Raw genomic sequence first — 55,762 nt, forward strand, 5'->3', positions numbered from 1 at the left:
TGTCTTCGTTGATTGGCTTAGATCCGGACCACAGGGTCAGGTTTGATGGCGCCAGGTCAGCGGAGCCGCCGAGGAATTCTGGAAGCAAAGGACCAAACGCTTCGATCGCATTCTGAGACGCTTTACGGCTGGCGATTTTAGACGGGTTCGCCTGCAACTTCGCGATGAACTCGTTCGCTTTCGCGTCGAAGTCAGACGGCATGTCGCCTTTCATACGACGGGTGAATTCAGCCGCTTCCTGTGGGAAGGCTTTCGCGTAAGCTGCGAACTTCTCGTTCCAGGCTGCTTCTTTCGCCTGGCCCACTTCTTTCGCATCCCACTGCGCGTAGATTTCAGATGGGATTTCGAAGGCAGGGTGTTTCCAGCCAAGCGCTTCACGGGTCAGTGCGATTTCCGCGTCGCCCAGTGGTGCGCCGTGGGAGTCGTGAGTGCCCGCTTTGTTCGGAGAACCGAAGCCGATGATGGTTTTGCACATCAGCAGGGACGGTTTGTCGGTCACGGCGCGCGCTTCTTCTACGGCACGTTTAATCGAGTCAGCATCGTGGCCATCAACGCCGCGCACAACGTGCCAGCCGTAGGCTTCGAAACGTGCGGCGGTGTCGTCAGTGAACCAGCCTTCAACGTGACCGTCGATGGAGATGCCGTTGTCGTCGTAGAACGCAACCAGTTTACCCAGCTTCAGGGTGCCTGCCAGGGAGCACACTTCGTGAGAAATGCCTTCCATCATGCAGCCGTCGCCAAGGAACGCATAGGTGAAGTGGTCAACGATGTCGTGGCCAGGACGGTTGAACTGTGCCGCCAGGGTCTTCTCAGCAATCGCCATACCCACGGCATTCGCAATGCCCTGACCCAGCGGACCGGTAGTGGTTTCAACGCCAGCGGTGTAGCCCACTTCCGGGTGACCTGGAGTTTTGGAGTGCAGCTGACGGAAGTTTTTCAGCTCTTCGATTGGCAGATCGTAGCCAGTGAGGTGCAGCAGGCTGTAGATCAGCATAGAGCCATGGCCGTTAGACAGCACGAAACGGTCGCGGTCTGCCCATGCCGGGTTCTGCGGGTTGTGGTTAAGGAAATCACGCCACAGGACTTCGGCGATGTCAGCCATGCCCATAGGGGCGCCCGGGTGGCCGGATTTGGCTTTCTGTACTGCGTCCATGCTCAGCGCACGAATAGCATTAGCAAGCTCTTTACGTGAGGACATTTTAACTCCAGATCGGACTGTTAAAGGCCATGCCCTTGACGACAGCGCGTTTTGGGCTACGCCGGAAAAAAGTGCCAACAATGTAACCCAAGCCGCAGGGCATGTACATGGACCATTCTTTTGCAGCTTAAGAAATCTCTGGATCATGCTCGCATGTTGCGCAATCTACTCGCCCGCCCCTGTAGATATTCCTTATACTTAGCCCGACACCGGCTTCGTTGACGGTGCATTTTTCGGAATTAATTCAGATTAACGAGTACGGAAGCAACATCATGAAAATGCGTGCAATTGGGCTGGCTGTGGGAACAACGCTCCTGCTAAGCGGCTGTCAGAATATGGATTCTAACGGCCTGATGACCTCAGGCGCAGAAGCTTTTCAGGCCTACTCATTGAGCGATGCGCAGGTGAAAGCGCTGAGCGACGAGGCCTGTAAGGATATGGATGGAAAAGCTACGCTTGCCCCGGCAAACAGCACCTACACGCAGCGTCTGAACAAGATTGCTTCCGCGCTGGGCGACAACATTAACGGTCAGCCGGTGAACTACAAGGTGTATATGGCGAAAGACGTCAACGCCTTCGCGATGGCTAACGGCTGTATCCGCGTTTACAGCGGCCTGATGGACATGATGACCGACAACGAAGTGGAAGCGGTGATCGGCCATGAAATGGGTCACGTTGCTCTCGGTCACGTGAAGAAAGGGATGCAGGTTGCGCTGGGCACCAATGCCGTGCGTGCTGCCGCGGCCTCTGCGGGCGGCATTGTCGGCAGCCTGTCCCAGTCGCAGCTGGGCGACGTGGGTGAGAAACTGGTTAACTCCCAGTTCTCCCAGCGTCAGGAGTCGGAAGCGGATGACTACTCTTACGATCTGTTGCGCAAACGCGGCATCAATCCATCGGGTTTAGCCACCAGCTTCGAAAAACTGGCGAAACTGGAGGAAGGCCGTCAAAGCTCCATGTTTGACGATCACCCGGCCTCCGTTGAACGCGCGCAGCATATCCGTGACCGCATGGCGGCAGACGGAATTAAATAAAACTTCGGCCCGGTGCGCGCCGCGCTACCGGGCAACAAGGCTCAATCAGTACAGCGTTTTCTGTGGCGGCCCGGCAAACTTAAGGGCGCCAATCTGCCCCATCCGCACTTCCACCACCGACGGCCCCGGCATCGCCAGCGCTTCCGTCATCACCGCATCAAAATCCTCGGCCCGCTCAACGCTCCAGGCCTGTAGGCCAATCGCCTGCGCCAGCAGGGTAAAATCCGGTGTATGCAGCGCGTTATAATACTGACGCCCGCCAAAATATTTATCCTGAATACCGCGCATTACGCCGTAGCCCCCGTCGTTCATGATGAGCAGCGTCACGTTGGCTTTCTCCTGCGCCAGCGTCGCCAGCTCGCCTAAATTGAGGCTCAGGCCGCCGTCGCCCACCAGTCCCACCACCTTACGCTGCGGGTTGGCAATCGCGGTGCCGATGGCCATCGGCAGTCCCATACCAATCGCCCCGGCGAGAGAGTGAATGTTCAGCAGCGGGCCGTTAGCCCTGAACAGGCGGCTACCCCACAGGCTGCCGGACACGGTGATATCGCGCACCAGCAGGCCGTCTTTCGGCAAGGCTTTTTCTATGGCGTCGTTAAGCTTCGCATAGGCGCCGCACTGCTCACGCAGCCCCTGCTCAGCTTGCCCGACAGCCTGCTGCACCTGCATATCCCACTGCGCGTTGCCCCACTCGCGGCCCTGCACTTTTTTAGCCAGCGCGCCAAGCAGCGCTGAACAATCGGCTATCAACGTGCTATCCATCAGGTAGTTACGGCTGGCTGCCGCCGGGTCGATATCAATCTGCACGCGCGGGGACGGCAGCTCAAGCGTCCAGGAGCGGGTTTCATTGCTGCGCAGACGTGAACCGGCGACCAGCGTAAAATCACACTGCGCAATGAGCGCCTCCACCGACGGCGAGTTGTGGAACGCCCGCAGGCTGGCGCGGTGGTCGTCCGGCAGCACGCCGCGCGCGTGGGTGCTGGAAATCACGGTGATGCCCGCATCCGCCAGTTTTTTCACCGCCTCAGCGCTTCCCAGTGCCCCGCCGCCCAGCCACAGCAGCGGCTGTTTCGCCTGTTTGAGCTGCGCCCACAGCGCGTCAACCATCCCGGTATCCACGGCTGGAACCGATGCCGGTTTTACCGGGGCGGTTACCAGCGACAGCGGAATTTTGGCGCCCTGAATATCAATCGGGATTTCCACCGAGACCGGTCCGCACGGTGGGGTCTGCGCCTCCTGGATGGCTTTATGCAGAATGGCTATCGCCTGATTCGCATTGCTGATACGGTACGCCCGTTTTGAGCTGGCCTTCAGGAAGGTCAGCTGATCGCGGGTTTCATGGATAAACCCGGTGTCGGCGTCCAGCCAGGCTTTCTCTACCTGCCCGGTTAAATGCAGCAGCGGCGTGCAGGCATTCATCGCTTCCACCAGCGCGCCTACCGCGTTCCCGGCCCCCGCGCCGGTGCTGGTCAGCGCCACGCCGAGGCCGGAAAAGCGCCCGTGAGCATCGGCCATGGTGACGGAACCGGCTTCACCGCGCGCGGGTACAAAGCGGATATTGCCCCGCTGCCCAACCGCATCCGCTATCGGCAGGTTGTGAATGGAGATGACGCCGTAGATGGCCTCAACCTGATACTGCTCCAGCGTTCTGGCGATGGCGTCGCCGACGGTTATCATTTCGCTCATTGCTCACCCTTTCTCAGTCGCACCAGTGGTTGACGCTGTTACCCGTCGCCAGATAAATGCTCTTTTGTTGCATCCAGGCTTTCAGCCCCTGGATACCCTTCTCGCGGCCCAGACCGCTCTCTTTAAAGCCCCCGAACGGGGTCGAAATCGCAAAAACTTTGTAGGTGTTGATCCACACCGTGCCTGTCTCCAGCTGCTCGCTGAGACGCAGGGCGCGCCCGGTATCGCGCGTCCAGATCCCCGCCGCCAGGCCGTAAACCGAGTCGTTCGCCTCGCGAATAAGCGCCGCTTCATCGCCAAACGGCATCGCCACCAGCACCGGGCCGAAGATCTCTTCCTGACATGCGCGGGCGCTGTTGTGTAGCCCTTCGATAATGGTTGGCTGGAAGAAGCTGCCGTTTGCCAGAGCGGGATCGGCGGGGATCTCGCCGCCGCACAGCACGCGGCCCCCTTCCCGCTTCGCAAGTTCGACGTACTCGATCACGCTCTGGCGATGTTTCTCGCCGATCAGCGGTCCTACATGCACGCCGTCGGTAAACGGATGCCCGACGCGCAGCCCGCGAGTTAATTCCAGCAGCCTCGCCATCAGCGGGGCGTAAATACTCTCGTGGATAAACAGCCGCGATCCGGCGATGCACGCCTGCCCCGCCGAGCTGAAAATGCCGTAGCAGATCCCACGCACCGCCTGTTCGATATCGGCATCCTCCAGCACGATAGTCGGCGATTTGCCGCCCAGCTCCAGCGAGGCCGGGATCAGTTTTTCCGCCGCCACGTGCGCCAGATGACGGCCCGTAGTGGTTCCGCCGGTAAAGGAAATTTTGCGCACGCGAGGATGACGCGCCAGCGCATCACCAATCACCGAGCCTTTGCCCGGCAGCACGCTCAGCAGCCCGGCGGGCAGCCCGGCCTGTTCAAAAATCCGCGCCAACTCCAGCGCCATCAGCGGCGTGGCTTCGGCGGGCTTGAGGATCACCGCGTTCCCGGCGGCAATCGCCGGTGCGACCTTCTGCATTTCGCTGGCAATCGGCGAGTTCCACGGCGTGATGGCCGCTACCACGCCAAGGGGCTCGTAGCGGCTCAGCGTCAGCAGATCCGGCTGGCGCGGTGTCGGAAGTTCCCCTTCCAGCAGCTCGCAGGCGGCGGCAAAGTAGCGCGCCGTTCCCGCCGCGCTCATCACCAGCCCGCACGCTTCCGCCAGCGGCTTGCCGTTATCCCGGCTCTGCATCTGCGCCAGTTCATCCACACGGGATTCAATAAGATCCGCCACCTTGTGCAGGATCTTCGCCCGCACGTGCGGAAGGCTGTTACGCCAGGCGGGATCGCGCCAGGCGCGCTCTCCGGCGTCTACCGCCTCCTCCAGGTCATCCAGACTGGCGGCGTTCAGCGTCGCATTGATCGACCCGTCTGCCGGGAAGTGGCTCTGCATCGGGTTACCTCCGCCGTGTCGCCACTGGCCGCCGATAAAAATCTTCAGATCGTCCATCGTCACTCCTCAGCTCAGGGCCAGCTCGCGGCAGGCGCGCACCGCGCTCAGTGCCGCCAGGGTGGAGGTTTTAGGGTTAGACGCCAGCGGCAGCCCGCTCAGCTCCAGATGGAATTCGCCAAACAGCCCTTCGACGTGCAGCGTGTGGGTGTTACGTTTCGTTGCCGGGTCAACCATCAGCTGCACGCGGGTGTCATCCATCCCGACGCCGCCGAGTGCCACGGTCGCCGCCACGTTGGCGTTCGCCGGGAACAGCCGCGCCGCCTCGCGGGCGCTGCCTTCAAAAAAGACCTCTGCCTCTGACACCGCATTCAGATCGATAAGCTGCTCGGCATAGCTGCCGCGCCAGCTGGCCGGGCTTTTGCGCGACTGATAGGTGACGCGCTCAAGCCCACCCTCTTTCGCTGCCGCCAGCCCGTCGATACCGGCCACTGCACCGGAAAGCAGAGTCAGTTTTCCGCCCGCGGCGAGCAGACGCTGCTCCAGCGCGCTGTCCGCCAGCGCGCCGGTGGAAATGACGGCCAGATGCCAGCCGCGACGCAGGATCTCTTCCCCGTACTGGGCCACCGCCTGCTGGCTGGCGCATTCCAGCACCAGATCCGGCGTTTGCGCGCACGCCATCGGCGACGTCAGCGCCTCGACCGCATCGCCAAACTGGTCGTGAATGGCGGCATGGTGAGATGCGCGCGCCACGATCCAGCCGATAGCCACACCGGCGGGCAGGCGCTCAATCACCGCCTGCGCCATGGCACCAAAACCAATCAACATTACCTTTTTCATGATGCGTCCTTACAGATGGCGACAGAAGCCGCCGGAAACGTCCAGCGCGGCGCCGGTGGTAAACGAGGCCAGCGGCGAGGCGAGGAACAGCAGCGCCTGCGCGGGCTCCTGCGGCCTGCCGAGGCGCGCCATTGGAATGCCGCGCTTGCGCGCGATATCCGCCGTCCACTCCGGCCAGCTCTGGCTTTTGTCCGCCCGGTTTTCAAAGCGGCGCTGCCACTGGCCGGACTCCACCATGCCGAGCAAAATGGAATTGACGCGAATGCCTTTACCCACCAGCTCTTTCGAGAGCGTCAGCGTCATGTTCAGCAGCGCGGCACGAGCGGCAGAGGTGGCGATCATGTGCTCCTCCGGCTGTAGCGCCAGCAGGGAGTTGACGCAGGTAACAGAGGCAATGTCTGACTGCTCCAGCAGCGGCTGAAACGCCTGCACCGGATTGATGACGCCAAACAGCTTCAGCTCTGCCTCGTGCAGCCACGCCTCGCGCGGGGTGTCATGGAAGTGCGCCACGTAGCCCTGCCCGGCGTTGTTGATCAGCAGATCAGCCGCGCCAAAGCGCGCCTGCACCGCATCCGCAAAGGCCTGAACCTCGTCGGCGTTCAGCACGTCGCAGCGGTAAGAAAAAATCTCCCCGTGGGGGAATTCGTTTTGCAGCGTCGCATGGGCGCTGGCGAGCCGATCCGGGTCACGGCCGCAGAAGGCGACTTTCGCCCCTTCACCCAGCAGCAGGCGCAGCGTTACAAAGCCAATGCCAGAAGAACCGCCGGTGACTACCGCTACGCGCCCGTCAATTTGTGCATTCATCGCGCACCTCTTCGTTAATGCGTAAAAGCTGTTGGTTGAAAAACACGTCGTTATCGAGATAGCTGGCGTGCCCGGCCTGCGGAATGGCGGTAAACGGCATGCCGTAGCGCAGCGCCAGCCCCTGCACCAGTTCGGGCTGCGTTATCGCGTCCTGCTCGCCGCACCAGACTTCAAACGTGCCGGAGTATCGTTTAAGCCAGCCGTGAATGTCGTCATGCGCCAGCATCCACGCGGCGGCAAGGTAGCCTTCCGGGCGCAGCGTGCGCATGCCCGCCGCGACGGTGGCGATATCTTCCGCGCGCGCGCCGGGGCGCAGCAGCTTCGCGGCACGGGTCTGGGCGAGGATTTCGCCGCCCAACGCCATCTGCTGCTCGCGGTTGCGCCAGACCTGCTCCCGCTGCTCCGGCGCGGCATTGCCGTAGCCCTGCGCAGCGTCGGCCAGTACAAGATGAATGACACGATCCGGGAACTTCGCCGCAAAGGCACTTGCGACCAGTGCCCCCAGGGAATGGCCAACCAGCACTGCCTGCCAGACACCGGCGCGATCCAGCATCGCCGCCAGCGCGTCGGCGTAATCCCCCGCGTTTGCCCGCGCGACGGCCAGCATCGGGCTTTCGCCATAACCGGGCATGTCCCACGCCAGCACGCGAAAACCGTTCAGCGCCATCTGCTTGTGCCAGGACGCAGCGCCAGAGCTGATCCCGTGTAGCAGCATCAGCGGAATGCCGCTTCCCTGTTCACGAAAACCCGTCATGGCGCCCCCTTAGTTCCGCTTCACTTTCGAGAGCGGATGGTCGGACGGATAGGTCGGGATTTCCGGCTTGTTGGTTCCCAGCATGACGCACATCAGCGCCTCTTCTTCCCCGTGGTTAAACAGGCCGCGATAGATGCCCGGCGGGACGGAGATCAGGTCACGCTCGCGCAGCACGGTTTCGGTGTAGTTGTCGCCGTCCTGGATCATCAGCGTGATCTGCCCCTTGAGCATGAAGAACACCTCTTCCACGTCGTCGTGCAGGTGCAGCGGCCCTTCGCACTTCGACGGCAGTACCATGGTGGAGAAGGTAAAATGGTCCGCCTGCACGGTATTGGTGTCGTTCGCCACGCCGGTTGCGCCGGTGCCGATGTAGCGCATCTGCGCCCGGCGGTATTTCGGGTCAAAATCGGCCTGGAACTTCAGCGCGTTCCAGTCGTATTTACGGCCTTCGAAGCGCGCGATGCGCGACTCGACCCACTCTTCCATCGTCAGATGGTCAGGTTTGATGCCCGTTTTGTGGGTTACGGTTGAATCAGTCATGACACTCTCCTCAGTAACGTCTCAGCAGCGGCAGTAACAGGACGCAGCCCACCGCCGCCATCACCGCCAGAAAAATCAGCCCGGAATCCATGCTGTGGGTGAAGGCGATAAGCGCGCCCATCACCGCCGGCGACAGCGCGCCTGCAAAGTTTCCCAGCCCGTTGAAAATGCCGCCCGCCGTGGCGCTCACCCGGGGATGGGTGGCCTTCGCCAGCAGGGCGAAAATGTTGGGCGCGCCGGTGCCCCACATAAAGGTGCTGAAGCTCATCGCCGCGATGACGGCGAGCGGGGTATCGAGGTGCATCACCGCCGCCAGCCCCACCGCCGCCCCCGCCATCGAGATAAAGCAGGCCGCCGCGCGCTTATCGACCCTGTCCGAGAGCCACGCGCCAATCACTTCCCCCGCCAGCATGGCGATGAACGGCATCGACGACAGCCAGCCTGCATGCTCAAGGTGAATGCCTTTGCCTTTGATCAGGTAGCCCGGCAGCCAGCCGTTGATGCCCCACAGGTAGGTCAGGAACGCGATGTTAAAGATGCAGATGATCCAGAAATGCGGGCTGACGAACAGCTCGCGCCGCGCGGCACGCCGCTCGTCCTGTGACGCCTGCGAAGTGCCGGGTTTAGCCTCCAGACGGATCCCGCGCAGGCCGATGCGTACAAAGATAAGCACCGGCACGGTAAGCATGGCCATGACAAAGAAGGTGCTCTGCCAGCCGAAGGTGTTCAGCAGCCAGAGGGAGAGCGGGAAGCCAATTGCCGCCCCTACCGGTGTGCCCAGCAGCCACAGCATGGTGGCGCGCGCCTGCAGATGCTGCGGGAAGTTGTGGCGCACGATGGCGAAAGCCAGCGGGAACAGCGGCCCTTCCGCCACGCCCAGCAGGATGCGCAGGACGATCATCAGCGTGTAGTTATGGGTAAAGCCCATCGCCACCATCAGCACGCACCACACAGCCATCATCCCGGCGAGCAGGCGCAGCGGCGCGATTTTGTCGCCTAAACCGCTCAAAAATACCGACGAAAAGCCGTAGCTCAGCAGGAAGGCGCTCATCAATATGCCGAGGCGCGTGGTGTCGAAATCAATGCCCATCGCCTGCTGGAAATGGGTATCCGAAAAGAGCGCCGCGATGCTGATTTTGTCGAAAAACGCCAGCAGCACGCAGGCCAGCAGCGACAGCGGGATGGCCCAGCGCACCGCTTTTTCGGGCGTGCGGGTCCCCTCACCGCTCGCCTCAACCGGCGCGGTGTTCGTCTCTAGTGTGGTCATCTCTCCCCCTACGGGTGCGGGTTAGCTATCGCAGTGACATCAGTGAAAATGTCGGGTCGGCAAGCGGTACGTTCGACAGATCCCGCCCCGCCGCCATCCAGCGCTTCGCCAGCTTGACGGTGCGCGCATCGTTGAACGCCACCAGCTGCGTCAGCCGCCCGTTTTCATCCAGCGAGAAGAACAGCGCATCTTCACGCACTATCTTTTACTCTCCGGCTGCGGAATACCGAGGATCTGAATATTGTGCTGATATTGATCCGACCACAGCCACGGCGCGTCGTCATAACCTGGCGCATCGGGGTTGAGCATCGCTTTCGCCGTCGCCACCGCCTGATTCTGGGCGAAGGCCCAGGACTGGATGCACAAGCCGTAGTGATGGTGCTGGGCGACATCTCCTGCGGCAAAGATGAATGGATCCGAGGTGCGTCCATGGGCATCCACCACGATCCCGCGCCCGGTTTTCAGCCCCGCATCAAGCGCCAGCTCCAGATTGAGATCGACGCCGATCCCGACCACGACCGTATCAAAGGTTTCACGGTTGCCGTCGCAGTGGATGACCGGCAGGCCATTATCGTCCTCCAGCTCCAGCGCGCCGCAGCCGGTACGGATCTCCACCCCCTGCTCGCGGTGGATGGCCTCCAGGCGCTGGGACACCTCGCTGCTCACCGAGCGCATGCACACCGCAGGCTGCTGCTCGAACAGGGTGACCGCCACGCCGCTTTTCCGCGCGGAAGCGGCAATCTCAAGGCCAATCCAGCCGCCGCCGATAATCGCCAGTTTGTGACTTTCCGACAGGCGACTTTTCAGGCGCTGCGCGTCCTGCCAGTGGCGCAGGGTGTAGACCTGCGGATGGCTGGCCCACGCCTGCGAAGGCAGGCGCGCCCGACCGCCGGTAGCGATTAAAAGGATGTTGTAACTAAGACATTCGCCGTTGCTTAAACGCACGATTTTCTCTTCACGATCGACTGATTCAGCACGCAGCGGGCGGTACCAGATCAGGTTCAGCGCCTGCTGCGCTTCTTCGCTAAACAGCCGCGGAAGCGCGGAGTCCGGCTCCAGCAGAGACGCTTTTGACAGCGGCGGCCGCTCGTAGAAATCCCATTCCTCTTCCGCCACCACGCAAATCTCGCCGTCGAAGCCCTCGTCACGCAGGGTTTTCGCCGCCCAGCCGCCCGCCTGGCCGCCGCCGATAATGACAATGCGCGATGTCATACCGCCTCCGGCTTTTTCTGCTGACGGCGCGTGTCGTGGTCAATCCCGCCCTCCACCGCCCATTCGGTAAAGGAGACCAGGGAGTGCTCCAGCTCACGCGGCTGCCAGTTTTCGGTCAGGTAGTCGTCGTTGGTGTAATACTCAAACGCGCCGCCGGTCGGGCTGTTGACGTACCAGAAGTACGCCGACGACACCGGATGACGGCCCGGCCCGATAAAGGTGCTCCAGTCATGTTTATTCATCGCGATACCGCCGCCGATCACCTCGTGGATGTCGCGCACGGCGAAGGCCACGTGGTTAAGGCCGCGCTTGCGGTTCGGCAGTTGCAGCAGGAACAGGTTGTGATGGCCGCCACGCGCCCCGCAGCGCAGGAACACGGCGCGGTTGATATAGCGATCCGAGACCTGGAAGCCGAGCACCTCGCGGTAGAATTTCTCCACTGCCGCCAGCTCTTCCACGAAGAACACCACATGCCCCACGTTGATCGGCTGGGCGCGATCGTAAACCGGGCTGGGCGTGTCGATACGGCGGGCGTCGCCCCACTGGTTTATTGGCTCGACGTTAAGCTCCACGTCGGTCTGCTGGGTCACCTGCACGCGCAGCGTCATGCCGTTCGGATCCAGGCATTCCAGCGCGTCGCCCACTTCACGAAAACCTGGCTGTTGCGCCAGCTTCGGGCGCAGCGCATCCAGCTCAGACTGGCTGGCAACCGCCCAGGTCATGCGGCGCAGAGTGTTGCCCGCTTCAAACGCGGGCGGCAGGTCGGGGCTGTCGATCGGGTTAAGCTCCACGCGCGCGCCGCTCAGGGTGGTGAAACGCTGGCCGCTGGCATCGCCCGTCAGGCCAAAATCACGCATAAATTTGGCGCAGTGCGTCAGGTCTTCCACACCAAATTCCAGCTTTTCAATTCCGGTTATACTCATCGTTCGTTGCCTCATCTGGCCCAGATTGGGCGTAAAACATGCCCGACGCAGTCAAGCGCCTGACGTTAACTCACTGATTTAACTGGCCTGTGACAGATACCCTAAGAAGCCAGAAATTTTATCCGCCGCAAGGCGAACCTCGTTTTGCAGGCGCTCGCGGTCGCTCTGTGGGATCTCCTCCGACGGCACCAGAATGCTGACCACCGCCGCCACGCGGCCGCTTCGGTCATACACCGGGTAGACGATGGAAGAGATGCCGTGGCGGAAGAAGGATTCGCCGATGACATACCCGCGGGCTTTGTCCTGCTGCACCATCTGCCACAGGGCTTCACGGTCGTGAAGCTGCCCCGGCGTGTTGCCCGGCAGGCGCTCATGCGGGAACAGCTGTTCGAAATCAGCGCGGGAAATATCGGTCAACAGCATGCGGCCCAGCGAGGTGCAGTGCACCGGCAGACGGGTACCAATGCTGACCTGGTTGATACGCGACCCGGCGGCGCTGACGCGGGCGATATAGATAATGTCGCGCCCGTCGCGGATCGCCAGATGGCTGCTGCACTGGCTCACGTCGCGCAATTGCTCGATCACCGGCTGGCCGACCTGCGCCACGTCCAGCGAGGCGATGTACTCAAAGCCAAGACGCAGCACGTTCATGCCCAGCGAAAAGGTATTGGTGCGCGTGTTGCGCTCCAGAAATCCCATGTACTCCAGCGTCTGTACCACGCGATAGGCGGTGGCCTTCGGCATATCCACCAGCCGATGCAGTTCGGCAAAGGTCAGATCGCGATGCTGCTCGCCAAAGGCCAACAGCAGCTGTAAACCGCGCTCCAGCCCCGGCACCAGATACTTCACTTCCTGATCGTTTGCCATCATCGCCCTACCTTAGTTAAAGACAAAACCGCCGTTGACCGGGATCAGCTGTCCGGTGATGAACCGCGACAGATCGCTTAACAGCCAGACCACGCTGCCGGTGACGTCTTCCGGCTGCTGCGCGCCCGTTAACGCACGGCCGTTTTCGTAGAGCTGATGCCGTTCGGCGGGGACATATTCCGTCGCCTCGACGCGGGTTAGCCCCGGCGCGATGGCGTTAATGCGTATACGCTTTTCACCCAGTTCGCGCGCCATTGAGCGGGTCATGGCAATCACCGCGCCCTTGCTGGCGACGTAGGCCATCAGGCGCGGCGCGCCCCACAGCGCGGTGTCGGACGCGACGTTCACGATGCCCGCCCCCTCGCGCAGCAGCGGTACGGCGGCGCGCGTTACCAGCCAGGTGCCTTTGACGTTGACGCTCATCACCCGATCCCAGAGATCCGGATCGTAATCGAGCATATTTTTGCCGCCGACGCCCGTCGCCATCGCCGCGTTGTTCACTAGGCCGTCAATCAGCCCTGCTTCGCCAATCGCGCTGAACACCTGCTCAATGGACTGCGGATCGGCCAGATCGATAACGTGCGATTCGATCGCATAGCCTTGCTCACACAGCCGGTGGGCGCTCTCGGCCAGCTCGCCTTTGAGGATGTCGCACATCACCACCGCCGCGCCCTGCTCCGCGCAGGTTTTGGCAAAGTGAAAGCCCAGCCCGCGCGCGGCGCCGGTTATGACGATGCGCTTACCGCTCATCAGCCCGTTCATCAGGCGGCCCCCTGCTGTGCTTCACGCATCGCCAGCTGCTCTTTGGCGGCCTTTTGCATCATGCGACGCAGGCGCGAGAGGCCAACGTCGTGCTGATACAGGTATTCATGATCGCGGGCGTTTGGCGCCAGGCTCTCCAGCACCACGCGGTCCTGCTCCAGCACTTCCCAGTGCAGTTTTTCCAGCCGGTTGCGGTACATGAAGCGCCACATATCGCGCTGCCAGCCCTGCACGCGGCGGATGCGCCAGAAGAAGACGCGGCAGTTGTCGTTATCTTCCGGCACCACCATGCCGACGATAAAGAAGTGGCCGCCCGGCCCGAAACGCTTCTTGTACGGAATGGAGAGACGCATCCAGCAGGTGCCGCTGTTGCCCAGCTCCACCCAGTCGAAGTTGACGCCGCTCTGTCCTTTCTTCTCAAAGATAAAGCCGGTTTTGGTCGGCTGGAGCACCATGTCGGCCTTGCGATCCCCTTCCGCCATTGAGTGCGAGGAGGAGTGCAGATAGGTGCCGTGCATCGGGTCCATCACGTTTTCCAGCGCGTACTGGTAATTGCATTTCCACGCGGCGGTGCAGAGGAAGTTGCTGAAGTTTTCCGTGTCGGCGAGTTCATCCGGGAAGGTCAGTTCGTCCGGCTGCTGATCCGCGGTGACGCCAAACCAGAGGAAGATGGCGCCGTGCGCCTCCTGCACGTTATAGCTGCGCACGCACTGCTGGCCGACCAGCGGACATTTATCCACAGCGGGCACGTCTTTCACCTCGCCGTTGCCCGCCACCTCTACGCCGTGATACCAGCAGGCGATGCGGTCGCCGAGGTTCCAGCCCATCGACAGGCGCGCGCCGCGGTGCGGACAGCGGTCCTCCAGCGCCTGCACCTGGCCGTCTTTGTTGCGCCAGACCACAATCTGCTCGCCCAGGCGGGTGATGCCCACCGGCGCAGACTGCACTTCCCAGCTCGCCAGCACCGGATACCAGAGGCCGCGCAGGCCTTTATCCAGATAGTGTTGTACGGTCGTCGTCATCGCGTTGCCCTCAGTAGCCGTTAACCTGTAAGAATGCCTGGAAGCTGGCGTCGCTCCACGGCTCACCCTGCTGGTCGTGCATGCGCACCGCGTTCAGCCCGTTTACCAGCTCCGGCAGGGTTTCAACGCCCTGCTCGAAGAGATCTTCCAGCGTCGCAATCAGCTTCACCTCCCAGCTTTCCGGCTCGCGGCTGCGGGTCTGCCAGATCAAGTTCTGGTACTCGCCCGGCTTGTGAATGGCGCCATTACCGCCCTCTGCCGGCGGGGTAAACTGGCGGCTTTCCGGCAGCGCCGGGTTGTAGTTCAGCGTGTCGCTCATGCCACGGTCTCCTCAACAAAGGTAATCTGAATCTGGTTTTCAAAGACCCGAACCGGGTAACGGTTGAGGTTGCGTCCTCCGGGGCCGTGCAGACACTGGCCGGTTTTGACGTCGAACACCGCCTCATGCAGCGGGCATTCCACCTTGCCGTCTTCTACGAAGCCCTGACTCAGCAGGGCATAGGCGTGGGGGCATACGTCTTCCAGCGCGTAATATTCACCGTCGATCAGGTAAACGCCGATCTCTTTCCCGTCGACGTTGCCACTAAAAGGGAAATCTTCCTGTACTTGTTCTGCGTCACATACGCCTATCCAGCTCATCACGATCCTCCAGGCTTTTGTTTCATATATGAAACTCTGTTTCTTATTTAATACGGTCAATATAAAAGCGATGAATGTTTCGTCAAGCGACAATGTGACGAATTTGTTAATCGATCGGCAATTAATTAACTAAGTGTGCAAGGGATCACGAAAAAATGCAGCGATATGAAATTTTCATTATTACAGCGTGAGAAATACGTTTTTTTAATGGTCTCTTATTTTGAATAAAAGATATTGACTTCCTTTCTTTTTACTCTTTAAAAATAAATTAACGTCACCTCTTTCGCGTTTCACCGGTGAAACTGATTTTTAATTTATCTTTAATAAACAATGAGTTTCACAGGTGAACCATTTTAGCTCCGTGACAATCACATTGATGAAAAATATAAGTTACAAAAAACGTAAGGCGGACATGATGACGGCAAGATGGCAAAGCACGATTGCGCTTTTATTACTCATTATTATTTCGTACGTCGATCGGATAATTATCTCGGTAATGATTTTAAACCCGGAATTTGCCGAACATTTTCAGTTAAATGAAAAAAGAATGTTACAGGGCCTACTCATGACTGTTTTCTTCTGGGTTATGGTTTTTCCGCTCTATTATTAACGTCGGTTATTGAAAGCAAACTTCATTATCGGCAGGGATTATTAAGCAGCATTGCGCTTTGGGCCGCGGTCTGCGCGGTTTCGCCTTTGTTAGGCTCGCTGACGGGAATGGTCATCGCCCGCGAAATAACCGGGGTTTGTCCACACCTTCACGCTGGCCTGGGGAATGTTGCTGCTGCGCATGCGGCGCGCAGCAGCAATCAGCGCGTAAGGCTTATTCGCCTTTTTTCGCTGCCTGGATGTAGAGCATTTCCAGCGCCAGGGTCGCCGCGGCTAGCGCGGTGATCTCGGACTGGTCATAGGCCGGAGCCACTTCCACCACGTCCATCCCGACAATGTTCAGATCCTTCAGGCCGCGCACCAGCTTGATGGCGCGGTCTGAGGTCAGGCCGCCGATCACCGGCGTACCGGTGCCCGGCGCAAATGCCGGATCCAGGCAGTCGATGTCGAAGGTCAGGTAGACAGGCATATCGCCGACGATCTGCTTAACCTGAGCCAGAATATCGTCCACGCCGCGATCGTTCACCTGGCCCGCGTCGAGTACGGTGAAGCCGTTGTCTTTGTCGAACTCGGTGCGGATGCCGATCTGCACGGAGTGGTTCGGATCGATCAGGCCTTCTTTCGGCGCGGTGTAGAACATGGTGCCGTGGTCGAATTCGCAGCCGTTCGCGTAGGTGTCGGTATGCGCGTCAAAGTGCACCAGCGCCATTTTACCGAAGTGCTTCGCGTGGGCGCGCAGCAGCGGCAGTGTCACGAAGTGGTCACCGCCGAAGGAGAGCATGCGTTTACCGGCCGCCAGCAGCTTCTCGGCGTGCGCCTGCAATTTTTCGCTCATTTCGCGCGCGTCACCGAAGGCGTACACCAGATCACCGCAGTCCACCACGTTCAGGCGCTCGCGCATGTCGAAGTTCCACGGGAAGCGGTTGTGCTCCCAGGCCAGGTTGGTGGAAACCTGACGAATTGCCGCCGGGCCATGACGTCCACCCGCACGACCGGACGTTGCCATGTCGAACGGTACGCCGGTGATCACCCAGTCAGCATCGCTGTCGTAAGGCTGGAAGTTCATCGGAAGGCGTAAAAAACCAAACGCGTTAGATACCAGAGAGTTATCGTACTGATGACCTAAAGTGCTCATGTCCTGACCTCTTATAAAGTCGATACATTAAAACAGATGAAAAAAAATCCCCTCCGCGTCGTTAAACCCGACGAGGAAGGGATTGATTCGTAAATCGCATAGTGGGGCGAATTATCGCCGTTAATTCATACGGGTTCAAGTGAGTATAGGGCATCGTGCGGTCTGATGCCCTCACCCCAACCCTCTCCCACCGGGCTGAGGGTTCCCCACAAATTAATGCGAGCACTGAGCAATCCCCTCGCCCCTCCGGGGAGAGGGTTAGGGTGAGGGGAACATACGGCGGTGGTGGTCATTCCGTTCACTTTATGTTCCTTGCTACTCTGTAACGACATGACCGGTGAACGTGCCAGGGTGGCTCAGTCGCCACCACCCTGGCGACCCGGGCTCCCGGCGGTAAATCGCCGCTTCGCGGTGCCCTCGGCTTATTCCTTCCGGCTTATCGGGTACGGGCGGAGGCAACGTCCCTGTAAAGCCGCCCTCTCGGCGCATCCCTGCGCCTCGCCCCGGCCGGAAGGCAAACGCCTCAGCGATTTACAGCCGGACCAGGGCATCGCTGACAGCCCTCAGTCATTTAGAAAGCAACTTTATTGCTTCTGCATAAAAAAATTACTGGGGATCCCTCAGCCCACCGGGAGAGGGAGGTTTTACTACTCGTCTTCCAGATACGTATACCCGTACAGACCCGCTTCAAACTCTTCCAGGAACTGCTGCTGCAGCGCATCGTCCAGACCGGTGTTTTTGACCTGATCGCGGAACTGGGTGAGCAGTTTTTTCGGATCCAGCTGAACGTATTCGAGCATATCCGCCACGGTGTCCCCTTCGTCGGACAGCTCAACCTCCACGCTGCCGTCAGGGAAGACAAACACGTCAACCGCTTCGGTATCACCGAACAGGTTGTGCATGTTGCCGAGGATCTCCTGATACGCACCCACCATAAAGAAGCCCAGCATTGGCGGGTTCTCCGGATCGTACTCCGGCATTGGCATGGTCGTAGCGATACCGTCACCGTCGACGTAGTGGTCAATCGCGCCGTCGGAGTCACAGGTAATGTCCAGCAGCACCGCGCGGCGTTCAGGCGCATGATTCAACCCTTCCAGCGGCAGAACCGGGAACAGCTGGTCGATACCCCAGGCATCCGGCATCGACTGGAACAGGGAGAAGTTGACGTACATTTTGTCCGCCATACGTTCCTGCAACTCGTCGATAATCGGACGGTGTGCGCGGTTGCTCGGATCGAGCTGCTTCTGCACTTCATGGCACATGTTCAGATAGAGCTGCTCCGCCCACGCGCGTTCCTGCAGGCTAAAGGTGCCTGAAGAATAACCGACGTGAATGTCGTGCAGATCCATCTGGCTGTCGTGCAGCCATTCGCGCAGAGAACGACGCGTGCCCGGCTCGTGCATCTCCTGCCAGGTTTCCCACATGCTTTGCAGGGAACGTGGGGCATCGTCTGCCGGAGGCGTGGCTTCAGTGATTTCGCTGCGCTCAACGCCGATGATGTTAGAGACCAGCACCGTATGGTGCGCAGTGACCGCGCGGCCGGATTCGGTGATCACCGTCGGGTGCGGCAGGCCGTGCTCTTCGCAGGCATCGCCAATCGCCCAGATAATGTTGTTGGCGTATTCGTTCAGGCCGTAGTTGACCGAGCAGTCAGACTGCGAGCGTGTCCCTTCGTAATCCACGCCCAGGCCACCGCCCACGTCAAAGCACTGAATATTTACGCCAAGCTTGTGCAGCTCAACGTAGAAACGTGCCGATTCACGCACGCCGGTGGCAATGTCGCGAATGTTGGCCATCTGCGAGCCAAGGTGGAAGTGCAGCAGCTGAATGCTGTCCAGACGACCGCGCTCGCGCAGAATTTCCACCAGCTGAAGCACCTGGTTCGCCGCGAGGCCGAACTTGGATTTTTCACCGCCGGAAGACTGCCATTTACCGGAACCCTGCGACGCCAGTCGCGCACGCACGCCAAGCCGTGGGATCACGTTCAGACGCTCGGCCTCTTCCAGCACGATCGCGATTTCGGTCATCTTCTCGATCACCAGATAGACCTTGTGGCCCATCTTCTCGCCAATCAGCGCCAGACGAATGTATTCGCGGTCTTTATAGCCGTTACAGACGATCACCGACCGGGTCATGCCCGCGTGCGCCAGAACCGCCATCAGCTCCGCTTTGGAGCCAGCTTCCAGGCCCAGCGGTTCGCCGGAGTGGATCAGGGACTCAATCACGCGACGGTGCTGGTTTACCTTGATCGGGTAAACGAGGAAATAGTCGCCGTTATAACCATACGATTCCCGCGCGCGTTTGAACGCGGCGTTAATAGAACGCAGGCGATGTTGCAGGATCTGCGGGAAGCAGAACAGTGCAGGCAAGCGCTGACCCTGGGCTTCACGGGCTTTCACCAGCTTAGCGAGATCCACGCGCGCTTCCGGGACGTCCGGATCCGGGCAGACACTGATGTGGCCCAGCTCGTTAACGTCGTAGTAGTTATTGCCCCACCAGGCAATATTGTAAGTGCGCAGCATCTTGCTGGCTTCCTGGGAGCTCATCGCAACCTCCTGCATAGAACGTAGTACACCCTGTTCGCCTGCTGACGAAGGCGAAAGCGAAGACATGTCGTCAGACATAGCGAACCTCAACTCTTTGTATTAAGTGTAAAACAGTTGACTACTATCGCAGCGTTATACGGCGATAACAACCCATTAACGGCTCCATTTCCCAGCAGAGTATGCTGAAATCCAGACCGTGCGACCGGTTTCTTATTCATATCATTGTAAAACACGTATCCGAACTCTGTATGACAAGGTTCGGCGAAACCACGAGAAAACTCCTGTATTAACAAGAGCGCCCTTGTTCAGTTTTCACAAAGCGTGACCGGCTCTGGAATCCTGAGAAGCACCGAGATGGGTATAACATCGGCAGGTGTTTAGACCAGAAGTGCGGGTGGGAATCAAATGCGCGCCAGAACGACTGCGCTGAATGAGCGGAAAACAATGGTTCATTATCTCGTATCACCTCCACGGCCGCCTCTGCTGAAACGGACCACAAGCCAAAGCTAAAAGTTCACTGCTTAACCCGGCTGGAAGTGGCGACACGATGTGTTCATCGAGCGCTTATTTTATATGAGCCGCGCGCCGCGTTTTATACCGAGAAGGTCGCTAAAAAGCAAAACAAAAATGCGCAGGTTGCCAGCGCCGTCAGGAAAAATTTCCAGCCGTGTTTTCAACGCAGTGAGAGGTGAGTCAAAAAAAACTGGAAATCGGGTGAAGAAGTGACCTAAAATAGACGTCCAGATGTTAATCCATCCATACCGATTAACACTCAGACTGCCAGTGTCAAAATCCTGCAGGCCTTGGTAGAATTATCTCCTTTGGCTATTCCACACAGCAGTTCGAGCTAACCAAATTCCTTTTAGGTGAAATAAAACATGGCAAAACACCTGTTTACGTCCGAGTCCGTATCAGAAGGACATCCTGATAAAATTGCTGACCAAATCTCCGATGCGGTGCTGGATGCGATCCTCGCGCAGGATCCAAAAGCGCGCGTAGCGTGTGAAACCTATGTCAAAACCGGCATGGTTCTGGTTGGCGGTGAGATCACCACCAGCGCATGGGTTGATATCGAAGAGATCACCCGTAACACGGTGCGTGAGATCGGCTATGTACATTCTGATATGGGCTTTGATGCCAACTCCTGCGCCGTACTGAGCGCTATCGGCAAACAGTCCCCGGACATCAACCAGGGCGTTGACCGTGCCGATCCGCTGGAACAGGGCGCGGGCGACCAGGGCCTGATGTTCGGCTACGCGACCAACGAAACCGACGTGCTGATGCCAGCGCCGGTGACTTACGCACACCGTCTGGTGCAGCGTCAGGCTGAAGTGCGTAAAAACGGCACCCTGCCGTGGCTGCGTCCGGATGCGAAAAGCCAGGTGACCTTCCAGTATGACGACGGGAAAATCGTCGGCATTGATGCCGTGGTTCTTTCCACGCAGCATGCTGAAGATATTGACCAGAAATCCCTGCAGGAAGCGGTGATGGAAGAGATCATTAAGCCGGTTCTGCCAACTGAATGGCTGAGCTCTGCGACCAAATTCTTCATCAACCCAACCGGACGCTTCGTTATCGGCGGCCCAATGGGTGACTGCGGTCTGACCGGTCGTAAAATCATCGTAGATACCTACGGCGGCATGGCGCGCCACGGTGGCGGCGCGTTCTCCGGTAAAGACCCGTCTAAAGTGGACCGTTCTGCGGCGTACGCTGCACGTTATGTGGCGAAAAACATCGTTGCTGCGGGCCTGGCTGACCGCTGTGAAATTCAGGTTTCCTACGCCATCGGCGTGGCTGAGCCAACCTCCATCATGGTGGAAACCTTCGGTACTGAAAAAGTGCCTTCTGAACAGCTGACCCTGCTGGTGCGTGAGTTCTTCGACCTGCGTCCATACGGTCTGATTCAGATGCTGGATCTGCTGCACCCAATCTACCAGGAAACCGCAGCGTACGGTCACTTTGGTCGCGAACATTTCCCTTGGGAAAAAACCGACAAAGCCGCCCTGCTGCGTGATGCTGCCGGTCTGAAATAAACGACTGCCAGCAGCTTAAACAGGCCAGCCTTTGTGCTGGCCTTTTTTATGTCGGGTGGCGGCTATGTCTTACCCGACCTACGGGTAGTGAATTTTTGTAGGCCGGGTAAGGCGCAGCCGCCACCTGGCAATGTTTGGAACCGTTTACACCTCACTCTCTATACCCCGCTTTCAGAATATTCTCTTTGCATGATCGCATTTCTTCTGCTGTTACATTCCCTTTCAGTTAAGTCTGAAATTTGTGCAAACGCGATGCATATCAATTAATTTACCTCTATATTTTCAAAGCTTTAATTATTTTTACGGTTACAAACTAGTGTAACCGATTACACCGTTGTGATTTGACTCACATATTTTTATGAGCCGCTCACCTACTCTTAATATCGTAAAAACTGATAACCCAACTGGAGGGCATAATGCCTGACAATAATAAACAGGGGCGTACGTCCAATAAGGCAATGACGTTCTTCGTCTGCTTCCTCGCCGCTCTGGCAGGATTACTCTTTGGCCTGGATATTGGCGTAATTGCCGGTGCATTACCTTTCATCACCGATGAGTTCCAGATTAGCGCACACACTCAGGAATGGGTGGTCAGCTCCATGATGTTCGGTGCCGCCGTCGGCGCGGTCGGCAGCGGCTGGCTCTCCTTTAAGCTCGGGCGTAAAAAGAGCCTGATGATCGGCGCGATCCTGTTCGTTGCCGGCTCACTGTTCTCTGCCGCTGCGCCTAACGTTGAAGTGCTGATCCTCTCCCGCGTGCTGCTCGGTCTGGCAGTGGGCGTGGCGTCTTATACTGCCCCGCTGTACCTGTCTGAAATCGCACCGGAAAAAATCCGCGGCAGCATGATTTCCATGTACCAACTGATGATCACCATCGGTATTCTGGGGGCTTATCTTTCCGATACCGCCTTCAGCTACAGCGGCGCTTGGCGCTGGATGCTGGGCGTCATCATCATTCCGGCCATTCTGCTGCTGATTGGTGTCTTCTTCCTGCCGGACAGCCCGCGCTGGTTCGCCGCCAAACGCCGCTTCCACGATGCCGAACGCGTGCTCTTACGCCTGCGTGATACCAGCGCCGAAGCCAAAAACGAGCTGGAAGAGATCCGCGAAAGCCTGAAGGTCAAACAGTCCGGCTGGGCGCTGTTCAAAGAGAACAGCAACTTCCGCCGCGCGGTGTTCCTCGGTGTGCTGTTACAGATCATGCAACAGTTCACCGGGATGAACGTCATCATGTATTACGCGCCGAAAATCTTCGAACTGGCGGGCTACACCAACACCACCGAACAGATGTGGGGCACCGTGATCGTCGGCCTGACCAACGTGCTGGCGACCTTTATCGCTATCGGTCTGGTGGACCGCTGGGGGCGTAAGCCAACCCTGACGCTGGGCTTCCTGGTCATGGCCGTCGGGATGGGCGTACTGGGTACCATGATGCACATGGGCATTCACTCCTCGACGGCACAGTACTTCGCCGTGGCGATGCTGCTGATGTTTATCATTGGGTTTGCGATGAGCGCCGGTCCGCTGATTTGGGTGCTGTGTTCTGAGATCCAGCCGCTGAAAGGGCGTGATTTTGGTATCACCTGCTCTACCGCAACCAACTGGATTGCCAACATGATCGTCGGCGCAACGTTCCTGACCATGCTCAATACCCTGGGTAATGCCAATACCTTCTGGGTCTACGCCGGTCTTAACCTGTTCTTTATTGTTCTCACGATCTGGCTGGTTCCTGAAACCAAACATGTTTCACTGGAACACATTGAACGTAACCTGATGAAAGGTCGTCCTCTGCGCGAAATCGGCGCACACGACTGATCCTCCTGCGGGGAGGCGCCTCTTGCGCCTCCCCGCTTCCCGCTTTATGCTCTGCCCCTATGAAATCTCCCCGTCTCCCCATCGCCATTCAGCAAGCCGTCATGCGCAGCCTGCGGGAAAAACTCGCCCAGGCCAACCTGAAGCTCGGCCGCAATTATCCTGAACCGAAGCTGGTCTATCAGCAGCGTGGCACCGCGGCAGGCACCGCCTGGCTGGAATCGTATGAGATCCGCCTGAATCCGGTGTTGATGATGGAAAATCAGCAGGCGTTTATCGAAGAAGTGGTGCCGCACGAGCTGGCCCACCTTCTGGTGTGGAAACACTTTGGCCGCGTCGCGCCGCACGGCAAAGAGTGGAAATGGATGATGGAGGCGGTGCTCGGCGTTCCGGCCCGCCGCACCCACCAGTTCGAGCTGGAATCGGTACGCCGCAATACGTTTCCCTACCGCTGCCAGTGCCAGCAGCACCAGCTTACCGTCCGCCGTCACAACCGCGTGGTGCGCGGCGAGGCGACCTATCGCTGCGTTAAATGCGGCGAACCGCTGGTGGCGGAATAATCACTCGAACTTTCAGGAACTTTCCTGATCTGACTGATTGCATACGGGAACAACATTCGTTACGTTGCGGGCTGGTTTTGACACGGAGTGTAAGATGTCCCGTAATGTTTCTCTCGCGGTCGCTTTTCTGGCGACAGCGCTCTCCGGCCATGCTCTGGCCGACGGTATTCACAGTTTCTCTCAGGCAAAAACCGCGGGCGTAAAGATTAACGCCGACGTACCGGGTGATTTCTACTGCGGCTGTAAAATTAACTGGCAGGGTAAGAAAGGGGTCGTGGATCTGGGATCCTGCGGCTATAAGGTGCGCAAGAACGAGAATCGCGCCAGCCGAATCGAATGGGAACACGTTGTTCCGGCCTGGCAGTTTGGCCACCAGCGCCAGTGCTGGCAGGACGGTGGACGTAAAAATTGCGCAAAAGATCCGGTCTACCGCCAGATGGAAAGCGATATGCACAACCTGCAACCCGCCGTGGGTGAAGTCAATGGCGACCGCGGAAACTTCATGTACAGCCAGTGGAACGGTGGCGAAGGCCAGTACGGTCAGTGCGCCATGAAGGTCGATTTCAAAGAGAAACTCGCCGAACCGCCTGCCCGCGCGCGCGGCAGCATCGCCCGCACTTACTTCTATATGCGCGACCGCTACGATCTCAACCTTTCCCGCCAGCAGACGCAACTCTTCAATGCCTGGGACAAGCTCTACCCGGTGACGGACTGGGAATGCCAGCGCGACGAACGTATCGCCAAAGTCCAGGGGAATCACAACCCTTACGTCCAGCGGGCTTGCCAGGCGCAAAAGAGCTAACCTACACTACGGCAATTCGCTTATATCGCATGACACATGGAATTTCTGACTATGCGCATCCCTCGCATCTATCACCCTGAACTGATTACCCCAGGCGGCGAAATCGCCCTGTCTGATGATGCCGCAAACCACGTAGGCCGCGTGCTGCGCATGGGCGCAGGCCAGGCGATTCAGCTCTTTGACGGCTCTAATCAGATTTTTGACGCTGAAATTACGCGCGCCGATAAAAAAAGCGTGCACGTGAAGGTGCTGCGTGGCGACGTGGACGACCGGGAATCCCCGCTGCACATTCACCTTGGCCAGGTGATGTCGCGCGGGGAAAAGATGGAGTTCACCATTCAGAAATCCATTGAACTGGGTGTAAGCCTCATTACGCCACTTTTTTCTGAGCGCTGCGGCGTTAAACTGGATGCGGAACGTCTGAACAAAAAGATCCAGCAGTGGCAGAAAATTGCCATTGCAGCCTGTGAACAGAGTGGCCGCAACCGCATCCCGGAGATCCGCCCGGCGATGGATCTGGAGGACTGGTGTGCAGAAGAGGAAAGCGGGCTTAAGCTTAATCTTCATCCGCGCGCCAGCGCCAGCATCAATACGCTGCCGCTGCCCGTTGAGCGTGTACGCCTGCTGATTGGCCCGGAAGGCGGCCTGTCGGCTGACGAAATCGCCATGACGGCGCGTTACCAGTTTACTGATATTCTGTTGGGACCTCGCGTTCTGCGCACTGAGACAACGGCACTCACCGCCATTACCGCCCTACAGGTGCGATTTGGCGATCTGGGTTGAAGCAAAGCCTGACCCATAACCGGAGAAGAACATGATTAAGCTCGGCATCGTGATGGACCCCATCGCAAACATTAACATTAAGAAAGATTCCAGCTTCGCTATGCTGCTGGAAGCGCAGCGTCGCGGCTATGAACTCCACTATATGGAGATGAACGATCTGTACCTCATCAACGGTGAAGCCCGCGCACGTACCCGCATCGTTAACGTCGAGCAGAACTACGAAAAATGGTACGAATTCGGCACCGAGCAGGATATTGCCCTGGCCGACCTTAACGTCATCCTGATGCGTAAAGATCCGCCGTTCGACACCGAATACATTTACTCCACCTATATCCTTGAGCGTACCGAAGAGAAAGGCACGCTGATCGTCAACAAGCCGCAGAGCCTGCGCGACTGCAACGAGAAGCTCTATACCGCATGGTTCTCTGACCTGACGCCGGAAACGCTGGTCACCCGCAGCAAAACGCAGCTGAAAGAATTCTGGCAGAAGCACGGCGACATCATCATGAAGCCGCTGGACGGCATGGGCGGCGCATCGATCTTCCGCGTGAAAGAGGGCGACCCGAACATTGGCGTAATTGCCGAAACGCTGACCGAGCTGGGGACCCGCTACTGCATGGCGCAAAACTATCTGCCGGCCATTAAAGACGGTGACAAGCGTGTGCTGGTTGTAGACGGCGAGCCGGTGCCTTACTGCCTGGCGCGTATCCCGCAGGGTGGTGAAACCCGTGGCAACCTGGCGGCCGGAGGCCGTGGCGAACCGCGTCCGTTAAGCGAAAGCGACTGGGAAATTGCCCGCCGCGTCGGCCCTACGCTGAAAGCCAAAGGCCTGATCTTCGTTGGCCTCGATATCATCGGCGATCGTCTGACCGAAGTGAACGTCACCAGCCCGACCTGCATTCGTGAAATCGAAGCGGAATTCCCGATCTCGATCACCGGAATGCTGATGGACGCTATCGAAAAACGTTTACAGAAATAACCTGTGACAGCGCCTGTGTTTATCCCCATACTGGGCGCTGTCGCTTTTTAAACCAGGAAACAGTACCTCTGACAATGAATTTACAGCATCACTTTCTTATTGCCATGCCTGCTCTCCAGGATCCGATTTTCCGCCGGGCCGTGGTCTATATTTGCGAATACAACGAAGACGGCGCAATGGGGATTATCATCAATAAGCCGCTGGAAAACCTTCAGGTTGAAGGCATTCTGGACAAGCTGAAAATCCCTGCTGAAGCGCGGCTGCCGGAAATCCGTCTTGATAAACCGGTGATGCTCGGCGGACCGCTTGCAGAAGATCGTGGCTTTATCCTGCATACCCCGCCGGTTTTCTCGTCCAGCATTCGTATCTCCGATAACACCGTCGTCACCACCTCTCGCGATGTGCTCGAAACACTGGGCACGGCAAATCAGCCTTCTGAGGTGCTGGTTGCGCTCGGCTACGCTTCCTGGGAAAAAGGGCAGCTGGAACAAGAAATTCTGGACAACGCCTGGCTGACGGCCCCTGCGGATATGAATATCCTGTTTAAAACCCCTATCGCCGATCGCTGGCGTGACGCGGCAAAACTGATTGGCATTGATATTCTGACCATGCCTGGCGTTGCGGGGCACGCGTAATGAGCGGCACCCTTCTCGCCTTTGACTTCGGCACCAAAAGCATCGGCGTCGCTGTGGGTCAACGGATCACCGGCACCGCCCGCCCGCTCACGGCGCTGAAAGCTAACGACGGCACGCCGGACTGGAACCTTATTGAGCGCTTGCTCAAAGAGTGGCAGCCGGACGACGTGATTGTCGGTCTGCCGTTGAACATGGACGGCACCGAGCAGCCGCTTACCGCCCGCGCGCGCAAGTTCGCGAACAAAATTCATGGCCGCTTTGGTGTCTCCGTTAAGCTGCACGATGAACGTTTGAGCACCGTCGAGGCACGCGCTGGCCTGTTCGAGCACGGTGGCTTCCGGGCGTTGAACAAAGGCAGCGTGGATTCAGCTTCAGCCGTCATTATCCTCGAAAGCTATTTCGAACAGGGTTACTGAGCGCCGGGGCCTACAGCCGCCCCTGCGCCCGTCGCTCCGCCAGACTCTGCTCAAAGTTCTGCATCCCCGCCTGCTGCCCCGTTTGAATAATGCCCGGCAGTTGCCAGGTTTTACCTTCGCGGATCAGGTTTGCCGCCGCCGACGTATTCACCAGTAGCTCATACAGCGCCACGCGCCCGCCCTGGACATCCTGACGCAGCTTCTGCGCCAGTACCGCACGCAGGCTTCCCGCCAGCTGATTACGAACCGGATCTTTCTCCTGCGCCGGGAAGGTATCGACCAGGCGCTCGATCGCCTGCGCCGCACCGCGCGTGTGCAGCGTGGCCAACACCAGATGGCCAGTCTCAGCCGCCGTCAGCGCCAGGCGTATCGTCTCGCTGTCGCGCAGCTCACCAAGCAGAATCACATCCGGATCTTCACGCAGCGCACTGCGCAGGGCCTCGGCAAAGGACGGGCTATGCTGGCCTATCTCCCGCTGCCGGATGAGGCAACGTTCACTCTGGTACATAAACTCCACCGGATCTTCCAGGGTCAGAATGTGCCCGTCCGTATGGTGATTGAGAAAATCGACCATCGCGGCCAGGGTGGTCGATTTCCCGCTGCCGGTGGCGCCGGTGACCAGAATCAGGCCATTGTCATTGGACAAAAGCTCCGGGATCGCGCGCGGCACGCCTAACGCAGAGAGCTGCGGACACGTTAGCGGCAACAGGCGTAGCGCGATCGAAACGCCGTGCATATGCTTAAACGCACTGCCGCGCAGCCGCTGACCGCCTGTGAGGGTAACGGCAAAATCTACCTGCCCGTTTGCCCACCAGGCGCCCTGCTGTTCGTCATTGAACCACGCTTTTAATAACGCCTCCACATCGGGGGGCGGAAACGGCGCAGGTTCAAGACGGCCTGACCTGCGCCAGCGCGGTGGTGAATCACTGCACAGGTGTAGATCGGAGACGTTATGCTTTACACTAAGGGCCACAATTTCTTCCACATCCATAGACAACTCCTCGGAAAATGAACGACATTGCGCATAACCTGGCACAGGTCCGGGACAAAATCTCAGCCGCGGCAACGCGTTGCGGCCGTGCTTCAGAAGAAATTACGTTGCTTGCAGTCAGCAAAACCAAGCCTGCGAGCGCCATCGCAGAAGCGATAGCCGCCGGTCATCGTGCCTTTGGTGAAAACTATGTGCAGGAAGGCGTAGATAAGATTCGCGCTTTCCGGGAGCGGGGAAATACAGACCTGCAGTGGCACTTTATCGGTCCGCTACAGTCGAACAAAAGCCGTCTGGTAGCAGAGCACTTCGACTGGTGTCACACCATCGATCGTCTGCGTATCGCTACCCGTTTGAGCGACCAGCGCCCTATGGAGATGCCAGCGCTTAACGTGCTGATTCAAATCAACATCAGTGATGAAAACAGCAAGTCCGGCATTACGCTGAGCGAACTGGATGCGCTGGCGGCGGACGTGGCGGCGCTGCCGCGCTTAACCCTGCGCGGACTGATGGCCATTCCGGCACCAGAGTCAAGTTATGAAAGGCAGTTTGCCGTAGCACAGCAAATGGCTGTAGCATTTGAGGCGCTTAAAGCGCGCTATGACACGGTAGACACGCTTTCTCTGGGCATGTCGGACGATATGGAAGCCGCCATCGCGGCAGGCAGCACCATGGTGCGCATCGGCACAGCAATTTTCGGTGCGCGCGATTACACCCAATAATAAGGAAACCTGAGGAACGCCATGAAGACGTTGACTTTCCTGCTTTCAACGGTCATTGAACTGTATACGATGGCGCTGCTACTGCGCGTCTGGATGCAGTGGGCCCGTTGTGATTTTTACAATCCATTCTCACAATTTATCGTGAAAATCACGCAGCCCATTGTGGGGCCGCTTCGCCGCATCATTCCGGCAATGGGGCCGATTGACAGTTCATCTCTGCTGATGGCGTTTATTCTGAGCGTTATCAAAGCGATCGTGCTGTTTATGGTCATCACTTTCCAGCCGATTATCTGGATTTCAGCCGTTCTGATCCTGGTTAAAACCGTCGGCTCGCTGATCTTCTGGGTCCTGCTGGTGATGGCGATTATGAGCTGGGTAAGCCGGGGCCGTAGCCCGGTGGAGTACGCGTTGATTCAGCTGACTGAACCATTGCTGCGTCCGATCCGTAGCCTGCTGCCTGCGATGGGCGGAATCGACTTCTCCCCGATGCTTCTCGTTTTGCTGCTGTACGTGCTGAATATGGGTATCGCGGAACTGTTACAGGCGACGGGTAATATGCTGCTGCCGGGGCTGTGGATGGCGTTATGAGTGCAGTTAGCCCCTGCGCCGACGGGCTGGTTTTACGGCTGTACATTCAGCCGAAAGCCAGCCGCGACAGCATTGTTGGGCTGCATGGCGACGAGCTAAAAGTCGCCATCACTGCCCCGCCCGTTGACGGCCAGGCGAATGCGCATCTGACCAAATATCTGGCAAAACAGTTTCGCGTCGCTAAAAGCCAGGTCATCATTGAGAAAGGTGAACTTGGCCGGCATAAACAGGTAAAAATCCTTAACCCGCAATCTATCCCGACGGAAGTCGCGGCTCTGACAAAACAGGACTAAACCATGCAGAAAGTTGTTCTCGCCACCGGTAATGCCGGTAAAGTGCGCGAGCTGGCCTCGCTATTACATGATTTTGGGCTGGACGTGGTGGCTCAGACCGAGCTGGGCGTGGACCCCGCCGAAGAGACCGGCCTGACGTTTATCGAAAACGCCATTCTGAAAGCGCGCCATGCGGCGCAGATCACCGGGCTGCCCGCGATTGCCGATGACTCCGGTCTGGCCGTGGATTTTCTGGGCGGTGCGCCGGGGATTTACTCCGCCCGCTATTCCGGGGTGGACGCCACCGACCAGCAGAACCTGGAAAAGCTGCTTGTGGCCCTGAACGACGTCCCTGACGAACAGCGTACCGCGCAATTCCACTGCGTGCTGGTCTACATGCGTCACGCGGAAGATCCCACGCCGATTGTCTGTCACGGCAGCTGGCCGGGCGTGATCACCCGTGAAGCGGCGGGCAACGGCGGCTTTGGTTACGACCCGATTTTCTTTGTCCCGACCGAGGGCAAAACCGCTGCGGAACTCACCCGCGAAGAGAAAAGCGCGATCTCCCACCGTGGACGCGCCCTGAAACTGTTACTGGAAGCACTGCGTAATGGCTAATTTGCCACCTCTGAGTCTTTATATTCACATCCCATGGTGCGTGCAGAAATGCCCGTACTGCGATTTCAACTCGCACGCGCTGAAGGGCGAAGTGCCGCACGATGATTACGTCGCGCATCTGCTGGCCGATCTGGATGCCGATGTACCGTACGCACAGGGACGTGAAGTGAAGACCATTTTTATTGGTGGCGGTACGCCGAGCCTGCTTTCAGGCCCGGCGATGCAGAAGCTGCTGGACGGTGTGCGCGCACGCCTGAACCTGGCAGCGGATGCTGAAATTACGATGGAAGCCAACCCGGGCACCGTTGAGGCCGACCGTTTTGTCGAGTATCAGCGCGCGGGCGTGAACCGTATCTCCATCGGCGTGCAGAGCTTTAGCGAGCCAAAGCTGAAGCGCCTGGGGCGCATTCATGGCCCGGAAGAGGCAAAGCGCGCGGCGAACCTGGCAACGGGGCTTGGGCTGCGCAGTTTTAACCTCGATTTGATGCACGGCCTGCCGGATCAGTCGCTGGAAGAAGCGCTGGACGATTTGCGTCAGGCAATTGAACTGAACCCGCCGCATCTGTCGTGGTATCAGTTGACCATTGAACCGAACACCCTGTTTGGTTCCCGTCCTCCGGTGCTGCCGGACGATGACGCGCTGTGGGATATCTTCGAGCAGGGCCACCAGCTTTTGACCGCGGCGGGGTATCAGCAATACGAAACCTCGGCGTATGCGAAGCCGGGCTATCAGTGTCAGCACAACCTGAACTACTGGCGCTTTGGTGATTATCTGGGGATTGGCTGCGGGGCACACGGCAAAGTGACCTTCCCGGACGGGCGCATTCTGCGCACTGCAAAAACGCGTCATCCGCGCGGGTTTATGGAAGGCCGCTACCTGGAGCGTCAGCATGACGTCGAGGCGGTGGATAAGCCGTTTGAGTTCTTTATGAACCGCTTCCGTCTGCTGGAAGCCGCACCGCGCGCGGAGTTTGCGCTCTACACCGGGTTGTCAGAGTCGGTGATTCGTCCGCAGATTGACGAGGCGCTGGCGCAGGGGTATCTGACCGAGTGTGATGAGTACTGGCAGATCACCGAGCACGGTAAGCTGTTCCTAAACTCCCTTCTTGAGCTGTTCCTCGCTGAAAATCCTGAAGGCTGATTCAGGATTTTACATCCCGTTCTGCTGGTTGAGGGAAAGGCTGGCAGAGTGTGGGGATGGAAATTACTCGTTCTTATGCAAAACAGCTCAGACGTGAGCTGACAAAAGAAGAAAGGCGGCTTTGGTATCTACTGCGCAGCCGCCGTTTCGAAAATTATAAATTTCGTCGACAGCATCCGGTAGGTAATTACATTCTGGATTTCGCCTGCTGCGCGGCTCGTCTGGCTGTTGAGCTGGATGGCGGGCAACATGATGAGAATCAGGAATACGATCGTCAAAGGACGCTCTGGCTAAATCGAAAGGGCTGGTACGTCATTCGTTTCTGGAACAACGAACTCTGGGATAACGAAGAGGTGGTGTTAGAAAAGATCCTTGAAACACTGCAAATGCTGCAACCCTCACCCCGGCCCTCTCCCTGAAAGGGAGAGGGAGCAAACCATCCCCTCGCCCCTTTGGGGAGAGGGTTAGGGTGAGGGGTGAAGTAAATTACTTCAGCGTCCCCACCAGCGCCTTCCGGCTGTCTTCCAGGGACACCACGCGTTTACACACGTCTTTGCCGAACTGCTGGAAATCGGCTTCCTGATTCTTCCACTCGTTCTGAATCGAGGTTTGCAGTCCGCCCAGGCTACCCAGTACACCCTGCAACGGATTACCGCCGCCTTTCAGCACCGCTTTGGCGCCCATCTCGTTGATGCTGTCCTGGAGAATGCCGCCCATCGCCTGGTTCACCAGCTGCTGACCGTCGGCTCGCACCTGATCGATCGCCTTATAGTGGAACGTCAGGCCATCAGAGCGCGTCTCAATAATGCGGTTCATCTGTTCTTTCAGCTGTTTATCCAGCTTCGTCAGGCGGGTGCGCATATTGCTGCTCTCCCCCACCTCTTTGGTGATGATTTTATCCAGCGCCACGCGGCCCTTCTCAACGCGGGTCAGCGCGCCATCGTTTATCCATGGCAGCGCGGTACGCAACTCGGCCTGGTAGTCCATCGCCTGCTCGCGCTGGGCGGCCGTCAGGTTTTGCTGTTTGCCGTTAAACGTCACGTTGCCATCCGGCGTGATCACCAGATTGCCATTCTCGCCCTTAACCTGCACGGTTTGCGGGCTTAATACCACGTCGTCACGCGGGGTGACGCTACATTTATACTCCGCATGGGCGGTGGTTCCGATTGCCAGTAAAGCAACCGCCAGCAACGTTTTACGCATCTTCAACACTCCCTCAGACAAAATGGGCCAGCTAATGCTGGCCCCGTTCTTGCTTTATTAGTCCCACCAAACGTCGAAAAGTTCGCTGACGCGGACATCTTCCAGTTTGTGGTCTACAAGCCATTTGCGTACCAGCGCCTGATGTTCTTCGGTGCATTTCCCCACTTCCTGGGTGCAAATCAGACCTTCCCACGCCAGATAGCCGCTACCGTCGAAGGCCAGCTTGTTGGGTTCGATCACCTCGTTGATGAACGCATCAACGTCCTGATCGATCTGCTCAACGCTGGTGCCTTCCGGGAAACGCCAGGCAACGGAGAAACCCACTTCCTGGAATTCTTCGATGTGCATCTTTTTACGCAGACGACGGCTACGATTCTTTGCCATTATTTTACCCTCTCGAACATTAAGTCCCATACGCCGTGACCAAGACGATGGCCACGCTGTTCAAATTTTGTCACCGGACGTGAATCCGGACGCGGTACGTAGTCGTTGCTTTCAGACTGGTTTTTATACCCGTCCAGCGACGACATCACTTCCAGCATGTGTTCCGCATAAGGTTCCCAGTCGGTCGCCATGTGGAAGACGCCGCCCAGCTTAAGCTTACTTTTCACCAGCTCGGCAAACGGCGCCTGAACGATACGGCGTTTATTATGACGCGCTTTGTGCCACGGGTCAGGGAAAAAGAGCTGAACCATGTTCAAAGAATTGTCAGGAATCATTTTATGCAGCACTTCCACCGCGTCGTGACACATAACGCGCAGGTTCTCAACGCCCTCTTCGTGGGCCGTTGCCAGACACGCACCGACGCCTGGCGAGTGCACTTCAATACCGAGGAAGTTCTGCTCCGGGCGCGCTTTCGCCATAGTGACCAGCGAGGTGCCCATGCCAAAACCGATCTCCAGCGTCACTGGCGCATCGCGACCAAACAGCTCGGTAAAGTCGAGCGGCTGCTCGCTGAACTCAACGCCCATCACCGGCCAGTAGTTGTCCAGCGCGTGTTGCTGCCCTTTTGTCAGGCGGCCCTGACGGCGGACAAAGCTGCGAATACGGCGCAGCGGGCGACCGTTTTCATCAAATTCCGGTGAAATGACGTCGTTTTTCATAAAAGAGTTGTCTGCTTGTGAGAGTGTACGGGAAACGGGCATTATCCAAAGTTAAGGCTTCTATGCAAGCATGGGAAAGATCCGGTTTACAGCAGATTGACGCTGTGCTGCAATCTGCCTCCCTGATTAAGCGAATCGATGACCATGCAAGCCTCTCAATTTTCAGCCCAGGTGCTGGACTGGTACGACAAATACGGGCGTAAAACCCTGCCCTGGCAAATTGAAAAAACGCCTTACAAAGTATGGCTCTCCGAGGTGATGTTGCAACAAACGCAGGTCGCGACGGTCATTCCTTATTTCGAGCGTTTTATGGCGCGCTTCCCGACAATCACCGATCTGGCCAATGCGCCGTTAGACGAGGTACTGCACCTGTGGACAGGCCTCGGCTATTACGCCCGCGCGCGCAACCTGCACAAAGCCGCACAGCAGGTCGCCACCCGCCACAACGGTAAATTCCCGGAGACCTTTGACGAGGTGGCGGATTTGCCCGGCGTCGGGCGTTCAACCGCAGGCGCAATCCTTTCCCTGTCTTTAGGCAAGCATTTCCCTATTCTCGACGGCAACGTCAAGCGCGTGCTGGCACGCTGCTACGCCGTAGAAGGCTGGCCGGGCAAGAAAGAGGTTGAGAAGCGCCTGTGGGAGATCAGTGAAGCGGTCACTCCGGCGAAAGGGGTGGAGCGTTTTAACCAGGCGATGATGGATCTGGGCGCGATGGTCTGCACCCGTTCAAAACCGAAGTGCGAACTCTGCCCGGTAAATAACCTCTGCGTGGCCTATGCGAACCACTCCTGGGCGCAGTATCCGGGGAAAAAACCGAAGCAGACGCTGCCTGAACGCACCGGGTACATGCTGCTGATGCAGCATGGCGACGAGGTGTTTCTCGCCCAGCGCCCGCCGAGTGGCCTGTGGGGTGGTCTATACTGCTTCCCACAGTTTGAGGATGAAGCTTCGCTTCGGGCATGGCTTGAACAGCGCGGCATTGCGGCCGATACCCTGACGCAACTCAACGCGTTCCGTCATACCTTCAGCCATTTCCATCTGGATATTGTGCCTATGTGGCTTCCCGTGTCCTCATTCACCTCCTGCATGGATGAAGGCACCGCTCTCTGGTATAACTTAGCGCAACCGCCATCAGTCGGGCTGGCGGCTCCCGTGGAGCGCCTGTTACAGCAATTAAGTGTCGGTGCAATGGTTTAGCATCGGCAAGACAAAGAGGAATGAGTATGGCCAGAACCATTTTTTGTACTTTCCTGCAGCGCGACGCTGAAGGCCAGGATTTCCAGCTCTACCCGGGCGACCTGGGTAAACGCATTTACAACGAGATCTCCAAAGAAGCCTGGGGACAGTGGCAGAAAAAACAGACCATGCTGATCAACGAGAAAAAGCTCAGCATGATGAACCCGGAACACCGCAAGCTGCTGGAGCAGGAGATGGTGAACTTCCTGTTCGAGGGTAAAGACGTCCACATCGAAGGCTATACGCCACCGGAAAAATAATACTCTGCGGCTGCTGCCCGGCGGCGCTGCGCTTGCACGGGCCTACGGTTATGTAGGCCGGGTAAGCGCAGCGCCACCCGGCAACAGCAACCTCAAAGCAAACACAACACGCACTCCCGGAATGATGAAAAAACTATTAGCGCTAGCACTTGTTGCGCCGTTGCTTGTGTCTTGTTCTTCCAAAAAGGGCGATAGCTATAACGAAGCCTGGGTTAAGGACACCAACGGTTTTGACATTTTGATGGGGCAGTTTGCCCATAACATCGAGAACATATGGGGATTTAACGAAGTTCTTATTGCCGGACCGAAGGACTACGTTAAGTATACCGACGCCTATCAGACCCGTAGCCACATCAACTTTGATGACGGTACGATTACGATTGAAACCATCGCGGGGACTGAACCTGCGGCGCATTTACGTCAGGCCATCATCAAAACCCTGCTGATGGGCGACGATCCGGGCTCTATCGATCTCTACTCTGATGCCGATGACATTACTATCTCCAAAGAGCCGTTCCTGTATGGGCAGGTCGTTGACCAGACCGGTCAGCCGATTCGCTGGGAAGGTCGCGCGACGAACTTCGCAGACTATTTGCTGCAAACGCGCCTGAAAAGCCGCACCAATGGCCTGAAGGTGATCTATAGCGTTACGATCAACCTGGTGCCGAACCACCTCGACAAGCGTGCGCATAAGTATCTGGGCATGGTGCGTCAGGCGTCGCGTAAGTATGGCGTGGATGAGTCGCTGATCCTGGCGATTATGCAGACCGAATCCTCGTTCAACCCGTATGCGGTGAGCCGTTCCGACGCGCTGGGGCTGATGCAGGTTGTGCAGCACAGCGCCGGTAAAGACGTGTTCCGCGCGCAGGGGAAATCCGGTACGCCGAGCCGCAGCTACCTGTTCGATCCGCAAAGCAACATTGATACCGGCACGGCCTATCTGGCGATGCTGAACAATGTCTATCTCGGCGGGATCGATAACCCGACTTCACGTCGCTATGCGGTGATCACCGCCTACAACGGCGGCGCGGGCAGCGTCCTGCGCGTCTTCTCGAACGATAAAGTTCAGGCCGCGAACATCATCAACAGCATGGCGCCGGGGGATGTCTACTCAACCCTCACCACTCGCCACCCGTCTGCGGAATCCCGCCGCTATCTGTATAAGGTGAATACGGCGCAGAAGAACTATCGTCGTCGCTAGAAACCAACACCCCCCCTCACCCTACCCTCTCCCCAAAGGGGAGAGGGTGTTCAAGTTCCCTCTCCCCTTTGGGGAGAGGGTTAGGGTGAGGGGGCATCAGACCGCACCCATCTTATCCCACCCATACAAAAATGCTATTTGCATCACAATCCAAACTGCAAATTAATGTGGATTGCATTTTTTTGCGGGAGGTAACAAAACATATCGTTGCCAACTGATAGAATTGCATCAAATAACAACCCTGAATGTTCCTATAACAACATATCTCCCGCTCACTTGTGAGGAAAGTAACATGAACCTTAAGCTGCAGCTTAAAATCTTGTCGTTTCTGCAGTTCTGCCTGTGGGGTAGCTGGCTGACTACACTCGGCTCCTATATGTTTGTGACGCTCAAGTTCGATGGTGCGTCAATCGGTGCCGTCTACAGCTCGCTGGGTATTGCGGCTGTTTTCATGCCAACGCTGCTCGGTATCGTGGCGGATAAATGGTTAAGTGCGAAATGGCTGTATATGCTTTGCCATCTGGTGGGTGCGGGGACGCTGTTTATGGCGGCCGAAGTGACCACGCCGGGGGCGATGTTTATGGTGATCCTGCTTAACTCGCTGGCGTATATGCCAACGCTTGGCCTGATCAACACCATCTCCTACTACCGCCTGAAATCTGCCGGTCTGGATATCGTCACCGACTTCCCGCCAATCCGTATCTGGGGCACCATCGGCTTTATCATGGCAATGTGGGGCGTGAGCTTCGCGGGCTTCGAGCTGAGCCACATGCAGCTGTATATTGGTGCCGCGCTCTCCGTGCTGCTGGCGCTGTTCACCCTGACGCTGCCCACCATTCCGGTTTCTAACCAGCAGAAAAACCAGAGCTGGAGCACCATGCTTGGCCTGGATGCCTTCGCCCTGTTCAAAAACAAGCGCATGGCGATCTTCTTTATTTTCTCCATGCTGCTGGGGGCGGAACTGCAAATCACCAACATGTTCGGTAATACCTTCCTGCACAGCTTCGATAACGATCCGCTGTTTGCCGGGAGCTTTATCGTTGAACACGCGTCGGTGATGATGTCCATCTCGCAGATCTCTGAGACGCTGTTCATCCTGACCATCCCGTTCTTCCTGAGCCGCTACGGCATCAAGAACGTCATGCTGATCAGTATCGCTGCCTGGATGTTGCGCTTCGGTCTGTTCGCCTACGGCGACCCAAGCGCGTTCGGCACCGTGCTGCTGGTTCTGTCGATGATTGTTTACGGCTGCGCCTTCGACTTCTTCAACATCTCCGGCTCGGTGTTTGTAGAAAAAGAGGTGAAACCTGAAATTCGCGCCAGCGCGCAGGGCATGTTCCTGATGATGACCAACGGCTTCGGCTGTATTCTGGGCGGCGTGGTGAGCGGTAAAGTGGTTGAGATGTATACCACCAACGGCATCACCAACTGGCAGCCGGTGTGGCTGATCTTCGCCGGGTACTCACTGGTGCTGTTCTTCGCGTTCATCGTGCTGTTCAAGTACAAGCACGTACGCGAACCACACGGTGCGCAGCCGATCGCGCATTGATTGTTGTGCCCGGTGGCGGCTTCGCCTTACCGGGCCTACAAACCGCAAATCGTAGGCCGGGTAAGCGTTAGCGCCACCCGGCTATTTTATTCCAGACAGCATCCACCCCACCGACAGCAAATCCGCGCTGCCGCCCGGACTCAGGTTTCGTTCAATCAACGCGTTATCCATCCTAAGCAACGCATCCTGATCCCAGCCGTTCGCCAGCAGCTCCTGTGCATAATCCTGGACGTAGCGCAGCCCTTCAGTGCCGCCGCGCGAAACGAGATTACTGTCCTGGTTGATGGCCATCAGGCGCAATAACAGGTCATGAAGGGTGTTTCCCTTCCACTGCGCCAGCGCCTTACGCACCGTGCTGAAGCCGCTTTCTGCCTCACCGCGCGCGCCGGTTAAACCGTACTGTTGAAACTGTCGCTCTCCCGCCGTTGCCTGCCCGCAGCGCCCGCCCAGTTCCCGCGCCACCAGCCCACGACAGATGTTACTTACCTCACAACAGAGGCTATCCGCAGAGATATTTTTCACACGTCCGGCGGCGAAGCAGAGCAAACCAAGGGCAAAAATCCCGCCCTTGTGCGTGTTCACCCCGCCCGTGGCGGCGTACATTGCCTGCTCACAGGCCATTCCCATCGGGCGGATAATCCGCAACTGCTGATCGGCAGGTTTGGCCGCATGTGCTTCACCCAGTTCCGCAAAACGGGCAAACCACGGCGTAATCGCCGCAATGCTGCGGAGGAATAAGGTATGGTCCATATCGCGATGGGAGCCGTTATTGAGCCTGTCCACCAGCCCCGGTTTGGGCGTCAGCTCCAGCTCCTGCCACAGCGCCTCTGCGGCAAGCGCAGGAACATCAACCGGGCGCGGTTTAGTCGCGAGCAAACCAGTCATCTATCATTTTCTCCACGCGGGAAACCACCTGCTCAACGGGATGGTGCCGAGAACGGGAACAGGCGTGGGCAGGCTCGTCGCAAATCAGACAGCGCCTGAGGTGTGAACCCAACGACTGACGGCCAACGTGGCCGTTTTCAGGGCAGATCACATCCAGATCCCACAGTCTGCCGAGCGGGTGCGTCTGCTCCAGTTCAGCACAGTGCGCTTTAATTTCCGCCGCCGGATGCGCGACGCACCACAGCGCTTCAGGTCCGGTGGGTAGCCAGAGCACCTGGCGGTCCAGCACCTGCCAGCGGTTTTCCCACAGCAGCTGGTCACACATCTGTAACGCCACGCCCATGGTGTTGCGATAGCGCAGGCTGTCTTTGATTTGCCCGGGCGTGACCAGCGTTAGGGAGATCACCGGTTGTTGATGGTGCGTAAGCCAGTCAGCCTGACGGGCTGCGCGGCGCTCTTTCGCCGCCAGCAGCGCGTCCAGGCTGACACCCGTCCGCACGGGTGTCGCAGTAGTCATATTCACTCCTTTACCTGTCGAACGGTGTCGATCACGCTGCCGTCGCGGTAGCGGATCACCCCGACAATTTTGTCGGTGAACTCAATCGGTTTCGGTACGCCGGTCAGGGAAATCGCCCGCTCATAGAGCGCGTTGATATCTACAACCTTCAGGCCTGTTTCCATGAGTCGTTCGCGGATCTCCGGGCGCGCCGGGTTGACCGCAATACCGTGGTCGGTGACCAGCACGTCAATGCTCTCCCCCGGCGTGAGGTGCGTGGTAACGCGCTTCACAACGGTCGGGATGCGGCTTCGCAGCAGCGGCGCGACCACAATGGTCAGGTTGGCTGCCGACGCCACGTCGCAGTGCCCGCCGGATGCGCCGCGCATCACGCCGTCGGATCCGGTGATGACGTTGACGTTAAAATCGACGTCGATTTCCAGCGCGCTGAGGATCACCACGTCGAGCTGGTCGCAGCTTGCCGCCTTGCTGCCGGGGTTGGCGTAGACGTTGGTGGAGATCTCCACATGGTTCGGGTTGCGCGCCAGCGAGGCCGCTGCCTGGCCGTCAAAGCACTGGGTGTCGAGCAGCTTTTCGATGAGCCCCTTCTCGTGCAAATCCACCAGGCTGCCGGTGATACCGCCAAGGGCGAAGCGCGCCTTCACGCCGCTGCGCTCCATCTTCTCTTCCATAAAGCGGGTGCAGGCGGTGGCCGCCGCGCCGGAGCCGGTCTGCATCGAGAAACCTGGTTTGAAATAGCCTGAGTGCTCAATCACGTCCGCCGCATAGCGGGCAATCATCAGCTCGCGCGGGTTGCTGGTGACGCGCGCCGCACCGACGCTGATTTTCGCCGGGTCGCCCACGCTCTCCACATGCACGATGTAGTCCACCTGATCCTGCACCAGGCTGGCGGGCATATTCGGGAACGGCACCAGTTCTTCGGTCAGCAGCACCACCTTACGGGCAAAGTGTGCGTCCACCATGGCGTAGCCCAGCGAACCGCAGCACGATTTGCCCTGCGTGCCGTTGGCGTTGCCAAACTCATCGCTGCACGGCACGCCGAGAAATGCCACGTCGATATTCAGCTCGCCATCCTGGAGCAGCTTCACGCGCCCCCCGTGGGAGTGAATTTGTACCGGCTCGTCCATCAGCCCGTGGGAGATGGCCTCCGCCAGCCTGCCGCGCATACCGGAGGTGTAAATTCGGGCGATCACGCCGCTTTGAATATGCTCGATCAGCGCGTCGTTGCAGGTCATCAGCGAGCTGGAGGCCAGGGTCAAATTTTTAAAACCCATCCGCGCCAGCAGCGCCACAACGGTGTTGATCACCCGGTCGCCTTCGCGAAAGGCATGGTGGAAAGAGATGGTCATCCCGTCCTGCAAGCCGCTGCGCATGACGGCTTCTTCGAGGGAGGCGCAAAGCTTACGGTTGTGTTTCGCCTCGCTGTCCGCCAGCCACGGCGTCGCGCTGTGGGCGGTATCAAAAGGCTTCAGATCCCGCAGATGGGGGAAATTCACATGGAGAAGTTCTGTCTGATTCATTATGTCATCCTTACCGACGCACGCCGGAGGCCGCCGCGCGCTCCAGCACCACCTGCGCGTGGTTAATAATCGGTGCATCCACCATTTTGCCGTTGAGCGAGACCACGCCCAGGCCGTTACGCTCGCCCTCTTCTGCCGCTTCAATCACCCGTTTGGCGTGCTCCACCTCTTCCCGTGTCGGGGCGTAGGCGTTGTGCAGCAGGTCAATCTGGCGCGGGTTAATCAGCGATTTGCCGTTAAAGCCCATCTTGCGGATCAGATCGACCTCGCGCAGGAACCCGGCTTCGTCATTAACGTCTGACCACACCACGTCGAAGGCGTCGATGCCCGCAGCGCGGGCGGCGTGCAGCACGGCGCAGCGGGCGTAGAACAGCTCGGTGCCGTCGCCGCGCTCGGTCTGCATGTCCATCACATAGTCAAAGGCGGCCAGCGCGATGCCGATCAGGCGCGGGGAGCTGCGGGCAATCGCCACGGCGTTGATGACGCCAATGGCCGATTCAATCGCCGCCATCACGCGGGTGGAACCTACTTCACGCCCGCACTCCTGCTCAATGCGCTCGAGGTGGCCTTCCAGCTCGTAGATATCGTCCGGGGTGTCGGTTTTTGGCAGGCGAATCACGTCTACGCCCGCGCGCACGGCGGCCTCCAGATCCAGCAGGCCAAACGGCGTGCTCAGCGGGTTAATACGCACCACGGTTTCGATATCCTGATACATCGGGTGCTGCAACGCGTGGAACACCAGCATGCGTGCGGTGTCTTTCTCGCGCAGGGCCACGGCGTCCTCAAGGTCAAACATGATGGAGTCGGGGCGGTAGATAAAGGCGGTGGAGAGCATGGCGGCATTGGCGCCCGGCAGGAACAGCATACTGCGGCGGAGTTTGCTCATTTCAGCGCCCCCCAGTTGATGGCCTGTTCATCGGCGGCACGCAGAAGCGCGCTTTGCAGGCGGGCGCGGATCACACAGTCCAGCGCCCCTTTGTCTTCAATAATGATTAATCCCTGGTGCACGTTCATGGCGCGCAATGTGTCGTTGACCACCTGGCGTATTTGCTCGCCAAACTGCTTAATCACTTCACTGTGGATGACAATCTCCAGCTCACCGTGAGCGGGGGCGATTTTCACCATCAGGTCGCTGGACTCCTGCGTTCCGGCCAGCGCCTCCCTTACAATATTCATGATAAATTCCTGATAGTTATGCGACTTCCGCACTCGCACGATAATGTGCGTCGAGGTGCGCGAAGGTGGAGTCCGGAACAATCTCCCGGATCCGGGAAAACTGCTGTGTCTTGAGTAAACGGCGCACTTCCGAGGCCGAAATAGCGTTGCCGGTGGCTTTGATGCGCGGCATCTCCACCACGTCGATGTGCGAGGCCAGCAGGTCGTGCAGCGTCTGGTTGTACTGGCGGGTGATATCGCAGAACGGTTCCGAACCAATAAAACGGTGCGTGATGCCCAGCGCCGGGGCGATAAAGTCCCGGAAGATCAGCACGTCGATCTCGCTCCACGCCTGCTGCACTTTGCCGGTCTCCTTCAGGAAGTAGGCCGGAAACGTGGCGCGGGAGATGATGTACTGCGAGCCTTCATGCACCACCACGTTCGGCAGATGCGCCACGCCCGCGCGCACCATCTCAAGGCGCGCGCTGAACGGGAAGAACGAGGCGTCTTCACGCACCACGAACAGATGCAGAGCATCGCACTGCGCCGCCGCCTGCTCCACCAGATGACGGTGACCGAGGGTGAACGGGTTGGCGTTCATCACGATGGCACCAATCTTCTCCCCACACTTGCGGCTAGCGCGCAGGGATCGGCAGTAGCGCACGATCCCTTGCGGAGTGTTTTCCATTAGCACCGCGTTGTTCCCGCTCTGGGCAACCGGCCAGAAACCGCTGCGGCCAAAGCGCTCCTTATTACACGGACGGGTGCAGAGGAAGAGGTGAAAATGGCCGCGCTCCAGCGCCGCATTTTCCACCTCTGCCAGCAGACGCGCGCTGAGGTTTTCCCCACGAAGCTGCTCGTTGACCGCCACGCACTTGATGACGTTGGAAGCAAGCCCGGCGCAACCCACCAGCTGCACGCCGGACCAGGCTTCAACAAACAGCGTGATGTCGTTGTCCAGGCCAAGGCCGCTGTCTGCCAGCAGGTAGCGGATCTGGCTTAAGCGTTCCGGGTGTTTCGCCACAACGGTGTGGCGAAAATCAATGGGTTGCGATTGCATGCTGCCGCCTTACTCAGTGCGCTGCCGCGAGCCCGACGGCTGGCGCTTCCACGATCACGTTGCTCAGATGACCGATATGTTCGATTTCCACCTCAATGCGATCCCCCTCCTTCATAAACAGTGGCGGGTTGCGCTTTTTACCCACCCCGCCAGGCGAGCCGGTGATGATCACGTCGCCCGGGCTGAGACGGGTGAAGGTGCTGATGTACTCGATCAGCTCCGCCACCTTGTGGATCATGCTGCTGGTGTTGTCCTCCTGCACCATGCGGCCGTTCAGCCAGGTGCGGATCGCCAGGCTGTGCGGGTCCGGGATCTCATCCGCCGTCGCCATCCACGGGCCGAACGCCCCGGTCTGCCGCCAGTTTTTCCCGGCGGTGAACCAGGTGTGCTGCCAGTCGCGGGCGGAGCCGTCCATGTAGCAGCTGTAGCCCGCCACGTGGCGCAGGGCGTCGTCGCGGCTGATGTTCTCCCCGCCTTTGCCGATGATCACCGCCAGCTCGCCTTCGTAGTCGAACTCGCTGGAGTGGCGCGGCTTCAGCACCGGCTCGTTGTGGCCGGTCTGTGAATCCGGGAAGCGGACAAACAGGGTCGGGGCCGGGTTATGCTGATCAAACTCCTTGCGCTTGTCGGCATAGTTCATGCCCACGCAGAGAATTTTTTCCGGCTGGACAATCACCGGTAAGAAGGTGATGGCGTTCAGCGGTACATCCACCGCGTCGTTCAGAAAACGGGTGGCCTGCGCCAGCCCGTTCCCCTGCAACAGCGCTTTAAGGTCGCCATAGCGGTCGCCCAGGCGGCGGCCTAAATCAATCACGCCCCCGGCCTGAACGATGCCGTAGCTGCGTTTACCCTGGTATAAAAAGCTTGCGAGTTTCATTGTTCTTTCCTGAAAACTTAAACGAGGAAGTTGCCCAGAATCAGCAGTGAGACAGAGACGTTAATCGCCCCGCCGATACGGGTAGCAATCTGGGCGAATGGCATCAGGCTCATGCGGTTGCCTGCGGTCAGGATCGCCACGTCACCGGTACCGCCCTGCCCGCTCTGACAGCAGGAGACGATGGCGACATCAATCGGGTGCATACCAATCTTTTTGCCAACGAAGAATCCGGTTGCCACCAGCGCGGAAACGGTGCTGATAATCACCAGCAGGTTGCTGACAGTGAACGCCGCCACCAGTTCATGCCATGGGGTAATCGCCACGCCAACGGCGAAGAGAATCGGGTAGGTCACGGAGGTCTGGAAGAATTTGTACACCACCTGAGAACCCTCCAGCAGACGCGGAGAGGCGCCATTGCAGAGCTTCACCAGCACCGCCATAAACAGCATACCGACCGGCGCTGGCAGACCAATCAGCTTGTGGCCGAGCATGCCCAGCATGTACAGCAGCACCGCCAGCAGCGCGCCGGAGGCGATGGTGGTCACATCCGCTTTGCCGGAGAACGCGGGTTGAGAGACGGTGGCATCGGCGTTGGCGCGGTTAGGCATCAGCTGGCCTTCACCGGTCAGGTGCGGGTAGCGTTTACCGAGCTGGTTGAGGCAACCGGAGATGATGATCGCCGTCAGGCCGCCGAGCATTACCATCGGCAGCACGCGGCCGAGCGCCACGCCCTGATCCATGTGCAGCAGGGTGGCATAGCCGATAGAGAGCGGGATCGCCCCTTCCCCGACGCCGCCCGCCATGATCGGCAGAATGATAAAGAAGAAGATCTGGAACGGCTCGAGGCCCAGCGCCAGCCCAACACCCATGCCGACAATCATGCCGACGATTTCACCGCACAGCATCGGGAAGAAGATGCGCAGGAAGCCCTGGATCAGCACGGTGCGGTTCATACTCATGATGCTGCCGACGATAATGCAGCAGATATAGAGGTAGAGAATATTGGTGGATTTATAGAATTTGGTCGTGGACTCAACCACCACGTCCGGCAGCAGGCCGTAATAGACCAGCGCGGAAGGGATAAAGGTGGCGCAAATTGCCGCCGCACCGAGCTTGCCGACAATCGGCAGGCGTTTGCCGAATTCACCGCAGGCAAAGCCGAAGAAGGCCAGCGTGGCCACCATGACCACAATGTCGCTCGGCAGTTTTCCGCCCAGGCAATCAATCGCAATCAGCGCGCCCGCCAGAACGAACAGCGGCAGAGGAATAATGCCGATTTTCCAGGTATCCATAATATGCCACCAGCGCTCTTTGAGCGATGGCCGCTGAATATCAATCGGGTCGTGGGTAACAGAGAATGAATCGTCAGTTGTGCTCATAATAAGCCCCTTAGTTATTTTGTGCGTTCAGCTTAGAGTCACAAAGGCTTACTTTATGTGAGGGATGGCATATTAAAAGCGAAGTTTTAATGGACGCTATGGTTTTAATGGTTTCTTTTATTTAATGTGATTTACACCTTATTTATTGCCGTGGTTTTTATGGTTTCTTTTCTTAACTGAACAAAGAAATAACATTTATTCATTTAACCTTAAGAGGATGAGACTTTCGGAAAAATCTTTTACAGGCTGCGCTGTGCAAGGGATCACAAGTTTTCGGCAAAGCGGGCATCCTGGCCTTAAAAGATGATATATTCAGCCGACCTGTTGATATCTCGCGTGATAGTTATGAAAGTATCGTTTCAGATCAAGCTGTTTATTTCGCTGGTCGCCTTTTTCTCAGTGCTGTTCGCATTACTGGGCGGATATTATTATGTCGATGTCGGCAGGCAGCTTTATCAGGAAATGAGCGCGCGCGCAAAAATACAGGCCGAAGAAATTGCGCTTATTCCTTCTCTGCGAAAAGAAGTCGAACAAAAGGATATCCAGGGCATCCATGACTTTATGCAGAAAATAGCCGCCCGCAGCGACGCCAGTTTTATTGTGATTGGTGACAATAAAGGGCTGCATCTTTTCCATTCCGTGTTTGCCGACCGGGTAGGCAAAACGCTGGTTGGCGGAGACAACGACGAGGTATTACACGGCAAAAGCACCATCACCATCCGCAAGGGCGGGTTAGGCATTTCGCTGCGCAGCAAAGCGCCCATTTTTAATGATGCCGGGCAGGTGGTAGGGATTGTTTCGGTAGGCTATCTCACAAGCTATCTGGACACCATCACCGTCAGCAAGGTGGTTAATATCCTGATTGCCGCCGTGCTGCTGCTTATCGCCCTGTTTATTTTCTCCTGGTTCTTCACCCGCAGCATCAAGAAGCAGATATTCTCTCTGGAGCCGCGCGAAATCGGCCTGCTGGTGCGTCAGCAAAAGGCGATGATGGAATCCATTTATGAAGGGGTGATTGCCATCGACGACGATCTCCGCATTGAGGTGATTAACCAGGCGGCGCGTAAATTATTAGGCTTACGCCAGCCCGCCCGCGAACTGCGGGGTCAACTCATCAGCCAGGTGATTGCGCCCGTCCCGTTCTTTAACGCGCAAACCATGCTTGCGAAAGACACCCACGATGAGATCTGTCGCTTTAACGATCTCACGGTCATTGCCAGCCGGGTGCGGATCATGCTGGAAGATGCGTTGCAGGGTTGGGTGATCACCTTTCGCGATCGCAACGAGATCGACTCGCTCAGCGCCCAGCTCAGCCAGGTGAAGCGCTATGTTGATAACCTGCGCATCATGCGCCATGAACAGCTGAACCGCATGACCACGCTGTCCGGCCTGCTGCATATGGGCCGTTATGACGAGGCGATCCGCTACATACAGGCGCAGTCGGAACACGCTCAGGAGCTGCTGGACTTTATCTCGTCCCGCTTTAGCTCCCCGACGCTGTGCGGTTTGCTGCTTGGAAAGGCCGCCCGCGCGCGTGAAAAAGGCGTTGAGCTGAGCTTCGATCCGGCCTGCCGGGTGGACAAACCCTTCCTGCCGCTGCTCGAATCGGAACTAGTCTCGATCATCGGGAACTTGCTGGATAACGCCATCGAAGCGACCCAGCGCGCCCCGCTCCCGCATGCCCCGGTAGACGTGCTAATAAAGTTGAACGAGCAGGAACTGATTATTGAAGTCGCCGACCAGGGCGTCGGCATCACACCGGAGATCCGCGACCGGATCTTTGAGCGCGGCATCACTACCAAAACGCGCGGCGATCACGGTATTGGCCTGTATCTGATTGAAAGCTACGTCACGCAGGCTGGCGGTGCAATTGAAGTTGCCGATAACACCCCACGCGGTGCCATTTTCTCACTGTTTATTCCCGCCACGGGAACGGTCCGGCACCCCGTACAGGAACTGGAAGATACCGACTATGCAACATGAACTTATCGACGTACTGATTGTTGAAGACGAGAACGAACTGGCGCAACTGCACGCGGAGCTTATCGGTAAACATCCGCGCCTGAGGCTGGTGGGGATTGCCGCGTCACTGGCCGACGCGCAGGTACAACTGGAGAGCAAACAGCCGAAGCTGATGCTGCTGGATAACTATCTGCCGGACGGCAAAGGCATCACCCTTATCAGCAACCCGATGCTCACCCGCGCCAACTGCTCGGTGATTTTCATCACCGCCGCCAGCGATATGGACACCTGTAGCCAGGCCATTCGTAACGGCGCGTTCGACTACATCCTCAAGCCGGTTTCCTGGAAACGCCTGAGCCAGTCGCTGGAACGTTTTGTGCAGTTTGCCGAACAGCAGCGCGTCTGGAAGATTGTCGACCAACAGAACGTGGATTCACTCTATCAGCTACAGGCGAAAAATTATCGACTGGACAACGGCAGCAAAGGGATAGAGGAGAACACGCTGGCGCGGGTGCAAACGTTGTTTAACAACAAGGCGGCGCACTGCTTTACGGTGGATGAGGTGGTGAGCGAGACGGGACTGAGTAAAACCACCACCCGGCGCTATCTGGAACACTGCGTGGAGGTGGGTTTTCTGACGGTGGAGATGCTGTACGGGAAGATTGGGCATCCGAGAAGGATGTACCGGCGTAGTGCGACTTAACTCCCCTCACCCCGGCCCTCTCCCCAAAGGGGCGAGGGTGAAAAGACGGCTCCGTGCAATCCCCTCTCCCCTTTGGGGAGAGGGTTAGGGTGAGGGGCCCTACTTTAACACGTACCCATACAGTCGCTTGATCCCGTCGGCATCCTTCTCGCTGTAAACGCCCTGCAACTCTGGCGAGAAACCCGGCAGCATATTAATGCCCTCTTCCAGCGCCAGGAAGTAGCGCTGTACTGCTCCACCCCAGACTTCCCCCGGTACCACGCACAGCACGCCCGGCGGGTATGGCAGCGCACCTTCGGCGGCAATGCGTCCTTCGGCGTCACGAATACGCACCAGTTCGACGTTCCCGCGAATGTACTCCTGGTTGGCATCCTGCGGGTTCATCACCACGGCAGGCAGGCTCTCCTGGCGGAACATCGCCTTCTGTAAATCCTTCACGTTAAAGCTGACGTAGAGATCGTGCATCTCCTGGCACAGCTGACGGATCGTATAGTCGCGGTAACGCACCGGGTATTTCTGATAGATGGTCGGCAGCACATCCACGAGCGGCGTATCGTCTTCAATATGCTGTTCAAACTGCCCCAGCATCGCCACCAGTTGCATTAGCTTCTCCGCGCTCTCGGCTGGCGTCAGCAGGAACAGGATGGAGTTGAGATCGCACTTCTCCGGCACAATGCCGTTTTCGCGGAGGTAGTGGGCGAGAATGGTCGCCGGAATGCCGAAATCGGTATAGTGCCCTGTTTCCGCATCAATGCCCGGCGTGGTCAGCAGCAGCTTGCACGGATCGACGAAATACTGCTCGCGGGCATAGCCTTCAAAACCGTGCCATTTTGCACCCGGTTCAAAACTAAAGAAGCGACGCTCGCTGGCGATGGCATGCGTGGGGTGATCCTGCCATGGCCGCCCCGCCACCACCGGTGGGATAAAGGGTTTGATCATATTGCAGTTGGCGATAATGGCTTTGCGCGCTTCAATGCCCAGCTCGACGCACTCAGCCCACAACCTGCGTCCGCTCTCACCCTCGTGGATCTTGGCGTTCACGTCCAGCGCCGCAAACAGCGGGTAAAACGGGCTGGTGGAGGCATGCAGCATGAACGCATTGTTCAGCCGCTTGTGCGGGCAGAAGCGCGACTGACCGCGAATATGGTTATCCTTTTTATGGATCTGTGAGGTTTGCGAGAACCCGGCCTGCTGTTTGTGGACCGACTGGGTCACGAAAATTCCCGGATCGTTCTCGTTCAGTTCCAGCAGAAGCGGAGACGTTTCCGCCATCATCGGGATAAATTGCTCGTAGCCGACCCAGGCGGAGTCAAAGAGGATGTAGTCGCAAAGGTGACCGATCTTGTCGATCACCTGACGGGCGTTGTAGATCGTGCCGTCGTAGGTGCCGAGCTGAATGATCGCCAGACGGAATGGGCGCGCCTCGGCGGCTTTCTGCGGTGCGACGTCACGGATCATTTCCCGCAGCCAGGCCTCATCAAAGCAGTGTTCATCGATCCCGCCGATAAAACCAAACGGATTACGGGCTGCCTCAAGATAGACAGGCGTTGCCCCGGCCTGGATCAGCGCCCCATGATGGTTGGACTTATGGTTGTTACGATCGAACAGCACCAGATCGCCACGGGTCAGCAGCGCATTGGTCACCACTTTATTGGCCGCCGACGTGCCGTTCAGCACGAAGTAGGTTTTATCCGCGTTGAACACTTTCGCCGCGAACTTTTGCGCGTGCTTGGCAGAACCTTCGTGGATCAGCAAATCACCGAGCTTCACGTCGGCATTGCACATATCGGCACGAAACACGTTTTCACCGAAGAAGTCGTAAAACTGCCGCCCGGCGGGATGTTTTTTAAAAAAGGCGCCGTGCTGGTGACCCGGACAGGCAAAGGTGCTGTTTCCCATCGCCACATACTGGCTCAGGGTGTCAAAAAAGGGTGGCAGCAGGTTCTCTTCATACCGGCAGGCGGCAGATTCCAGTTCCAGCAATTCTTGTGCTTTACCCGAGATGATCGCCGTGACACCCTCTGGCACCTCTCCTGGCTCTGTTGAGAACATAAATACCGGTAGCTGAAAGCCCGTACGCTTCAGCAACGCAAGAATGCCGCTGTAGCTTTCAACAACCGTAATGACGACTGCCGCCACATCGGTGAAATCGGTGTTATCCAGCATAACCTTTTCGCGATGCGTAGAAACTATGGATACCAGCTCACGGCTGACGGCAATTTTCATGGTTTTCATAAGCGCAAATACCCTCACCGAACGGTGAGACAGGAAGGAGAAAATTCGCGCAATCATGTCACCTTTTATTTTCAGGTGCAAGAAGGAATCAGTATGCGTTACGCCTCCCAAAGCTAAGCATAATCAGGGACGGACGTGCCATAATCATGCAATGCCAGTGCTTAAATAACAGGAGTTAAACGTGGTGATTGGACCCTTTATCAATGCGGGAGCCGTATTGCTGGGCGGTGTACTTGGGGCAGTATTAAGTCAGCGGTTGCCGGAGCGTATTCGCGTCTCCATGCCCTCCATTTTTGGCCTGGCGTCGTTAGGGATTGGTATCCTTTTAGTGGTGAAATGCGCCAACCTGCCGGTGATGGTACTGGCGACACTGCTCGGCGCGCTGATCGGCGAGTTTTGCTATCTGGAAAAAGGCATTAATCACGCGGTAGGCAAAGCCAAAAATCTGATTGCCCGACCGGGCAAGGCAAAGCACGGCACGCACGAGTCGTTTATTCAGAACTACGTTGCGATCATTATTCTGTTCTGCGCCAGCGGCACGGGGATATTCGGTTCGATGCAGGAAGGGATGACCGGCGATCCCAGCATACTGATTGCGAAAGCGTTTCTGGATTTCTTTACTGCCACCATCTTTGCCACCACCCTCGGCATCGCCGTGGCGGCGATTTGTGTACCGATGCTGCTTATTCAGCTGGCGCTGGCCACCTGCGCCACGCTGATCCTGCCGCTGACGACGCCTGCGATGATGGCGGACTTTACCGCCGTCGGCGGCCTGCTGCTGCTGGCGACAGGGCTGCGCATCTGTGGCATCAAGATGTTTGCAGTGGTGAACATGCTCCCAGCCCTGCTGCTCGCGATGCCGCTTTCCGCGCTCTGGACGCACTTTTTCGCTTAAGTTTGCGACGAAATGGTGAGAGAGTGTGCAGTCTGCAACGAAAACAACAAATTTCGTTGACGTCGGAGGGCGGATCGGGTTTAATGCGCCCCGTTGCCCGGATAGCTCAGTCGGTAGAGCAGGGGATTGAAAATCCCCGTGTCCTTGGTTCGATTCCGAGTCCGGGCACCAATATTCATAAGGCCTCGCTGAAAAGCGGGGCTTTTTCCTTTCTTAGCTACGGTAGATTTCTGGTCGTTGCAACACGTTATTTTCTTGCTGGATTTTTCACCATTTTTGCAGATGTTCGTTACATTTAGACACCTCAACATCCTCTGATATACCTTTTTCTAACCACACAGCTACGGTCTTTCTACGGTCCTCTACGGTTCCTTTCTCTCAAATCATTCATAGTGAAGTAGAAAACACGGGGGAAACGGGGGAATTATCATTTCGCCTTAATCCGCTGGTCTTAACGTGATTTTGTCGCGGGGAATAAGATGGGAAAATCCCCAATAGCAAGCGGGGATACCTGGCGGCAACCCTCTCCACATGGGGATCTTCACCAGTCCGTCCACCTGGAACAAGCTCTTCTTGCCCTTTCACTTCTTACCGTTACTAGAATCCCCCGTCCTCCACGCCATCATAAAATGGTTTATCCGTAGTAATTAAACATATTGGACTACTAAACCTAAGTGTCGGACCTGAACTGTGAGTTCAACAAGCAAATTCAACGCTGCCCTTAATCAACGGAGGGCAGGTCAAAACCTCTAACTATTAGGGAAGGTGCGAACAAGTTCCTGATATGAGATCATCATATTCATCCGGAGCGCATCCCAGAGGGACATCATGAGTCATCAACTCACCTTCGCCGATAGTGAATTCAGCACTAAGCGCCGTCAGACCCGAAAAGAGATTTTCCTCTCCCGCATGGAGCAGATTCTGCCATGGCAGAATATGACCGCTGTCATCAAGCCGTTTTATCCCAAGGCGGGCAATGGCCGACGGCCCTATCCGCTGGAGACCATGCTGCGTATTCACTGCATGCAGCATTGGTACAACCTGAGCGACGGTGCCATGGAAGATGCCCTGTACGAAATCGCCTCCATGCGTCTGTTTGCCCGGTTATCCCTGGATAGCGCCTTGCCGGACCGCACCACCATCATGAATTTCCGCCACCTGCTGGAGCAGCATCAACTGGCCCGCCAATTGTTCAAGACCATCAATCGCTGGCTGGCCGAAGCAGGCGTCATGATGACTCAAGGCACCTTGGTCGATGCCACCATCATTGAGGCACCCAGCTCGACCAAGAACAAAGAGCAGCAACGCGATCCGGAGATGCATCAGACCAAGAAAGGCAATCAGTGGCACTTTGGCATGAAGGCCCACATTGGTGTCGATGCCAAGAGTGGCCTGACCCACAGCCTAGTCACCACCGCGGCCAACGAGCATGACCTCAATCAGCTGGGTAATCTGCTGCATGGAGAGGAGCAATTTGTCTCAGCCGATGCCGGCTACCAAGGGGCGCCACAGCGCGAGGAGCTGGCCGAGGTGGATGTGGACTGGCTGATCGCCGAGCGCCCCGGCAAGGTAAGAACCTTGAAACAGCATCCACGCAAGAACAAAACGGCCATCAACATCGAATACATGAAAGCCAGCATCCGGGCCAAGGTGGAGCACCCATTTCGCATCATCAAGCGACAGTTCGGCTTCGTGAAAGCCAGATACAAGGGGTTGCTGAAAAACGATAACCAACTGGCGATGTTATTCACGCTGGCCAACCTGTTTCGGGCGGACCAAATGATACGTCAGTGGGAGAGATCTCACTAAAAACTGGGGATAACGCCTTAAATGGCGAAGAAACGGTCTAAATAGGCTGATTCAAGGCATTTACGGGAGAAAAAATCGGCTCAAACATGAAGAAATGAAATGACTGAGTCAGCCGAGAAGAATTTCCCCGCTTATTCGCACCTTCCCAAGCACAGCAAAGAAAAAAGGGAAAGGTCTGAATTTAGATGTCATTTTTTTAACCTTACTGATGTGTTGATTTTTCGATGAAAAACTTAGGTCTTTTCTTGCTTTCCATATAAATCTTGCCTACGTACTCACCAATAATGCCAAGGCAAAGCATCTGAACCCCACCAATAAAAAGAATTGCCAAGATCATCGACGCCCAGCCACTTACTGTATGCCCCAAGAAATACTGCATTAATGTATAGAAAACGCCGACTGTAGAAAATATTGATATTATAAAACCGAGTGCAGTGACAATTCTTAGTGGGGTCACGGAAAAAGATGTTATCCCCTCAAGAGCTAAGGCAAGCATCTTTCTTAGGGGATATTTTGACTCACCAGCAACTCGTTCGTGTCGTGAGTAGTAAACTTTGTCACTAGGATATCCAATAAGAGGTATAAGGCCTCGAATATATAGATTCTGCTCTTTGTACTGCAAAAGTGAATCAAGTGCTCTACGGCTTAGCAATCTGAAGTCAGCATGATTTTCTACCTGATTTACACCAAGTTTTGTCATCACTTTATAGAAAGTCTCAGCGGTGATTTTCTTAAATAAACTGTCTGAAGTTCTGTCATTCCTAACGCCATATACAATGTCACTGCCAGAATGATAGGTATCAACCATTTTCTCAATTACAGATGTATCATCTTGAAGATCTGCGTCGATACTTACTGTGATATCAGATTTAGTGCATGAGGAAAGGCCTGCCATTAATGCTGTCTGATGGCCTTTATTTCTAGATAGCTTAACGCCCTTGACATGATGGCTAGAAATAGATGCTTTTTCAATTAAAGCCCAAGTGTCATCTTTGCTTCCGTCATCAACGAAAACAATATCACTTGTTCTTGCAATTTTATTATTTTCTATCATTTCTTCTAAGCGCGAAGATAACTCAGATAGGCAAAGATTAAAAACCTCCTGCTCGTTATAGCAAGGCACGACTATTGAAAGAACTGGCGCATTCATTATTTCATTACCCAAAGTTTATTTATAAAAAAACCTGATGCGGTGTAAAAAAACATCCCTATCAACTGGATGATATATTTGTTTTCCATACCTATTCCTATGGCAAGCCTCATGGCTATTATGTTAATAAGATAACAGTATGCGCAGCAAAATATGAACTTTGTTAATCTTCGCAGCGTAGGTCGTGAGGAAAAGGTGAAATATGTATTGAGGGCGTAACTAACTAAGATACCCACAACATATCCAAACAAATTAGAAAGGTATAGGCCGCAACCAAGCGCCGTGAGAGTAATAATCACGAAGGCTGTAACGAGGGTATTCATGCCGCCTACCATGCAGTACCGTAATGCTTGGTTCTTGTAAATAGTTGATAAGTTCATATCCATCTGATACATCGCTTAAACTTCATGGTGATAAGAGCAATCTTAAATTGCGGGAGTTTAGCACCTTATGAGGGCTTGGTGATACTACCAACTTACTGATTTAGTGTATGATGGTGTTTTTGAGGTGCTCCAGTGGCTTCTGTTTCTATCAGCTGTCCCTCCTGTTCAGCTACTGACGGGGTGGTGCGTAACGGCAAAAGCACTGCCGGACATCAGCGCTATCTCTGCTCTCACTGCCGTAAAACATGGCAACTGCAGTTCACTTACACCGCTTCTCAACCCGGTACGCACCAGAAAATCATTGATATGGCCATGAATGGCGTTGGATGCCGGGCAACCGCCCGCATTATGGGCGTTGGCCTCAACACGATTTTACGTCACTTAAAAAACTCAGGCCGCAGTCGGTAACCTCGCGCATACAGCCGGGCAGTGACGTCATCGTCTGCGCGGAAATGGACGAACAGTGGGGCTATGTCGGGGCTAAATCGCGTCAGCGCTGGCTGTTTTACGCGTATGACAGGCTCCGGAAGACGGTTGTTGCGCACGTATTCGGTGAACGCACTATGGCGACGCTGGGGCGTCTTATGAGCCTGCTGTCACCTTTTGACGTGGTGATATGGATGACGGATGGCTGGCCGCTGTATGAATCCCGCCTGAAGGGAAAGCTGCACGTAATCAGCAAGCGATATACGCAGCGAATTGAGCGGCATAACCTGAATCTGAGGCAGCACCTGGCACGGCTGGGACGGAAGTCGCTGTCGTTCTCAAAATCGGTGGAGCTGCATGACAAAGTCATCGGGCATTATCTGAACATAAAACACTATCAATAAGTTGGAGTCATTACCCAAAGTAGGGTGATCTATGATAGATATCACATGGTAGGATTCTGGCAGGGTTAGATTGATTTCTTTATAAACGATTTAATCATAATACATTGGTGAGAATGTGTGTCTTTTGCAAGGCAATCCAGCCAAAAAGCCCTTTCTCAAAAGTTGAAAAAAGCAGTTCATAAGCAGTTTCAAAGGGATTGAAAATCCCCGTGTCCTTGGTTCGATTCCGAGTCCGGGCACCACT

At 57.1% G+C, this 55,762-nt stretch carries 56 protein-coding genes, 1 tRNA gene and 2 pseudogenes (1 of these 59 cut by a window edge); 26 read left to right on the forward strand and 33 right to left on the reverse strand.

Annotated features, from left to right (window positions below; genetic code table 11):
• A protein-coding gene (tkt, locus tag L350_RS06340; protein WP_022649333.1) for a transketolase crosses the window boundary here: on the reverse strand, nt 1–1,198 show its 5' portion. 794 nt of this gene lie to the left of the window's left edge; the window shows 1,198 of its 1,992 coding nt (coding positions 1–1,198); it begins with the start codon at nt 1,196–1,198; its stop codon lies off the left edge, out of view.
• Nucleotides 1,199–1,470: 272 nt separating this feature from the next.
• Between tkt and L350_RS06335 the strand changes: the two genes are divergently transcribed.
• Nucleotides 1,471–2,229 (forward strand): metalloprotease LoiP, encoded by a 759-nt coding sequence (locus L350_RS06335; protein ID WP_003860073.1) that lies wholly within the window; start codon nt 1,471–1,473, stop codon nt 2,227–2,229.
• 45 nt (nt 2,230–2,274) lie between these two features.
• Here the strand turns inward: L350_RS06335 and L350_RS06330 are convergent, their stop codons facing one another.
• From L350_RS06330 to L350_RS06265, 14 genes and pseudogenes are all read right to left on the reverse strand, one after another.
• Nucleotides 2,275–3,915, reverse strand: coding sequence for a thiamine pyrophosphate-binding protein (locus tag L350_RS06330; RefSeq protein WP_032626134.1), 1,641 nt, complete (start codon nt 3,913–3,915; stop codon nt 2,275–2,277).
• A gap of 13 nt (nt 3,916–3,928) precedes the next feature.
• A complete protein-coding gene (locus tag L350_RS06325) occupies nt 3,929–5,398 on the reverse strand; it encodes an aldehyde dehydrogenase (RefSeq protein WP_032626136.1) in 1,470 nt (489 codons plus the stop codon).
• 9 nt (nt 5,399–5,407) lie between these two features.
• Complete coding sequence (locus L350_RS06320; RefSeq protein WP_032626138.1) at nt 5,408–6,178, reverse strand: aspartate dehydrogenase; 771 nt, start codon at nt 6,176–6,178, stop codon at nt 5,408–5,410.
• A 9-nt stretch (nt 6,179–6,187) separates the two neighbouring features.
• Nucleotides 6,188–6,982 (reverse strand): SDR family oxidoreductase, encoded by a 795-nt coding sequence (locus tag L350_RS06315; protein ID WP_032626140.1) that lies wholly within the window; start codon nt 6,980–6,982, stop codon nt 6,188–6,190.
• Nucleotides 6,966–7,736 carry an alpha/beta fold hydrolase gene (locus L350_RS06310; RefSeq protein ID WP_032626143.1) on the reverse strand — a complete coding sequence of 257 codons (771 nt, stop codon included), beginning with the start codon at nt 7,734–7,736 and terminating at the stop codon, nt 6,966–6,968. Before L350_RS06310 ends, L350_RS06315 begins: the two co-directional genes overlap by 17 nt.
• A 9-nt stretch (nt 7,737–7,745) precedes the next feature.
• Entirely contained in the window at nt 7,746–8,276 is a 531-nt protein-coding gene (locus tag L350_RS06305) for a cupin domain-containing protein (protein WP_022649339.1), read from the reverse strand.
• Nucleotides 8,277–8,286: 10 nt separating this feature from the next.
• Nucleotides 8,287–9,543: an MFS transporter gene (locus tag L350_RS06300; protein WP_032626145.1), complete on the reverse strand. Its 1,257-nt coding sequence runs from the start codon at nt 9,541–9,543 to the stop codon at nt 8,287–8,289.
• A 25-nt stretch (nt 9,544–9,568) separates the two neighbouring features.
• Nucleotides 9,569–10,755: pseudogene (locus tag L350_RS06295) on the reverse strand (NAD(P)/FAD-dependent oxidoreductase).
• A complete protein-coding gene (locus L350_RS06290) occupies nt 10,752–11,678 on the reverse strand; it encodes a VOC family protein (RefSeq protein WP_032626148.1) in 927 nt (308 codons plus the stop codon). The pseudogene L350_RS06295 and the gene L350_RS06290 overlap by 4 nt, the downstream one beginning before the upstream one ends.
• 78 nt (nt 11,679–11,756) lie before the next feature.
• Nucleotides 11,757–12,545, reverse strand: coding sequence for an IclR family transcriptional regulator (locus tag L350_RS06285; RefSeq protein ID WP_003860053.1), 789 nt, complete (start codon nt 12,543–12,545; stop codon nt 11,757–11,759).
• Nucleotides 12,546–12,557: 12 nt separating this feature from the next.
• The gene (locus L350_RS06280; protein ID WP_032626151.1) at nt 12,558–13,307 is read right to left on the reverse strand and encodes an SDR family oxidoreductase; all 750 of its coding nucleotides are present in this window, start codon (nt 13,305–13,307) and stop codon (nt 12,558–12,560) included.
• Nucleotides 13,307–14,329, reverse strand: a complete 1,023-nt coding sequence (locus L350_RS06275; RefSeq protein WP_017692695.1) for an aromatic ring-hydroxylating oxygenase subunit alpha — start codon at nt 14,327–14,329, stop codon at nt 13,307–13,309. The genes L350_RS06280 and L350_RS06275 overlap by 1 nt, the downstream gene beginning before the upstream one ends.
• 10 nt (nt 14,330–14,339) lie before the next feature.
• On the reverse strand, nt 14,340–14,648 hold the full coding sequence (locus L350_RS06270; RefSeq protein WP_032626155.1) for a recombinase-like helix-turn-helix domain-containing protein: 309 nt from the start codon (nt 14,646–14,648) through the stop codon (nt 14,340–14,342).
• Entirely contained in the window at nt 14,645–14,968 is a 324-nt protein-coding gene (locus L350_RS06265; protein ID WP_003860044.1) for a Rieske (2Fe-2S) protein, read from the reverse strand. The genes L350_RS06270 and L350_RS06265 overlap by 4 nt, the downstream gene beginning before the upstream one ends.
• 415 nt (nt 14,969–15,383) lie before the next feature.
• On the opposite strand from L350_RS06265, the pseudogene L350_RS23500 reads away from it, so the two are divergent.
• Nucleotides 15,384–15,715 (forward strand): annotated as a pseudogene (locus tag L350_RS23500) (MFS transporter); the annotation flags it as partial.
• Between the two features lie 76 nt (nt 15,716–15,791).
• On the opposite strand, the gene speB reads toward L350_RS23500, so the two are convergent.
• The 3 genes from speB to yqgB all read right to left on the reverse strand — a co-directional run bounded on the left by speB (nt 15,792) and on the right by yqgB (nt 19,476).
• Nucleotides 15,792–16,712 (reverse strand): agmatinase, encoded by a 921-nt coding sequence (gene speB / locus L350_RS06255; RefSeq protein ID WP_017382921.1) that lies wholly within the window; start codon nt 16,710–16,712, stop codon nt 15,792–15,794.
• 647 nt (nt 16,713–17,359) lie between these two features.
• Complete coding sequence (gene speA, locus L350_RS06250) at nt 17,360–19,336, reverse strand: biosynthetic arginine decarboxylase (protein ID WP_022649348.1); 1,977 nt, start codon at nt 19,334–19,336, stop codon at nt 17,360–17,362.
• A gap of 8 nt (nt 19,337–19,344) precedes the next feature.
• On the reverse strand, nt 19,345–19,476 hold the full coding sequence (gene yqgB, locus L350_RS23505; RefSeq protein ID WP_057979949.1) for an acid stress response protein YqgB: 132 nt from the start codon (nt 19,474–19,476) through the stop codon (nt 19,345–19,347).
• 660 nt (nt 19,477–20,136) lie between these two features.
• Here yqgB and metK point away from each other — a divergent pair.
• The 8 genes from metK to ruvX all read left to right on the forward strand — a co-directional run bounded on the left by metK (nt 20,137) and on the right by ruvX (nt 27,277).
• On the forward strand, nt 20,137–21,291 hold the full coding sequence (metK, locus tag L350_RS06245; protein ID WP_022649349.1) for a methionine adenosyltransferase: 1,155 nt from the start codon (nt 20,137–20,139) through the stop codon (nt 21,289–21,291).
• A 416-nt stretch (nt 21,292–21,707) separates the two neighbouring features.
• Nucleotides 21,708–23,105, forward strand: coding sequence for a galactose/proton symporter (gene galP, locus L350_RS06240; protein ID WP_032626160.1), 1,398 nt, complete (start codon nt 21,708–21,710; stop codon nt 23,103–23,105).
• Between the two features lie 59 nt (nt 23,106–23,164).
• On the forward strand, nt 23,165–23,662 hold the full coding sequence (locus tag L350_RS06235; RefSeq protein ID WP_032626162.1) for a SprT family zinc-dependent metalloprotease: 498 nt from the start codon (nt 23,165–23,167) through the stop codon (nt 23,660–23,662).
• Nucleotides 23,663–23,756: 94 nt separating this feature from the next.
• Complete coding sequence (endA, locus tag L350_RS06230) at nt 23,757–24,464, forward strand: deoxyribonuclease I (protein WP_022649352.1); 708 nt, start codon at nt 23,757–23,759, stop codon at nt 24,462–24,464.
• A gap of 51 nt (nt 24,465–24,515) precedes the next feature.
• The gene (rsmE, locus tag L350_RS06225; protein WP_003860033.1) at nt 24,516–25,247 is read left to right on the forward strand and encodes a 16S rRNA (uracil(1498)-N(3))-methyltransferase; all 732 of its coding nucleotides are present in this window, start codon (nt 24,516–24,518) and stop codon (nt 25,245–25,247) included.
• Between the two features lie 31 nt (nt 25,248–25,278).
• The gene (gene gshB, locus L350_RS06220; protein ID WP_032626165.1) at nt 25,279–26,226 is read left to right on the forward strand and encodes a glutathione synthase; all 948 of its coding nucleotides are present in this window, start codon (nt 25,279–25,281) and stop codon (nt 26,224–26,226) included.
• Nucleotides 26,227–26,300: 74 nt separating this feature from the next.
• Entirely contained in the window at nt 26,301–26,861 is a 561-nt protein-coding gene (locus tag L350_RS06215) for a YqgE/AlgH family protein (protein ID WP_022649353.1), read from the forward strand.
• Nucleotides 26,861–27,277 (forward strand): Holliday junction resolvase RuvX, encoded by a 417-nt coding sequence (gene ruvX / locus L350_RS06210; RefSeq protein WP_006811925.1) that lies wholly within the window; start codon nt 26,861–26,863, stop codon nt 27,275–27,277. The genes L350_RS06215 and ruvX overlap by 1 nt, the downstream gene beginning before the upstream one ends.
• A 10-nt stretch (nt 27,278–27,287) precedes the next feature.
• Here the strand turns inward: ruvX and L350_RS06205 are convergent, their stop codons facing one another.
• A complete protein-coding gene (locus L350_RS06205) occupies nt 27,288–28,268 on the reverse strand; it encodes a type IV pilus twitching motility protein PilT (protein ID WP_032626167.1) in 981 nt (326 codons plus the stop codon).
• A 17-nt stretch (nt 28,269–28,285) separates the two neighbouring features.
• On the opposite strand from L350_RS06205, the gene L350_RS06200 reads away from it, so the two are divergent.
• Genes L350_RS06200 through L350_RS06175 form a run of 6 tightly spaced genes read left to right on the forward strand, consistent with a single transcriptional unit; the run spans nt 28,286 to nt 32,025 of the window.
• Nucleotides 28,286–28,987, forward strand: a complete 702-nt coding sequence (locus tag L350_RS06200) for a YggS family pyridoxal phosphate-dependent enzyme (protein ID WP_023298569.1) — start codon at nt 28,286–28,288, stop codon at nt 28,985–28,987.
• 21 nt (nt 28,988–29,008) lie between these two features.
• Nucleotides 29,009–29,575, forward strand: coding sequence for a YggT family protein (locus tag L350_RS06195; protein ID WP_003860024.1), 567 nt, complete (start codon nt 29,009–29,011; stop codon nt 29,573–29,575).
• Nucleotides 29,572–29,868: a DUF167 family protein YggU gene (gene yggU / locus L350_RS06190; RefSeq protein WP_022649356.1), complete on the forward strand. Its 297-nt coding sequence runs from the start codon at nt 29,572–29,574 to the stop codon at nt 29,866–29,868. The genes L350_RS06195 and yggU overlap by 4 nt, the downstream gene beginning before the upstream one ends.
• A 3-nt stretch (nt 29,869–29,871) precedes the next feature.
• Nucleotides 29,872–30,465 carry an XTP/dITP diphosphatase gene (locus L350_RS06185; RefSeq protein ID WP_032626170.1) on the forward strand — a complete coding sequence of 198 codons (594 nt, stop codon included), beginning with the start codon at nt 29,872–29,874 and terminating at the stop codon, nt 30,463–30,465.
• Entirely contained in the window at nt 30,458–31,606 is a 1,149-nt protein-coding gene (hemW, locus tag L350_RS06180) for a radical SAM family heme chaperone HemW (protein ID WP_032626172.1), read from the forward strand. Before L350_RS06185 ends, hemW begins: the two co-directional genes overlap by 8 nt.
• Before the next feature lie 56 nt (nt 31,607–31,662).
• On the forward strand, nt 31,663–32,025 hold the full coding sequence (locus tag L350_RS06175; protein ID WP_023306916.1) for an endonuclease domain-containing protein: 363 nt from the start codon (nt 31,663–31,665) through the stop codon (nt 32,023–32,025).
• A gap of 67 nt (nt 32,026–32,092) precedes the next feature.
• Here the strand turns inward: L350_RS06175 and L350_RS06170 are convergent, their stop codons facing one another.
• The 3 genes from L350_RS06170 to trmB are packed head-to-tail and all read right to left on the reverse strand — an operon-like array spanning nt 32,093 to nt 33,912.
• Nucleotides 32,093–32,809, reverse strand: a complete 717-nt coding sequence (locus L350_RS06170; protein ID WP_022649360.1) for a YggN family protein — start codon at nt 32,807–32,809, stop codon at nt 32,093–32,095.
• A gap of 57 nt (nt 32,810–32,866) precedes the next feature.
• Complete coding sequence (locus L350_RS06165) at nt 32,867–33,193, reverse strand: YggL family protein (protein WP_032626176.1); 327 nt, start codon at nt 33,191–33,193, stop codon at nt 32,867–32,869.
• On the reverse strand, nt 33,193–33,912 hold the full coding sequence (gene trmB / locus L350_RS06160) for a tRNA (guanosine(46)-N7)-methyltransferase TrmB (RefSeq protein ID WP_022649361.1): 720 nt from the start codon (nt 33,910–33,912) through the stop codon (nt 33,193–33,195). Before trmB ends, L350_RS06165 begins: the two co-directional genes overlap by 1 nt.
• 144 nt (nt 33,913–34,056) lie before the next feature.
• Here trmB and mutY point away from each other — a divergent pair, with 144 nt between their 5' ends.
• The 4 genes from mutY (at nt 34,057) to L350_RS06140 (ending at nt 38,158) form a co-directional block, all read left to right on the forward strand.
• Nucleotides 34,057–35,109: an A/G-specific adenine glycosylase gene (mutY, locus tag L350_RS06155; protein ID WP_186004938.1), complete on the forward strand. Its 1,053-nt coding sequence runs from the start codon at nt 34,057–34,059 to the stop codon at nt 35,107–35,109.
• 26 nt (nt 35,110–35,135) lie between these two features.
• Nucleotides 35,136–35,408, forward strand: a complete 273-nt coding sequence (locus L350_RS06150; RefSeq protein WP_003862425.1) for an oxidative damage protection protein — start codon at nt 35,136–35,138, stop codon at nt 35,406–35,408.
• Nucleotides 35,409–35,532: 124 nt separating this feature from the next.
• Nucleotides 35,533–36,609 carry a membrane-bound lytic murein transglycosylase MltC gene (gene mltC, locus L350_RS06145; RefSeq protein ID WP_032621902.1) on the forward strand — a complete coding sequence of 359 codons (1,077 nt, stop codon included), beginning with the start codon at nt 35,533–35,535 and terminating at the stop codon, nt 36,607–36,609.
• Nucleotides 36,610–36,901: 292 nt separating this feature from the next.
• Complete coding sequence (locus L350_RS06140) at nt 36,902–38,158, forward strand: nucleoside permease (protein WP_022649364.1); 1,257 nt, start codon at nt 36,902–36,904, stop codon at nt 38,156–38,158.
• Between the two features lie 81 nt (nt 38,159–38,239).
• Here the strand turns inward: L350_RS06140 and citG are convergent, their stop codons facing one another.
• The 8 genes from citG to L350_RS06100 are packed head-to-tail and all read right to left on the reverse strand — an operon-like array spanning nt 38,240 to nt 45,551.
• Nucleotides 38,240–39,043, reverse strand: a complete 804-nt coding sequence (gene citG / locus L350_RS06135; RefSeq protein ID WP_032626181.1) for a triphosphoribosyl-dephospho-CoA synthase CitG — start codon at nt 39,041–39,043, stop codon at nt 38,240–38,242.
• Entirely contained in the window at nt 39,021–39,560 is a 540-nt protein-coding gene (gene citX, locus L350_RS06130; RefSeq protein ID WP_023298574.1) for a citrate lyase holo-[acyl-carrier protein] synthase, read from the reverse strand. The genes citG and citX overlap by 23 nt, the downstream gene beginning before the upstream one ends.
• Before the next feature lie 2 nt (nt 39,561–39,562).
• Nucleotides 39,563–41,080 carry a citrate lyase subunit alpha gene (gene citF, locus L350_RS06125; protein WP_032626183.1) on the reverse strand — a complete coding sequence of 506 codons (1,518 nt, stop codon included), beginning with the start codon at nt 41,078–41,080 and terminating at the stop codon, nt 39,563–39,565.
• 10 nt (nt 41,081–41,090) lie between these two features.
• Nucleotides 41,091–41,966, reverse strand: coding sequence for a citrate (pro-3S)-lyase subunit beta (gene citE, locus L350_RS06120; protein ID WP_032626185.1), 876 nt, complete (start codon nt 41,964–41,966; stop codon nt 41,091–41,093).
• Nucleotides 41,963–42,256, reverse strand: a complete 294-nt coding sequence (gene citD / locus L350_RS06115) for a citrate lyase acyl carrier protein (protein ID WP_017382935.1) — start codon at nt 42,254–42,256, stop codon at nt 41,963–41,965. The genes citE and citD overlap by 4 nt, the downstream gene beginning before the upstream one ends.
• 16 nt (nt 42,257–42,272) lie before the next feature.
• Nucleotides 42,273–43,295 carry a [citrate (pro-3S)-lyase] ligase gene (gene citC, locus L350_RS06110; RefSeq protein ID WP_032626188.1) on the reverse strand — a complete coding sequence of 341 codons (1,023 nt, stop codon included), beginning with the start codon at nt 43,293–43,295 and terminating at the stop codon, nt 42,273–42,275.
• Nucleotides 43,296–43,308: 13 nt separating this feature from the next.
• Nucleotides 43,309–44,172 (reverse strand): fumarylacetoacetate hydrolase family protein, encoded by an 864-nt coding sequence (locus tag L350_RS06105; RefSeq protein WP_023298578.1) that lies wholly within the window; start codon nt 44,170–44,172, stop codon nt 43,309–43,311.
• Between the two features lie 17 nt (nt 44,173–44,189).
• Complete coding sequence (locus L350_RS06100) at nt 44,190–45,551, reverse strand: 2-hydroxycarboxylate transporter family protein (RefSeq protein WP_022649371.1); 1,362 nt, start codon at nt 45,549–45,551, stop codon at nt 44,190–44,192.
• A 345-nt stretch (nt 45,552–45,896) separates the two neighbouring features.
• Between L350_RS06100 and L350_RS06095 the strand changes: the two genes are divergently transcribed.
• Together L350_RS06095 and L350_RS06090 are read left to right on the forward strand one after the other, a co-directional pair.
• A complete protein-coding gene (locus L350_RS06095; protein ID WP_022649372.1) occupies nt 45,897–47,534 on the forward strand; it encodes an ATP-binding protein in 1,638 nt (545 codons plus the stop codon).
• Nucleotides 47,524–48,216: a response regulator gene (locus L350_RS06090; RefSeq protein ID WP_022649373.1), complete on the forward strand. Its 693-nt coding sequence runs from the start codon at nt 47,524–47,526 to the stop codon at nt 48,214–48,216. The genes L350_RS06095 and L350_RS06090 overlap by 11 nt, the downstream gene beginning before the upstream one ends.
• 99 nt (nt 48,217–48,315) lie before the next feature.
• Here L350_RS06090 and L350_RS06085 read toward each other — a convergent pair whose 3' ends face one another.
• Nucleotides 48,316–50,451, reverse strand: coding sequence for an ornithine decarboxylase (locus L350_RS06085; protein ID WP_032626209.1), 2,136 nt, complete (start codon nt 50,449–50,451; stop codon nt 48,316–48,318).
• Nucleotides 50,452–50,632: 181 nt separating this feature from the next.
• Here L350_RS06085 and L350_RS06080 point away from each other — a divergent pair, with 181 nt between their 5' ends.
• The 3 genes from L350_RS06080 to L350_RS06070 all read left to right on the forward strand — a co-directional run bounded on the left by L350_RS06080 (nt 50,633) and on the right by L350_RS06070 (nt 53,155).
• Nucleotides 50,633–51,346, forward strand: a complete 714-nt coding sequence (locus L350_RS06080; RefSeq protein WP_003862452.1) for a DUF554 domain-containing protein — start codon at nt 50,633–50,635, stop codon at nt 51,344–51,346.
• Nucleotides 51,347–51,441: 95 nt separating this feature from the next.
• A tRNA-Phe gene (locus tag L350_RS06075) sits at nt 51,442–51,517 on the forward strand.
• Between the two features lie 657 nt (nt 51,518–52,174).
• A complete protein-coding gene (locus tag L350_RS06070; RefSeq protein WP_001575870.1) occupies nt 52,175–53,155 on the forward strand; it encodes an IS5-like element IS5 family transposase in 981 nt (326 codons plus the stop codon).
• A 202-nt stretch (nt 53,156–53,357) separates the two neighbouring features.
• Here L350_RS06070 and L350_RS06065 read toward each other — a convergent pair whose 3' ends face one another.
• Complete coding sequence (locus L350_RS06065; RefSeq protein ID WP_032626190.1) at nt 53,358–54,305, reverse strand: glycosyltransferase family 2 protein; 948 nt, start codon at nt 54,303–54,305, stop codon at nt 53,358–53,360.
• On the reverse strand, nt 54,305–54,700 hold the full coding sequence (locus L350_RS0122560; RefSeq protein WP_306792277.1) for a GtrA family protein: 396 nt from the start codon (nt 54,698–54,700) through the stop codon (nt 54,305–54,307). The genes L350_RS06065 and L350_RS0122560 overlap by 1 nt, the downstream gene beginning before the upstream one ends.
• A gap of 120 nt (nt 54,701–54,820) precedes the next feature.
• On the opposite strand from L350_RS0122560, the gene L350_RS06060 reads away from it, so the two are divergent.
• Nucleotides 54,821–55,518, forward strand: a protein-coding gene (locus L350_RS06060) for an IS1-like element IS1A family transposase (protein WP_103215986.1) whose coding sequence is annotated in 2 segments (ribosomal slippage) — nt 54,821–55,070 and nt 55,070–55,518 — 699 coding nt in all. Because the reading frame shifts where the segments join, the coding sequence is not laid out codon by codon here.
• Nucleotides 55,519–55,762: the final 244 nt, after the last annotated feature.

The organism is Enterobacter sp. MGH 4 (assembly GCF_000534735.1).
GTDB lineage: Bacteria > Pseudomonadota > Gammaproteobacteria > Enterobacterales > Enterobacteriaceae > Enterobacter > Enterobacter intestinihominis.

Coding starts and splice junctions, on each gene's coding strand:
- L350_RS06335 (WP_003860073.1), top strand. CDS start 1,471: ATGAAAATGCGTGCAATTGGGCTGGCTGTGGGAACAACGCTCCTGCTA.
- L350_RS06330 (WP_032626134.1), bottom strand. CDS start 3,915: ATGAGCGAAATGATAACCGTCGGCGACGCCATCGCCAGAACGCTGGAG.
- L350_RS06325 (WP_032626136.1), bottom strand. CDS start 5,398: ATGGACGATCTGAAGATTTTTATCGGCGGCCAGTGGCGACACGGCGGA.
- L350_RS06320 (WP_032626138.1), bottom strand. CDS start 6,178: ATGAAAAAGGTAATGTTGATTGGTTTTGGTGCCATGGCGCAGGCGGTG.
- L350_RS06315 (WP_032626140.1), bottom strand. CDS start 6,982: ATGAATGCACAAATTGACGGGCGCGTAGCGGTAGTCACCGGCGGTTCT.
- L350_RS06310 (WP_032626143.1), bottom strand. CDS start 7,736: ATGACGGGTTTTCGTGAACAGGGAAGCGGCATTCCGCTGATGCTGCTA.
- L350_RS06305 (WP_022649339.1), bottom strand. CDS start 8,276: ATGACTGATTCAACCGTAACCCACAAAACGGGCATCAAACCTGACCAT.
- L350_RS06300 (WP_032626145.1), bottom strand. CDS start 9,543: ATGACCACACTAGAGACGAACACCGCGCCGGTTGAGGCGAGCGGTGAG.
- L350_RS06290 (WP_032626148.1), bottom strand. CDS start 11,678: ATGAGTATAACCGGAATTGAAAAGCTGGAATTTGGTGTGGAAGACCTG.
- L350_RS06285 (WP_003860053.1), bottom strand. CDS start 12,545: ATGGCAAACGATCAGGAAGTGAAGTATCTGGTGCCGGGGCTGGAGCGC.
- L350_RS06280 (WP_032626151.1), bottom strand. CDS start 13,307: ATGAACGGGCTGATGAGCGGTAAGCGCATCGTCATAACCGGCGCCGCG.
- L350_RS06275 (WP_017692695.1), bottom strand. CDS start 14,329: ATGACGACGACCGTACAACACTATCTGGATAAAGGCCTGCGCGGCCTC.
- L350_RS06270 (WP_032626155.1), bottom strand. CDS start 14,648: ATGAGCGACACGCTGAACTACAACCCGGCGCTGCCGGAAAGCCGCCAG.
- L350_RS06265 (WP_003860044.1), bottom strand. CDS start 14,968: ATGAGCTGGATAGGCGTATGTGACGCAGAACAAGTACAGGAAGATTTC.
- speB (WP_017382921.1), bottom strand. CDS start 16,712: ATGAGCACTTTAGGTCATCAGTACGATAACTCTCTGGTATCTAACGCG.
- speA (WP_022649348.1), bottom strand. CDS start 19,336: ATGTCTGACGACATGTCTTCGCTTTCGCCTTCGTCAGCAGGCGAACAG.
- yqgB (WP_057979949.1), bottom strand. CDS start 19,476: ATGAATAAGAAACCGGTCGCACGGTCTGGATTTCAGCATACTCTGCTG.
- metK (WP_022649349.1), top strand. CDS start 20,137: ATGGCAAAACACCTGTTTACGTCCGAGTCCGTATCAGAAGGACATCCT.
- galP (WP_032626160.1), top strand. CDS start 21,708: ATGCCTGACAATAATAAACAGGGGCGTACGTCCAATAAGGCAATGACG.
- L350_RS06235 (WP_032626162.1), top strand. CDS start 23,165: ATGAAATCTCCCCGTCTCCCCATCGCCATTCAGCAAGCCGTCATGCGC.
- endA (WP_022649352.1), top strand. CDS start 23,757: ATGTCCCGTAATGTTTCTCTCGCGGTCGCTTTTCTGGCGACAGCGCTC.
- rsmE (WP_003860033.1), top strand. CDS start 24,516: ATGCGCATCCCTCGCATCTATCACCCTGAACTGATTACCCCAGGCGGC.
- gshB (WP_032626165.1), top strand. CDS start 25,279: ATGATTAAGCTCGGCATCGTGATGGACCCCATCGCAAACATTAACATT.
- L350_RS06215 (WP_022649353.1), top strand. CDS start 26,301: ATGAATTTACAGCATCACTTTCTTATTGCCATGCCTGCTCTCCAGGAT.
- ruvX (WP_006811925.1), top strand. CDS start 26,861: ATGAGCGGCACCCTTCTCGCCTTTGACTTCGGCACCAAAAGCATCGGC.
- L350_RS06205 (WP_032626167.1), bottom strand. CDS start 28,268: ATGGATGTGGAAGAAATTGTGGCCCTTAGTGTAAAGCATAACGTCTCC.
- L350_RS06200 (WP_023298569.1), top strand. CDS start 28,286: ATGAACGACATTGCGCATAACCTGGCACAGGTCCGGGACAAAATCTCA.
- L350_RS06195 (WP_003860024.1), top strand. CDS start 29,009: ATGAAGACGTTGACTTTCCTGCTTTCAACGGTCATTGAACTGTATACG.
- yggU (WP_022649356.1), top strand. CDS start 29,572: ATGAGTGCAGTTAGCCCCTGCGCCGACGGGCTGGTTTTACGGCTGTAC.
- L350_RS06185 (WP_032626170.1), top strand. CDS start 29,872: ATGCAGAAAGTTGTTCTCGCCACCGGTAATGCCGGTAAAGTGCGCGAG.
- hemW (WP_032626172.1), top strand. CDS start 30,458: ATGGCTAATTTGCCACCTCTGAGTCTTTATATTCACATCCCATGGTGC.
- L350_RS06175 (WP_023306916.1), top strand. CDS start 31,663: ATGGAAATTACTCGTTCTTATGCAAAACAGCTCAGACGTGAGCTGACA.
- L350_RS06170 (WP_022649360.1), bottom strand. CDS start 32,809: ATGCGTAAAACGTTGCTGGCGGTTGCTTTACTGGCAATCGGAACCACC.
- L350_RS06165 (WP_032626176.1), bottom strand. CDS start 33,193: ATGGCAAAGAATCGTAGCCGTCGTCTGCGTAAAAAGATGCACATCGAA.
- trmB (WP_022649361.1), bottom strand. CDS start 33,912: ATGAAAAACGACGTCATTTCACCGGAATTTGATGAAAACGGTCGCCCG.
- mutY (WP_186004938.1), top strand. CDS start 34,057: ATGCAAGCCTCTCAATTTTCAGCCCAGGTGCTGGACTGGTACGACAAA.
- L350_RS06150 (WP_003862425.1), top strand. CDS start 35,136: ATGGCCAGAACCATTTTTTGTACTTTCCTGCAGCGCGACGCTGAAGGC.
- mltC (WP_032621902.1), top strand. CDS start 35,533: ATGAAAAAACTATTAGCGCTAGCACTTGTTGCGCCGTTGCTTGTGTCT.
- L350_RS06140 (WP_022649364.1), top strand. CDS start 36,902: ATGAACCTTAAGCTGCAGCTTAAAATCTTGTCGTTTCTGCAGTTCTGC.
- citG (WP_032626181.1), bottom strand. CDS start 39,043: ATGACTGGTTTGCTCGCGACTAAACCGCGCCCGGTTGATGTTCCTGCG.
- citX (WP_023298574.1), bottom strand. CDS start 39,560: ATGACTACTGCGACACCCGTGCGGACGGGTGTCAGCCTGGACGCGCTG.
- citF (WP_032626183.1), bottom strand. CDS start 41,080: ATGAATCAGACAGAACTTCTCCATGTGAATTTCCCCCATCTGCGGGAT.
- citE (WP_032626185.1), bottom strand. CDS start 41,966: ATGAGCAAACTCCGCCGCAGTATGCTGTTCCTGCCGGGCGCCAATGCC.
- citD (WP_017382935.1), bottom strand. CDS start 42,256: ATGAATATTGTAAGGGAGGCGCTGGCCGGAACGCAGGAGTCCAGCGAC.
- citC (WP_032626188.1), bottom strand. CDS start 43,295: ATGCAATCGCAACCCATTGATTTTCGCCACACCGTTGTGGCGAAACAC.
- L350_RS06105 (WP_023298578.1), bottom strand. CDS start 44,172: ATGAAACTCGCAAGCTTTTTATACCAGGGTAAACGCAGCTACGGCATC.
- L350_RS06100 (WP_022649371.1), bottom strand. CDS start 45,551: ATGAGCACAACTGACGATTCATTCTCTGTTACCCACGACCCGATTGAT.
- L350_RS06095 (WP_022649372.1), top strand. CDS start 45,897: ATGAAAGTATCGTTTCAGATCAAGCTGTTTATTTCGCTGGTCGCCTTT.
- L350_RS06090 (WP_022649373.1), top strand. CDS start 47,524: ATGCAACATGAACTTATCGACGTACTGATTGTTGAAGACGAGAACGAA.
- L350_RS06085 (WP_032626209.1), bottom strand. CDS start 50,451: ATGAAAACCATGAAAATTGCCGTCAGCCGTGAGCTGGTATCCATAGTT.
- L350_RS06070 (WP_001575870.1), top strand. CDS start 52,175: ATGAGTCATCAACTCACCTTCGCCGATAGTGAATTCAGCACTAAGCGC.
- L350_RS06065 (WP_032626190.1), bottom strand. CDS start 54,305: ATGAATGCGCCAGTTCTTTCAATAGTCGTGCCTTGCTATAACGAGCAG.
- L350_RS0122560 (WP_306792277.1), bottom strand. CDS start 54,700: ATGTATCAGATGGATATGAACTTATCAACTATTTACAAGAACCAAGCA.